Annotated in this window: 46 protein-coding genes, 1 tRNA gene and 1 pseudogene; 21 read left to right on the forward strand and 27 right to left on the reverse strand. The window is 65.7% G+C overall.

Features of this window, described 5'->3' with window-relative positions; all coding sequences use genetic code 11:
* Positions 1 to 248: 248 nt before the first annotated feature.
* The 5 genes from A5788_RS22455 to A5788_RS22475 all read right to left on the reverse strand — a co-directional run bounded on the left by A5788_RS22455 (position 249) and on the right by A5788_RS22475 (position 5,109).
* Complete coding sequence (locus A5788_RS22455; protein ID WP_064868046.1) at positions 249 to 1,847, reverse strand: hypothetical protein; 1,599 nt, start codon at positions 1,845 to 1,847, stop codon at positions 249 to 251.
* An 84-nt stretch (positions 1,848 to 1,931) separates the two neighbouring features.
* Positions 1,932 to 2,639, reverse strand: a complete 708-nt coding sequence (locus tag A5788_RS22460; protein ID WP_064868049.1) for a cysteine hydrolase family protein — start codon at positions 2,637 to 2,639, stop codon at positions 1,932 to 1,934.
* Complete coding sequence (locus tag A5788_RS22465; protein ID WP_064868053.1) at positions 2,636 to 4,087, reverse strand: allophanate hydrolase; 1,452 nt, start codon at positions 4,085 to 4,087, stop codon at positions 2,636 to 2,638. The genes A5788_RS22460 and A5788_RS22465 overlap by 4 nt, the downstream gene beginning before the upstream one ends.
* Before the next feature lie 56 nt (positions 4,088 to 4,143).
* On the reverse strand, positions 4,144 to 4,857 hold the full coding sequence (locus tag A5788_RS22470) for a GntR family transcriptional regulator (protein WP_064868056.1): 714 nt from the start codon (positions 4,855 to 4,857) through the stop codon (positions 4,144 to 4,146).
* A gap of 167 nt (positions 4,858 to 5,024) precedes the next feature.
* A tRNA-Leu gene (locus A5788_RS22475) sits at positions 5,025 to 5,109 on the reverse strand.
* A gap of 60 nt (positions 5,110 to 5,169) precedes the next feature.
* Between A5788_RS22475 and A5788_RS22480 the strand changes: the two genes are divergently transcribed.
* The 3 genes from A5788_RS22480 to A5788_RS22490 are packed head-to-tail and all read left to right on the forward strand — an operon-like array spanning position 5,170 to position 7,166.
* The gene (locus tag A5788_RS22480) at positions 5,170 to 5,640 is read left to right on the forward strand and encodes a hypothetical protein (protein WP_064868060.1); all 471 of its coding nucleotides are present in this window, start codon (positions 5,170 to 5,172) and stop codon (positions 5,638 to 5,640) included.
* Positions 5,637 to 6,008: a DUF3817 domain-containing protein gene (locus tag A5788_RS22485; protein WP_049700914.1), complete on the forward strand. Its 372-nt coding sequence runs from the start codon at positions 5,637 to 5,639 to the stop codon at positions 6,006 to 6,008. The genes A5788_RS22480 and A5788_RS22485 overlap by 4 nt, the downstream gene beginning before the upstream one ends.
* Before the next feature lie 45 nt (positions 6,009 to 6,053).
* The gene (locus A5788_RS22490) at positions 6,054 to 7,166 is read left to right on the forward strand and encodes a glycosyltransferase (protein ID WP_064868063.1); all 1,113 of its coding nucleotides are present in this window, start codon (positions 6,054 to 6,056) and stop codon (positions 7,164 to 7,166) included.
* Positions 7,167 to 7,213: 47 nt separating this feature from the next.
* Here the strand turns inward: A5788_RS22490 and rdgB are convergent, their stop codons facing one another.
* The 11 genes from rdgB to clpS form a co-directional block, all read right to left on the reverse strand.
* The gene (gene rdgB / locus A5788_RS22495; protein ID WP_064868065.1) at positions 7,214 to 7,825 is read right to left on the reverse strand and encodes an RdgB/HAM1 family non-canonical purine NTP pyrophosphatase; all 612 of its coding nucleotides are present in this window, start codon (positions 7,823 to 7,825) and stop codon (positions 7,214 to 7,216) included.
* A 4-nt stretch (positions 7,826 to 7,829) separates the two neighbouring features.
* Complete coding sequence (rph, locus tag A5788_RS22500) at positions 7,830 to 8,585, reverse strand: ribonuclease PH (protein ID WP_049700917.1); 756 nt, start codon at positions 8,583 to 8,585, stop codon at positions 7,830 to 7,832.
* A gap of 18 nt (positions 8,586 to 8,603) precedes the next feature.
* Positions 8,604 to 9,371, reverse strand: a complete 768-nt coding sequence (locus A5788_RS22505) for a cyclic nucleotide-degrading phosphodiesterase (protein WP_064868068.1) — start codon at positions 9,369 to 9,371, stop codon at positions 8,604 to 8,606.
* 104 nt (positions 9,372 to 9,475) lie between these two features.
* A complete protein-coding gene (gene murI, locus A5788_RS22510) occupies positions 9,476 to 10,285 on the reverse strand; it encodes a glutamate racemase (protein WP_082937784.1) in 810 nt (269 codons plus the stop codon).
* A complete protein-coding gene (locus tag A5788_RS22515; RefSeq protein ID WP_049700919.1) occupies positions 10,282 to 10,935 on the reverse strand; it encodes a rhomboid family intramembrane serine protease in 654 nt (217 codons plus the stop codon). The genes murI and A5788_RS22515 overlap by 4 nt, the downstream gene beginning before the upstream one ends.
* 198 nt (positions 10,936 to 11,133) lie before the next feature.
* Positions 11,134 to 12,105: a PLP-dependent cysteine synthase family protein gene (locus tag A5788_RS22520; RefSeq protein WP_064868071.1), complete on the reverse strand. Its 972-nt coding sequence runs from the start codon at positions 12,103 to 12,105 to the stop codon at positions 11,134 to 11,136.
* A 7-nt stretch (positions 12,106 to 12,112) separates the two neighbouring features.
* On the reverse strand, positions 12,113 to 12,421 hold the full coding sequence (locus tag A5788_RS22525; protein ID WP_064868074.1) for a MoaD/ThiS family protein: 309 nt from the start codon (positions 12,419 to 12,421) through the stop codon (positions 12,113 to 12,115).
* 7 nt (positions 12,422 to 12,428) lie between these two features.
* Positions 12,429 to 12,836 (reverse strand): Mov34/MPN/PAD-1 family protein, encoded by a 408-nt coding sequence (locus A5788_RS22530; RefSeq protein WP_005207825.1) that lies wholly within the window; start codon positions 12,834 to 12,836, stop codon positions 12,429 to 12,431.
* 92 nt (positions 12,837 to 12,928) lie between these two features.
* Positions 12,929 to 14,053 (reverse strand): P1 family peptidase, encoded by a 1,125-nt coding sequence (locus A5788_RS22535; RefSeq protein WP_064868076.1) that lies wholly within the window; start codon positions 14,051 to 14,053, stop codon positions 12,929 to 12,931.
* Positions 14,053 to 14,628 carry an oxidative stress transcriptional regulator AosR gene (aosR, locus tag A5788_RS22540; RefSeq protein WP_064868079.1) on the reverse strand — a complete coding sequence of 192 codons (576 nt, stop codon included), beginning with the start codon at positions 14,626 to 14,628 and terminating at the stop codon, positions 14,053 to 14,055. The genes A5788_RS22535 and aosR overlap by 1 nt, the downstream gene beginning before the upstream one ends.
* A gap of 19 nt (positions 14,629 to 14,647) precedes the next feature.
* Positions 14,648 to 14,989, reverse strand: a complete 342-nt coding sequence (gene clpS, locus A5788_RS22545) for an ATP-dependent Clp protease adapter ClpS (RefSeq protein ID WP_039856542.1) — start codon at positions 14,987 to 14,989, stop codon at positions 14,648 to 14,650.
* 20 nt (positions 14,990 to 15,009) lie between these two features.
* Here clpS and A5788_RS22550 point away from each other — a divergent pair, with 20 nt between their 5' ends.
* The 5 genes from A5788_RS22550 to glgB all read left to right on the forward strand — a co-directional run bounded on the left by A5788_RS22550 (position 15,010) and on the right by glgB (position 23,561).
* The gene (locus tag A5788_RS22550; RefSeq protein ID WP_005207829.1) at positions 15,010 to 16,314 is read left to right on the forward strand and encodes a nicotinate phosphoribosyltransferase; all 1,305 of its coding nucleotides are present in this window, start codon (positions 15,010 to 15,012) and stop codon (positions 16,312 to 16,314) included.
* A gap of 114 nt (positions 16,315 to 16,428) precedes the next feature.
* Positions 16,429 to 17,040, forward strand: a complete 612-nt coding sequence (locus A5788_RS22555) for an isochorismatase family protein (protein ID WP_064866651.1) — start codon at positions 16,429 to 16,431, stop codon at positions 17,038 to 17,040.
* An 80-nt stretch (positions 17,041 to 17,120) separates the two neighbouring features.
* Positions 17,121 to 19,211: an ATP-dependent DNA helicase gene (locus A5788_RS22560; protein ID WP_064866653.1), complete on the forward strand. Its 2,091-nt coding sequence runs from the start codon at positions 17,121 to 17,123 to the stop codon at positions 19,209 to 19,211.
* Positions 19,212 to 19,348: 137 nt separating this feature from the next.
* Entirely contained in the window at positions 19,349 to 21,349 is a 2,001-nt protein-coding gene (locus A5788_RS22565; RefSeq protein ID WP_064868082.1) for a maltotransferase domain-containing protein, read from the forward strand.
* Between the two features lie 7 nt (positions 21,350 to 21,356).
* Positions 21,357 to 23,561 carry a 1,4-alpha-glucan branching protein GlgB gene (gene glgB / locus A5788_RS22570; protein ID WP_064866655.1) on the forward strand — a complete coding sequence of 735 codons (2,205 nt, stop codon included), beginning with the start codon at positions 21,357 to 21,359 and terminating at the stop codon, positions 23,559 to 23,561.
* Here glgB and A5788_RS22575 read toward each other — a convergent pair.
* Positions 23,558 to 24,430 (reverse strand): NAD(P)-dependent oxidoreductase, encoded by an 873-nt coding sequence (locus A5788_RS22575; protein ID WP_064866657.1) that lies wholly within the window; start codon positions 24,428 to 24,430, stop codon positions 23,558 to 23,560. The two genes, glgB and A5788_RS22575, sit on opposite strands and share 4 nt — an antisense overlap.
* An 82-nt stretch (positions 24,431 to 24,512) precedes the next feature.
* Here A5788_RS22575 and A5788_RS22580 point away from each other — a divergent pair, with 82 nt between their 5' ends.
* The 5 genes from A5788_RS22580 to A5788_RS22600 all read left to right on the forward strand — a co-directional run bounded on the left by A5788_RS22580 (position 24,513) and on the right by A5788_RS22600 (position 27,231).
* On the forward strand, positions 24,513 to 24,875 hold the full coding sequence (locus A5788_RS22580; RefSeq protein WP_064868085.1) for a winged helix-turn-helix transcriptional regulator: 363 nt from the start codon (positions 24,513 to 24,515) through the stop codon (positions 24,873 to 24,875).
* A 127-nt stretch (positions 24,876 to 25,002) separates the two neighbouring features.
* Positions 25,003 to 25,329, forward strand: a complete 327-nt coding sequence (locus A5788_RS22585) for a PadR family transcriptional regulator (protein WP_064866661.1) — start codon at positions 25,003 to 25,005, stop codon at positions 25,327 to 25,329.
* Positions 25,330 to 25,334: 5 nt separating this feature from the next.
* Positions 25,335 to 25,691: a DUF1048 domain-containing protein gene (locus A5788_RS22590; RefSeq protein ID WP_231894025.1), complete on the forward strand. Its 357-nt coding sequence runs from the start codon at positions 25,335 to 25,337 to the stop codon at positions 25,689 to 25,691.
* A complete protein-coding gene (locus tag A5788_RS22595; RefSeq protein ID WP_064868100.1) occupies positions 25,688 to 26,473 on the forward strand; it encodes an ABC transporter ATP-binding protein in 786 nt (261 codons plus the stop codon). Before A5788_RS22590 ends, A5788_RS22595 begins: the two co-directional genes overlap by 4 nt.
* Positions 26,470 to 27,231 (forward strand): ABC transporter permease, encoded by a 762-nt coding sequence (locus A5788_RS22600; RefSeq protein ID WP_064866667.1) that lies wholly within the window; start codon positions 26,470 to 26,472, stop codon positions 27,229 to 27,231. Before A5788_RS22595 ends, A5788_RS22600 begins: the two co-directional genes overlap by 4 nt.
* A 15-nt stretch (positions 27,232 to 27,246) precedes the next feature.
* Here A5788_RS22600 and trxA read toward each other — a convergent pair whose 3' ends face one another.
* From trxA to A5788_RS22625, 5 genes and pseudogenes are all read right to left on the reverse strand, one after another.
* Positions 27,247 to 28,152 carry a thioredoxin gene (gene trxA / locus A5788_RS22605; protein ID WP_064868102.1) on the reverse strand — a complete coding sequence of 302 codons (906 nt, stop codon included), beginning with the start codon at positions 28,150 to 28,152 and terminating at the stop codon, positions 27,247 to 27,249.
* 86 nt (positions 28,153 to 28,238) lie between these two features.
* The gene (locus tag A5788_RS22610; RefSeq protein ID WP_082937783.1) at positions 28,239 to 29,465 is read right to left on the reverse strand and encodes an MFS transporter; all 1,227 of its coding nucleotides are present in this window, start codon (positions 29,463 to 29,465) and stop codon (positions 28,239 to 28,241) included.
* A 31-nt stretch (positions 29,466 to 29,496) separates the two neighbouring features.
* Complete coding sequence (locus A5788_RS22615; protein ID WP_064866673.1) at positions 29,497 to 29,802, reverse strand: thiamine-binding protein; 306 nt, start codon at positions 29,800 to 29,802, stop codon at positions 29,497 to 29,499.
* 99 nt (positions 29,803 to 29,901) lie between these two features.
* A pseudogene (locus tag A5788_RS22620) lies at positions 29,902 to 30,260 on the reverse strand (DUF3817 domain-containing protein).
* Between the two features lie 72 nt (positions 30,261 to 30,332).
* On the reverse strand, positions 30,333 to 31,538 hold the full coding sequence (locus tag A5788_RS22625) for an acetyl-CoA C-acetyltransferase (protein ID WP_005201725.1): 1,206 nt from the start codon (positions 31,536 to 31,538) through the stop codon (positions 30,333 to 30,335).
* A 79-nt stretch (positions 31,539 to 31,617) separates the two neighbouring features.
* Here A5788_RS22625 and mce point away from each other — a divergent pair, with 79 nt between their 5' ends.
* Both mce and A5788_RS22635 read left to right on the forward strand, forming a co-directional pair.
* The gene (gene mce, locus A5788_RS22630; protein ID WP_231894026.1) at positions 31,618 to 32,160 is read left to right on the forward strand and encodes a methylmalonyl-CoA epimerase; all 543 of its coding nucleotides are present in this window, start codon (positions 31,618 to 31,620) and stop codon (positions 32,158 to 32,160) included.
* Positions 32,161 to 32,260: 100 nt separating this feature from the next.
* Complete coding sequence (locus A5788_RS22635; RefSeq protein ID WP_005201729.1) at positions 32,261 to 33,301, forward strand: hypothetical protein; 1,041 nt, start codon at positions 32,261 to 32,263, stop codon at positions 33,299 to 33,301.
* A gap of 12 nt (positions 33,302 to 33,313) precedes the next feature.
* On the opposite strand, the gene nucS is transcribed toward A5788_RS22635, so the two are convergent.
* From nucS to A5788_RS22650, 3 genes are all read right to left on the reverse strand, one after another.
* Positions 33,314 to 34,012 carry an endonuclease NucS gene (gene nucS, locus A5788_RS22640; RefSeq protein ID WP_005201730.1) on the reverse strand — a complete coding sequence of 233 codons (699 nt, stop codon included), beginning with the start codon at positions 34,010 to 34,012 and terminating at the stop codon, positions 33,314 to 33,316.
* Between the two features lie 73 nt (positions 34,013 to 34,085).
* Positions 34,086 to 35,522: a glutaminase A gene (glsA, locus tag A5788_RS22645; RefSeq protein ID WP_039854079.1), complete on the reverse strand. Its 1,437-nt coding sequence runs from the start codon at positions 35,520 to 35,522 to the stop codon at positions 34,086 to 34,088.
* A gap of 39 nt (positions 35,523 to 35,561) precedes the next feature.
* Positions 35,562 to 36,806 carry a helix-turn-helix domain-containing protein gene (locus A5788_RS22650; protein ID WP_039854082.1) on the reverse strand — a complete coding sequence of 415 codons (1,245 nt, stop codon included), beginning with the start codon at positions 36,804 to 36,806 and terminating at the stop codon, positions 35,562 to 35,564.
* A gap of 149 nt (positions 36,807 to 36,955) precedes the next feature.
* Here A5788_RS22650 and A5788_RS22655 point away from each other — a divergent pair, with 149 nt between their 5' ends.
* The 3 genes from A5788_RS22655 (at position 36,956) to A5788_RS22665 (ending at position 41,523) form a co-directional block, all read left to right on the forward strand.
* A complete protein-coding gene (locus A5788_RS22655; RefSeq protein WP_005201734.1) occupies positions 36,956 to 38,827 on the forward strand; it encodes an NAD(P)/FAD-dependent oxidoreductase in 1,872 nt (623 codons plus the stop codon).
* A 182-nt stretch (positions 38,828 to 39,009) separates the two neighbouring features.
* A complete protein-coding gene (locus A5788_RS22660) occupies positions 39,010 to 39,888 on the forward strand; it encodes a universal stress protein (protein WP_064868106.1) in 879 nt (292 codons plus the stop codon).
* 18 nt (positions 39,889 to 39,906) lie between these two features.
* Positions 39,907 to 41,523: an APC family permease gene (locus A5788_RS22665; protein WP_005201736.1), complete on the forward strand. Its 1,617-nt coding sequence runs from the start codon at positions 39,907 to 39,909 to the stop codon at positions 41,521 to 41,523.
* A 13-nt stretch (positions 41,524 to 41,536) separates the two neighbouring features.
* Here A5788_RS22665 and A5788_RS22670 read toward each other — a convergent pair whose 3' ends face one another.
* A complete protein-coding gene (locus tag A5788_RS22670; protein WP_039854092.1) occupies positions 41,537 to 42,232 on the reverse strand; it encodes a GntR family transcriptional regulator in 696 nt (231 codons plus the stop codon).
* Between the two features lie 162 nt (positions 42,233 to 42,394).
* On the opposite strand from A5788_RS22670, the gene A5788_RS22675 reads away from it, so the two are divergent.
* The 3 genes from A5788_RS22675 (at position 42,395) to A5788_RS22685 (ending at position 46,127) form a co-directional block, all read left to right on the forward strand.
* Positions 42,395 to 43,249, forward strand: coding sequence for a fumarylacetoacetate hydrolase family protein (locus A5788_RS22675; protein WP_005201739.1), 855 nt, complete (start codon positions 42,395 to 42,397; stop codon positions 43,247 to 43,249).
* Positions 43,250 to 43,255: 6 nt separating this feature from the next.
* Positions 43,256 to 44,176 carry a VOC family protein gene (locus tag A5788_RS22680; RefSeq protein ID WP_005201741.1) on the forward strand — a complete coding sequence of 307 codons (921 nt, stop codon included), beginning with the start codon at positions 43,256 to 43,258 and terminating at the stop codon, positions 44,174 to 44,176.
* 91 nt (positions 44,177 to 44,267) lie between these two features.
* Positions 44,268 to 46,127 (forward strand): FAD-dependent monooxygenase, encoded by a 1,860-nt coding sequence (locus A5788_RS22685; protein WP_064868110.1) that lies wholly within the window; start codon positions 44,268 to 44,270, stop codon positions 46,125 to 46,127.
* 186 nt (positions 46,128 to 46,313) lie between these two features.
* On the opposite strand, the gene A5788_RS22690 is transcribed toward A5788_RS22685, so the two are convergent.
* Positions 46,314 to 47,458 (reverse strand): IS3 family transposase gene (locus A5788_RS22690; RefSeq protein ID WP_156525604.1). Its coding sequence is split into 2 segments (ribosomal slippage): positions 46,314 to 47,191 and positions 47,191 to 47,458, totalling 1,146 coding nucleotides; the frame shifts between segments, so codons are not numbered across the junction.
* Between the last annotated feature and the right edge of the window lie 397 nt (positions 47,459 to 47,855).

Below are 47,855 nucleotides of genomic sequence, written 5' to 3' on the forward strand. Positions count from 1 at the left end.
CCGGAGACCAGGGGCGTCTCACCTCAACGACACGCCGCGGCCCTGACCAGGCATTGCCCGCTCAACTTCGAAGAGCCATTAACTGTAGGATGCTCTGCCTAGAGAACTAAGTGGACGACTTGGATTCGACAATGCCGCGAGCACGCTCGACGGTGCTGAGCGACTCAGTGCCTAAGCACCACCGCACGAGCAAAAGCCAGCACTGCCCGCGACGTCTCGCGACGCCGCGGGCAAGCGATAGTGGCGAGTCAGTGTCCGGCGACCACGTCGGCCTCGTCGACGGTCACCGGCGTTCGGGCGTTGGGTAGGAACCAGTAGGCGAAGCACACGATTCCGAAGAAGAGATAGCCGAGCGCCACCTGCGGGTTGGCCGCCCACGTCACCTCGGGTGCATGGATGAGCCCGATGAACGACAGCACCCCACCGACCAGGCAGGCGATCGCCGCATAGTGGAACTTCTTGTCCAGGATGAACGTCACGATCGCCCCCAACACCAGACCCACCAGCACCGCACCTTCGCCGAAGGTCTTGAGTCCGGAGTAGACGAGCCCGGCGTTGGCCAACGCGTCGCCTCCTACCTTGTCGGCCGTCGTTCCTGCCGCGGACAGTGCGTTGTCGATGAGGCCGGTTCCCCACTGCGCGAGGTTCGGCAGGATCGCCGCGACCACCGCTACCGCGTGCAGTCGGGGGACAGCCTGGAACGCCTGGGCCCCGATGAGCAGGCCGATGTAGAGCAGGATCGGCACGATCGCGGGCACCGGCAGCAGCGCCTCGAGTACCCCGACCAACCCGAGGAAGCACAGCAGGCCGACCACCACCCCACTGGCCAGCGAGTAGGTCGACCGACCACCGGCGTCCTTCCACCCCGGGTGCCCGATGTAGACCGCAGGCGGGAACGGCGAGCCGAACGCCGCACCGATACATGCGCCCGCACCGTCGGCCAGCAGCACGCTCCGTAGGTCGTAGTTGTCGCCCGCGGCGGCGGCGCTCTCGACGTTGCTCATCGCCTCGGTGAAGTTGTAGACGCCCAACGGGATTGCTGTGCCCAGCAGCGGGGCGAGATCCCCCAAGCCCGAGAAGAGCATGTCGAACCGCTGATCCGGGACTCCGATGGCGATGTTGTCGACAGCGCTCTGCAGGTCGGGCAACGACATGAACCCGCCGATCCAACCGATGGCGGTGCCGACAAGTAGCGCTGCCAGCCCGACCGGGATGTTGCCCGGCAGCTTCACGTCGGTGAAGAACCCGATCAGGATGATCGCCAGCACCGGCAACCCAATCCATGCCGCATCCCATATCTGTCCGGCCGGCCGCATCGAGATGAAGGTGATCGAGATACCGGCGAGGGTGCCGAGCATCGCCGCGCGCGGGGTGAGCTTGCGGACGTACGGTCCCACGAACGCTCCGATCATCACGATCACACCGATCATGAACGCCCACGCCAAGCCGGCCTGCCAGGCCTGCATCGCGTCGTTGCTCTTGAGGTAGACCGGCAGCATGACCACGAATACGACGATGAACATGTGTGGAACGCTCGGCCCGTACGGCAGAGCCGTCACGTCACTCCTGTTCTCACGCTTGGCAAGTCGTCGGGCCAGGAAGGTGTAGTACAGATTGCCCAGCACGAGTGCGACGCCGAGGGCGGGCAGCACGGTACCGAGGACATCGTCGGCCGGAACCTTGACGACGCCGATCATCAGGCCGGTAAGGGTCAACACGTTGACGAGAATGTTGAATCCGAGCCCGAAGAAGGCGTTGGTATCCCCTCGGGTCCACCACGGTAACTTCGCAGTGGCGTCAGGTGTCGACGGCTCGGTGGGTGGCGCGGGTTCGACGGTGGTGCCCATGATGTTCCTTCGAGTGTGTAGATGTTTCAGCAATGTCGATTCCACAACGCCGTGGAAGGTGGTGGTGAATAGTGTTGTGCTAGTTCAGGAAACGACGTCAGACGAGGCCTCTGCACGACGCCCGAGCATCGCCGGGAGCAGGTCGGCACTCGCAGCGACCCAGCCGAAGATGCCGCCCTGCGCGGCGATCATCTCCAGCCCGACACGCTGAAACTCAGGGAAGTAGGACCCGACGCAGTCGGAGACCACAACGCACTCGAAGCCGCGATCGTTGGCTTCACGAGTTGTGGTGTGCACGCACACCTCGGTGGTCACACCGGTCACCAACAGCTGGGTGATTCCGTTGGACTCCAACACTTTTCCGAAATCCGTCGCGTAGAAGGCGCCCTTCCCGGGTTTGTCGATGACGACTTCGTCGGCCAGCGGCGCGAGTTCGTCGACGATGTCGTGGCCGTACTCGCCACGGATCAGGATGCGTCCGAATGCCCCCGGATCGCCGATCCGTTTCGACGGGGCACCCCGAGAAAGCTTGGCGGGCGGACAATCCGACAGGTCAGGAAGGTGTCCTTCACGGGTGTGGACCACGAGCATGCCCGCTGATCGCGCGGCGGCAAGCAACGCCTGCAACGGTTCGACGACCTTCTGCAACTGCCCGACGTCGTTGCCCAAGGTCTCACCGAAACCGCCGGGCAGCAGGAAGTCTCGCTGCATGTCGATGATCACAAGTGCGGTGCGGTCGAGGTCGAGATCGATGGGTTCGGGTAACGCCATGACGGTGACCGATTCGCTCACAACACGGCCTTTCTGTTGTGCTCCAGGGGTTTCGCTTGCACGGTGTTCATTTCCGGGCGTTCAACGACGGAGGCGTGCGCCCGCGGCTCGTCGAGCAGTTCGGCCGCAAGGTGTAACACCGTGTCGTCGGAGAGGGCGTTGCCGAGCAGCATCGCGGCGTGGGGACGCCCGTCGGCGGTGGTGCCCTGCGGTACCGATATCCCCAGTAGGTCAAGCAGGTTCCCGAAGTGCGTGTAGTGACCGAGCATCGTGTTCGCCGCAATAGGTTGTGCGAGAACTTCATCGACGGTGAACGTTCGGCCGATCGTGGGCACCACCAGTACGTCCATATCGCGCCAGATGCGGCCCACCTCGGCACGCAGTTCGGCGAGTCTCTGCAGTGCAGCGAAGGCGTCGACGGCGGTGTAATTCAGCCCGCTGCGCAGAATGTCGCGCACTACCGGGAAAATCTCGTCGGGACGGTCGGTGAGGAAATCATTGAACTCCACGAGGCGTTCGGCGACCCACGGGCCCGAGTACAACAGCTCACCGGCGGCGAGGAATGGTGCCAGGGATACCTCGACTACCTCGGTCTGAACAGTAAATGTATTGTTCTGCAGCTTGTTTCGGAACGCGAGATGGGCGTCTTTCATGGCCTCGTCGCCGAAGAACTCCAACTCCTCCACCGGTGGCAGACCAATCGTGATGCGGTCGCCGGCGAATCCCGGCCCCGACGGTCGTGACCACGGATCATCGTCGTCGACGCCTGCCATCACCGCCATGACCCGATCGACGTCGTCGATGCAGCCGGCCATCATCGTGATGCAGTCCAACGACTTACACGCCGGCACAAGCCCCACAGTGCTGATCAAACCTCGGGACGGCTTGTAACCGACGACGCCGTTGAGGGCCGCGGGGACCCGGCCGGATCCGGCAGTGTCGGTGGCCACCGCGAACGGGACCTCACCCAGCGCGACCGCCAGCGCCGATCCCGAACTCGAGCCACCGGAGATCATGTCGCCTCCGAAAACGCTGCGGGGCACGGTGAACGGGGTGCGCGTGCCGTTGAGTCCGGTGGCGAACTGGTCAAGGTTGGTCTTCCCGACATAGAGCGCACCCGCGTCGAGTAGGCGCTGCACGACCGGCGCGGTGGTCTCGGCGACGTATGCGTAGCCCGGGCACGACAGCGTGGTGGGCACCCCGGCGACGTCGATACTGTCCTTGACGCCGAAAGGCACTCCGTACAGCGGAAGACCGCGCGCGCCCGGGCTGGCTTCGAGTTCGGCCGCCGCCGCCATCAGTTCGTCTCTCGGCACCGTCGACAACCAGGTGCCGTCGTCTCCACGCGCCTCGATCGCATCGCAGACCATTCGTGCGGTTCTGCTCGGCGACCCGCTACCGCTCACATGTGATTCGACGATCTCGGCGACCGTCGGCCCCAGGGTTGGACCCTCTCCGGAAATGTTCATACCGTCGATTGTCGACAGAATCGTGCCAACCGAAGAACGGCTGTGTGTCGTTTGTGTTAGCTCATCCGGGCTTCGTCGGCTCGCCCGTCCTCCCCCATCGTCGCCTCGACGAGGTTGAGGTAGTTGAGGTGTCCGTGATCGCGTAGTGCGGCGACCACGGCTTCGATGTCGTTGGCTTCTAGCGCGTGCAAGATGTCGTGATGACGATGGAGTCCATCATCGTGCCCGTGGTGGTCGCGCGCCTCCGCACGCAGGTTGACCGCCATGGGCAACTGTAGTTTCAGCAGGATCGGCTCCAAGGCGATGTCGAGTTGCCGATTGTCGGCGAGCCCGACCACCGCTGCATGAAACCGCCGATGAGCATCGTCGATATCAATGTCGGCCGAAGCATTCTCCATGGCCTCGATGGCCGCGCGCACTGGCGCAAGTTGAACGTCAGGATCGGCCAGCGGCAGCGCCGACTCGACCGCATATCGCTCCAGGAGTTGGCGAAGTTCGAAGAGCTGCAAGATGTCTCGCGGTGACCACTCTGCCACCCGGGTTCCGCGGCGAGGCTGGTGTTCTACGAGGCCCTGCTGGGCGAGCAACCGGAGTGCCTCTCGGACCGGAGCCCGACTGATGCCGAGATCGGCACATAGTGTCTCTTCGACGATCTTCTGTCCGGGTGTCAATGCCCCGGACAGGATCGCGTCCCGAATACGACGGCCTGCCACGTCGACGAGGCTCTCCGGGAGATCGGGGGTGACACCGGACCCATCGATCTCCGTCATCGTGCGTTCGTACCCTTCGTCATGATGAATTCGTGGGTGACAGTTGGTCGTACCCGTGGCCGAGTCTAGTCAGACTCGCGTCATCCGCCGGACACCGTGACATCGGATGCGAATCCACGGGCGCGCTGATTCGAATAAGGGTTCTGCTGATTCGAGTACGAGTTCTATGGTGCGCGAGGGGGGACTTGAACCCCCACGTCCTTAGACACTGGAACCTAAATCCAGCGCGTCTGCCAATTCCGCCACTCGCGCGTGCGCGGTCAACAGTACCGGTCGCGCGGCGATACACCCAGGCCAGGTACCGTCAAAGGTATGTCTACTACGCGTCGTGGTGCTCGCAGGCACCGCCCGGCACTGTTGGTGCTGGTGGCGCTCGCCGCTGTCGTGTGCCTCGGCATGGCGTGGTGGCAGTGGGATCGTTATGAGTCGTCGGGCGGTACCGGCCAGAACCTGGGCTACGCGCTCCAGTGGCCGGCGTTCGCCATTGCGTTCGTCTGGGCGTACCGCCGGTTCGTGGTGCTCGAGGCCGACCCGGAGGAGGTCGAGAAGCTCAAGCCCAAGGGCGTGACCGAGATCCCCGACGGCATACTCCCCGAGCGGGCCACCACCCCGAGCGCGTCGTCGTTTGCCGCGACTCCCGTGAGCGACGATTCGACACTCACCGACTACAACCGGTACCTCGCCGAGCTCGCCGCCACAGACCACGAGCGCACCGAGGCGCAGCCGGTCACCACGCCCGCGACGACCCGCGAGTCCACACAGACGGAGGAACACCCCAGGTGAGCAGCGAGACCCCACAGAGCACCGAAACCGCCCAGTCCGCACAGACCACCACGCCCGTCGCGAAGGTGAAGAGCGCACTGACTCGCTATCGCGTGCTCGCGTGGATCACCGGTATCTGGCTGCTGCTGTTGGTCGCCGAGTTGATCCTGCGCTACGGCTTCGGCAATCACGTGTTGGACTTCGTCCCGCCGGTACACGGCTGGATCTACTTCATCTACCTGATCTGCGCGATCGACCTCGGCATCAAGGTGCGTTGGTCGGTCGGCAAGATCATCGTGACCGCCATCGCGGGCACCATCCCCTTCCTCTCGTTCTATGTCGAGCACATCCGGTCGAAGGAAGTAAAGGCGCAGTTCAACCTGCCCTAAGGCACGCGCAGCGCTGCGTTCACGCAAGCGCGGCTGACTGGCGAGGTGCGCATCGTTCAGTTGGCCAACTTCTACGGTGAGCGCTCCGGAGGACTGCGCACAGCCGTCGACCGCTGGGGTGCCGGCTACGTCGCCGCCGGACACGACGTGACACTCGTCGTACCGGGAAGCGAATCGCGCGAAGATCTGATGCCGTCCGGCGTAGTGAAGATTTCAGTGCGCGCGCCGGGTATCCCGTTCTCCGGCGGGTATCGCCTGGCATCTGCTCGACGCGTCGCCGACGTTCTGGCTTCGATCCGCCCCGACGCACTCGAGGTGTCAGACCGGCTGACGCTGCGCGGCTTCGGTGGCTGGGCCCGACGCCGCGACATCCCGTCGGCAATGGTGTCGCACGAGCGGCTCGACAGGCTGCTGGCCATGGCCATGCCCGTGCGGACCGCCCGGGCACTGGCCGATCGGGCGAACGCCGCAACCGCCAACTCGTACGACTCCGTGGTGTGCACCACCGGGTTCGCCGCCGCCGAATTCGAGCGGATCGGGGCCCGCAACGTGGTCCGCGCACCGCTCGGCGTCGACCTGGAGCAGTTCGCGCCACATCACCTCGACCCCGCGCTGAGTGCTCGGTGGACCGACGGTTCGACGACGCTCCTGGGCCACTGCGGCCGACTGTCGATGGAAAAGCGCGCAGACCGTTCTATCGCGGCAGTTGCGAAACTTCATCGCGCGGGACTACCCGTGCATCTGGTCGTCGCGGGAGACGGTCCCATGCGCGGCGCCCTGCAGCACGCCGCCAGGGGCCTACCTGTCACGTTTCTCGGCCATCTGCGTGACCGACGCCAGGTCGCGGCACTGTTGGCCAGCACCGACGTCTCGTTCGCTCCCGGCCCGCACGAGACGTTCTGCCTGTCGGCATTAGAATCGCTCGCGTCGGGGACGCCGGTCGTCGGGTCGCGGTCGTCCGCCGTCGCAGGAATGGTCGACGAGTCGTGTGGCGCTCTCGCCGACAATTCGGGGACAGGGTTCGCACGCGCCGTCGAGCATGTTCTGTCGATACCGCGTTCCGAACGCGAAAGTGCCGCTCGTGCGCGTGCTGCGCAGTTCACGTGGCCCGATTCGGTCTCACGAATGCTCGCGGTCCACAGCGGCGGCGCAGGCTGACGGTGGCCGTTTGCTGCGACGTCTAGTCCGTTGTGCGCCGTCGACCCTCAGGCCAGGGCGCGCAGTGCAGGAACCAACTGCGCCAAGGCTTTTCCGCGATGGCTCAATGCGTCCTTCTCGGCCGGTGCCAACTCGGCGGCAGAGCGTCCGGCAGCTACCGCGTCGTCGGGGAGAAAGAGCGGGTCGTAGCCGAAGCCGTTGGAGCCCTGCGGTTCTCGCGCAAACGTGCCGCGCCACTCACCGCGCACGACGGTCTCGTCGCCCGCCGGCGACACCAACGCACACGCCGACACGAATGCCGCGCCCCGTCGGTCGTCGGGTGTGTCCGAGAGTTGCGCCAACACCAGCGCGTTATTGGCGGCGTCGTCGCCGTGTACGCCGCTCCATCGAGCTGAAAGCACCCCGGGCATGCCGTTGAGTGCGTCGATTTCGATTCCCGAATCGTCTGCGAGACAAGGTAATCCAGTTGCTTTAGCGCCGGCTCTGGCCTTGATCAACGCGTTGTCCTCGAAGGTCGCACCGGTCTCGGGTTCTTCGGGGTACTCGGGCACGGCGTCGAGTCCGATCACCTCGAGGCCGGTGAGGCCTGCGGCGTCGACGACACGCTGAAGCTCGCCGAGCTTCTTGCGGTTACGACTGGCGAGGAGTACCTGCGACATCGGGTCAGGCCGGCTCGGGCAGGGTGCCGGGATACGGAAGCGCGAGCGCCTCACGCTGCGCCACGAACAACTTGTCCGTACCGATCTCGGCCATGTCGAGCAACTTGTCGAGGGTGGCGCGCGGGAAAGTCGCACCCTCTCCTGTTCCCTGCACCTCGACGAGGGTTCCGGCATCGGTGGCGACGACGTTCATGTCGACCTCGGCGCGCGAATCCTCCTCGTACGGGAGGTCCAGTCGCACTCGACCGTCGACAACGCCGACACTCACTGCTGAGATCATGCACGAGAGCGGCTGCGGATCCGACAGTCGCCCAGCAGCTTTGAGCCACGTCACGGCGTCGGCGAGTGCGACGTAGGCGCCGGTGATCGACGCGGTGCGCGTGCCGCCGTCGGCCTGCAGGACGTCGCAGTCGAGGGCGACGGTGTTCTCACCGAGCGCGCCCAGATCGATGCACGCGCGCAGCGAACGCCCGATCAGTCGACTGATCTCGTGGGTGCGACCGCCGATCTTGCCCTTGACCGACTCGCGGCGTGAACGCTCGTGGGTTGCGGCGGGAAGCATCGAGTACTCGGCGGTCAGCCAGCCGAGCCCCGACCCGCGGCGCCAGGGCGGAACGCCCTCGGTAACACTCGCGGTGCACATCACCCGTGTCTGACCGAACTCGATCAACACAGACCCTGCGGGATTCGACGTGAATCCGCGGGTGATGGTGATGGGACGGAGTTCGTCGTCGGTCCTGCCGTCAGCTCGTGTGGTCACGAACTCAACTGTAGGAGATCACCCGGGTAGGTCGAACACCTGGCCCTGGCGCACGAGGCCGACCGGGCCCGAGAAGGTACTTCGCGCTTCGGCGAGAATCGCCTCGGCGTCCGACCACGGTGCGACGTGGGTGATCGCGAGAGATTTCGCGTCGGCCTTGGTCGCCATCTCCCCCGCCTCGATGCCCGACATGTGCAGGTGCGGAGGGCGATCCGATGGAGCATGCGTCCACGACGCCTCACACAGGAAGATGTCGGCGTCTGCCGCCAGGTCGATCACCGCATCGCACGGACCCGAATCGCCGCTGTACGCGATGACCTGCCCCTCCGGCCCGGTGAACCGAAGACCGAAGGTTGCGGGCGGATGGTCGACGCGGAAGGGGTCGATCGTGATGCCGCCCAACGTGATCTCGATATTGTCCGACCACTCGTGGACGTCGAACGTATCGCTGATGTCGTCGATCTGACCACCGAACTCGCTCGACGCCGCCCCGATCCGCAGCGCGGTACCGGAGGGCCCATAGAGCGACGCCAGTTCGGTCGCGGGCGTCGGTGCATAGCGGCGCCACACCAACAACGCGGGCAGGTCAACACAGTGATCGGCATGCAAATGGCTCAGTACGACGTCGACCTCGTTCGGATCAACAATCCGCTGCAACTCCCCCATTACCCCGGGACCACAGTCGACGAGCACGGGTCGATGACCAGGAACGGTCAGCAGGTAACCCGAGCAGGCCGCGCCGGGGCCACCGACACTGCCCGAACAGCCCAGGACAGTCAGACGCATACGACCTACCTTGCCACGCGCACATGGCGGGCAGACCACTTATCGGTCACAAGACACGCCGACCGGGAAGTGTGAACGGCCCGGCGTGGGCGACACGCCGCACGTCAAACCGGATCCACCGATCGGACAACGGGTCCGAGGAATCGACTCGACAGCTTTGCGAACATCTCCGGGTCGCCGGTCGCTTGGAAGTGGCGCACAGCCTCGCGCCCGGTGTGCGGGTGAAGGAGGTCGGATTCGGTGAGCACGCGGAACAGATCTTTGGCGGTCTCCTCGGCGCTGGACACGAGAGTTACCTCGTCGCCCATCGCCAACTGAATCACGCCCGACAGCAACGGGTAGTGAGTGCAGCCGAGGACAACCGTGTCGACGTCGGCCTCCTGCAGCGGTTCGAGATATCCCTGCGCAAGACCCAGGATCTGCCTGCCGCTGGTGATTCCGCGTTCGACGAAATCGACGAACCGCGGACAGGCGACGGCGGTGATCTGAGCATCGCGGGCGGCAGCGAACGAGTCCTGATAAGCGCGCGACGAGATCGTCGCCTCCGTGCCGATCACCCCGATGCGCCCGGTCTTCGTCGCGACAACGGCTCGACGGACCGCGGGCAGCACCACCTCGATCACCGGGATCGGCGAGTAGCGCTCACGGGCATCGCGCAGGCACGCCGCAGACGCGGTGTTGCAGGCGATCACGATTGCCTTGACCCCGCGCTCGGCGAGGTCGTCGCCGATCGCCAAGGCGTGGCGTCGGATCTCCGGAATGGTCAGCGGACCGTACGGGCCGTTCGCGGTGTCGCCGATGTAGACGATGTCCTCGTCGGGCAGTTGGTCGATGATCGCGCGGGCAACGGTCAGCCCACCGACGCCGGAATCGAAGATGCCTATAGGCGCGTCGGCGCGTGTGTTCGTGACTATGACCGCACCCCCGGTGTTGTCGGGCCATACGGTGATACAGGACCCGACGAGGCGCTCCGTGGGCGTCGGCGACGATCCCGGTCGGCGAGGAACCACGCGGCAAGCACGCCGCCGATCGCGCCGAACAGATGGCCCTGCCACGAGACTCCGAAGGTGCCGGGGAACACGCCCCACAGCACCGATCCGTACACGAGAAAGAGGATGACTCCGATCGCGATCTGCGTGAGGTCGCGGTTGAAGATTCCGCGCACGAGCAGGTAGGTCAGCCAACCGAAAATGATGCCCGACGCTCCGACTGTGACGCTGTACGACGGCGCGAACAACCAGACACCGAGGCCCGACACGATCCAGACGATCGCGGTGACGATCAGGAAGCGCTTGCTCAGCAGCAGAATGAATCCCAGCACGACGAGCGGGATCAGATTGGCGAACAGGTGCTGCCAATCGGCGTGGAGAAACGGTGCCCACAGGATGCCGTCGAGTCCGTCGATCTGGCGTGGTTCGATGCCGGCGCGATCGAGGTCGTAGCGCGTCGCGGCGTCGATCGCCTCGACGATCACGAGCACCGCGACGATGAACGCCATCACGATCGCCGACCGCGCCCACAGGGGTCGCGCGCCGCGCGTCGCGGGCGTGGTGCTCGGTGTCATCGTCTTTCCTTCGTCGGGTGGTCTCGACAAGCTCGACCAGCGGGTGCAGCTCGACCAGCGGGTGCAGCTCGACCAGCGGGGGTCTCGACAAGCGGGTTCAGCTCGACCAGCGAGGCTCGCTCGACCAGCAGTGGTCTCGACAAGCTCGACCAGCGAGGCTCGCTCGACCAGCGGGGGTAGCTCGACCAGCGGTGGCGGCTAAGCCCAGAGCTGCCCCTCGAGTGCCTGCTCGGCATCCTCAAGGCTACCGTCGTACGCCCCGGTGGACAGATACTTCCATCCCGCGTCGGGCACGACCAATCCGATGTCGGCGCGTCGACCCTCCTTGAGCGCCTTGCGGCCGATGCCGCGGGCGGCCTGCAGGATCGCGCCTGTCGACACTCCGGCAAAGATGCCCTCGAGGTCGATGAGTTCGCGCACCCGCGCGACGGCGTCGACTCCCTGAACGGAGTAGCGGCGGGTCAGCACCGACTCGTCATACAGCTCCGGCACAAAACCCTCGTCGATGTTGCGCAGGCCGTACACCTCGTCGCCGTATCGCGGTTCGGCCGCGACGATCTCGATGTCGGGGTCGCGTTCGCGCAGATACCGTCCGACGCCCATCAACGTTCCGGTGGTGCCGAGACCCGCGACGAAGTGGGTGATCTCGGGAAGATCGGCGAACAGCTCGGGGCCGGTGCCCTCGTAGTGTGCGCGCCAGTTGGCCTCGTTGCCGTACTGGTAGAGCATCACCCAATCGGGATGCTCGGCGGCGAGCTCCTTGGCCACGCGAACCGCTGTGTTCGAACCGCCCGCAGCAGGTGACGAGATCACCTCGGCGCCGTACATGCGCAGCAGCGACCGACGTTCTTCCGAGGTGTTCTCCGGCATCACGCAGATCAGGTGGTAGCCCTTGAGCTTGGCGGCCATGGCCAGAGAGATGCCGGTGTTGCCGCTCGTGGGTTCGAGGATCGTCGACCCCGGTTGCAGCAGGCCGTCGGCCTCGGCCTGTTCGATCATGCGCAGCGCCGGTCGGTCTTTGATCGAACCTGTCGGGTTGCGGTCCTCGAGCTTGGCCCAGAGCCGCACGTGCGGACCGTCGTCGGAGTCGTCCCACCGCGGTGAGAGGCGTTGCAGTCCGATCAGGGGCGTGTTCCCGACGGAGGAGATCAGCGACGTGTAGCGCGCCACGAAACGCCTATCGTCCCGGCTGTGGCAGTGCGCCGCCGGCGACCGCGGGCAGGATGGTGACCTCGTCGCCGTCGTCGATCGTGGTCGCGAGACCACCGGAGAAGCGCACGTCCTCGTCGTTGACGTAGATGTTGACGAAGCGGTGCAGCTTGCCCGCGCCCGCACCATCCGCGGCAACGAGACGTTCCTTGAGGCCGGGGTTGGCGGTCTCGAGATTGTCGATGAGCTCCGACAGCGTCGAGCCGGAACCCTCGACCCGCTTCTCGCCGCCGGTGTGCGTACGCAGGATGGTCGGGATGGACACGGTGACCGTCATGGTTGATTCAGCTCCTGATCTCGATGGGTTCTTCGGTGACATCACCGTCGATGATGCGGTAACTCCGGATCTCGGTGTCGTCGGCGTCGCGCGTGGACACGAGGACGTAGTGCGCCTGGGGTTCGCTGGCATAGGAGACATCGGTGCGGCTCGGGTATGCCTCGGTGGCGGTGTGCGAGTGATAGATGACGATCGGCTCCTCGTCGTTGCGATCCATCTCCCGCCACACCTTTAGCTGCTCCGTCGAATCGAAGCGGTAGAACGTCGGCGACCGCTCGGCGTTGACCATCGGGATGAACCGGACGGGACGGTCGGAACCCTCCGCGCCTGCGATCACCCCGCACGCCTCGTCCGGATGATCGGCGCGCGCATGCGCGACCATCTCGTCGACCAACTCCTGGCTGATCTGCAGCACTCGCTCTCCTCGAAGTGAACGGATAAACGTCCTGACTAACAACCGTGCCCCTCGACGCCGCTATTCCGAGACCCCGGTGACGACTCCGGCAGCTACGCGATGCCGGTGGTCGTGATCGCCGACGGCGCGAGGTCGGCGTAGGAGGGCACGCCCGCCACCGAATCGGCGGCCAGCACCGCGTTGACGATCGCGCGTTGGGTGACCGTCACGGCGACGCGGCAGATCTCGGCGAGGACAGCAACGTCGGGGTTCATCCCCGGCGGCACGAACGCCGCGGGCTCGGTGGGATGTGCTCCGGTCGCAACCGCGAAGATGGTGTCGCCGTCGAGCGGCGAGTGCACGGGGTGGATGGCGCGGGCGAGCCCGTCGTGCGCCGACATCGCGATTCGACGTACCGACGCGGCGTCGAGTTCGGCGTCGGTCGCCACCACGCCGATCGTCGTGTTGAGCACGGTCTGTTTGGCAGCGACCTCGGCCAATCGCGCGGCATCCGAGCCGTCCGGTAGGGCGAGTCCGTAATACGCGAGGTCGTGTTCTGTTGCACCCCAGGGCAATCCGGTAGTCGGATCGATCACCGAGCCCACCGGGTTGGCGACGATCAACGCACCGACGGTGATGCCCGACGCCGCGCCGGTCTCGATGCGCGACGACGCCGTCCCCACTCCGCCTTTCAGTCCGCCCGCCCGAGCTCCGGCCCCGCCGCCGACGCTGCCCTGAGCGACCTCGGCGCCCGCCGCCTGGAGCGCCGCGTGTCCGAAGCCCGCATCCGGACGGTTGGTCCACCCGCCCATCGGGAGGTCGAAGATGACGGCCCCCGGAACGATCGGGACCACGCCGCCCTGGGCGTTCATCGGTAAGCCACGACCCGACTCCTCGAGCCCGGCCATCACCCCGTCCGCGGCGGCGAGTCCGTAGGCGCTGCCGCCCGTGAGCACTATCGCGTGCACCGTGGTGACGGTGTTCGACGGATCGAGCAGGTCTGTCTCGCGAGTCCCCGGGCCGCCGCCCCGCACGTCGACAGCCGCCGTCGGGGCATGCGTCGCTCCCTCCGGCGTGCTGACGACCACGACGGTCGTACCGGTGGCCCACCCGGTTCCGGGCGGATCGTCGGGTCCGCCGAGGCCGAGCGTGGCGTCTGCATCGACGAGGTGGTGATGCCCGACGGCGATGCCTGCCACATCGGTGATGCGATCACCGACGGGAGCCCAGCCGGTCATCACATCATCGCCTCGACGAGCAGCTCCTGGATGACGGTCAGCCAGTGATAGACGTCGAGGTGGGCGGCGTGCGGATGGTCGGGCGGGAGCTGGTCGGGGGTGTCCTCGGAGATCCCGAGCATCGCGCCCAGCGCGAGGCGGACGTCGTTGAGCGCGGTCAGCCAGCACATCGCCTCCTCCTCGGTGAGCGAGACGTCGCCGCCGCCGTCGGGGAGAGTCGCGAGCATCGTCGTCGACGCCGCGAGCTTGGCGTCGATGATCTTGGGTTCGTTGACGCTGCGCAGTGCCGCGTTGAGCCGCCCGTTCACGGCGTCCGCGGTGAGTTCGGTGTCCTGGTCGGGCCGGTGGAAGTCGGGCAGCAGACGGCCGAGGGTCACATCCGTCGGGGCGCTCGAGTGTCCGGTACGGATGCCGGTCAGCTCGGCGAGGTCGTCGCGCGGCGCGCTCGCCTCACGTTCGGTGAGCAACTCCGACATCGACGCCACCATCGACGCGAGGAGCTCGGACTCGTGAGACTCCAACGACGTCGTGTACCGCACCGAGCGTCCTCGGCCCTTGCGTTTGAAAACGCGCACTCGTATGTCCCGCCCGCTGCTAGCTGTCGCGCTGCATCGTCGCCCACAGACCCGCGGCGTGCAGTTTCGTCACGTCGGATTCCATCTTGTCGCGGTCGCCCGACGACACCACGGCCTTGCCCTCGGTGTGCACCTGCATCATGAGCTGGTTCGCCTTGGATTCGGAGTATCCGAAGACCTTCTGGAAGACGAAGGTCACGTAGCGCATCAGATTGACCGGATCGTCCCAGACGATGGTCACCCAGGGACGGTCGAACGCCGACGCGGCGTCGGCAACGGCCGGGTCGGCCACGGCCGTGCCACCGCTACCGCCGCCACTTCCGGGGGTAGCCTCATGCGCACGAATATCGTCAGGCGCCATACAAACTAGGGTAAGGGATCGTGACCATCCGCAACACCGCCCTGCTCACCGACCAGTACGAGCTCACCATGGTCTCCGCCGCGCTGCGGCACCCGATCGCACACCGACAGTGTGTGTTCGAGGTGTTCGCGCGCCGTCTCCCCGACGGCCGCCGGTACGGGGTCGTCGCGGGCACCGCTCGTATCCTCGACGCGCTGACGCAGTTCCGCTTCGGCGACGACGAGATCGCCGTCGTCGAACGCTTCCTCGACGACGAGACCGTCGAGTGGCTGCGCAACTACGAGTTCACCGGCGACATCGACGGATATCGCGAGGGTGAGCTGTACTTCCCCAACTCGCCGATCCTCACCGTGCGCGGAACCTTCGCCGAGGCGGTCGTGCTCGAGACGCTGATCCTGTCGATCCTCAACCACGACAGCGCCATTGCCTCCGCAGCCGCCCGCATGGTCAGCGCGGCGAGCAGGCGCCCGATCATCGAGATGGGATCGCGTCGCACGCACGAATGGGCAGCTGTGGCGAGCGCACGGGCCGCCTACCTCGCGGGTGTCGCGGCAACGTCGAACCTCGAGGCGGCGCGTACCTACGGCGTGCCGAGCGCGGGAACCGCGGCGCATTCGTTCACTCTCGCGTTCACCGATCCCGAGGGCCCCAACGAGAAGGCAGCGTTCGCCGCGCAGATCGAGACACTCGGTGTCGGCACCACGCTGCTCGTCGACACCTTCGACATCACCCAGGGCGTGCGCAACGCCGTCGAGGTGGCCGGTCCCGAGCTCGGTGCAGTCCGTATCGATTCCGGCGATCTCGGCGTGTTGGCACGGCAGGTCCGCGAGCAACTCGACGAGCTGGGCGCCCCGAACACCAAGATCGTCGTCTCCGGCGATCTCGACGAGTATGCGATCGCGTCACTGCGCGCCGAGCCGGTCGACACCTACGGCGTCGGCACGTCGTTGGTCACCGGCAGCGGTGCTCCGACGGCCGGCATGGTCTACAAGTTGGTCGAGGTCGACGGCATCCCCGTCGCCAAACGCGCCAGCCACAAGGAGTCGAAGGGCGGCGCAAAGAACGCCGTGCGGGTCGCGCGGCCGACCGGGACCATCGTCGAGGAGATCCTCTACCGCGCCGGAACACCTACACCGGACGTTCCGGGACACGTCGTGCGACCTCTGCAGATCCCGCTGGTTCGCGGTGGACGGCGCGTCGACGACCTCCCGACGCTCGACGACGCGCGCGCGTTCCTCGCCGAAGGTCTGGTCAGCCTGCCGTGGGAGGGACTCGGACTCTCGCACGGAGATCCCGCCGTACCGACCCGTTTCCAACTCGGCTGACAGCACAGGGAACCGATCCCCACCCGCCCACGTCCAATCATCGAACCGGTATCGAGCAACGAGCAACCACAACCGATCGCACAAGCAGCCACGCCACGACCCGAGGAGATCGGAATGTCCAGCCCACACTTCGACGACGACGTCAGCCCAGCCCAGGCGCTCATCGTCGTCGACGTCCAGAACGACTTCTGTGAGGGTGGCGCGCTCGGCGTGAACGGCGGCACCGCGGTCGCGCGGTCGCTGAAGTCATTGACGGACGACTACGGCATCGTCGTGGCCACGCGTGATTACCACATCGATCCGGGCGCGCATTTCTCCGACAATCCCGACTTCGTCGATACCTGGCCACCGCACTGCAGGGTCGGGACGGACGGTGTTGCGTTCTCGCCCGAGTTCGATACCTCTGCGGTGCAGGAGGTGTTCTCCAAGGGCGCCTACAGCGCGGCGTACTCCGGATTCGAGGGCGCCTCCGACGACGGCACCACGCTCACGGACTGGCTGCGGGCCCATGACGTGCGCAGCGTCGACGTGGTCGGCATCGCCACCGATCACTGCGTACGCGCCACTGCGATCGACGCCGCGAACGAGGGTTTCGACACCCGCGTCCTGTTGAACTTCACTGCGGCAGTCTCCGAACCGACCGCCAACGCCGCGCTGACCAGCATGCGTGACGCCGGCGTCACGCTCGTGGGCGATCTGGTCTACGGCGGACAGGCCGCTTCCTAGTGACCGACCTATCTGTAGCGAATGCCGCCAAGTCGGACGCCTCGGGGCCAACTACCTCGCGGGCGACCGGGCTCCCGCCGGTGACCGCCCTCCTCGACACCGCCGTGACCGCGCTGTCGGGCAAACGCCGCGACGGGCAGGTCCGCATGGCCTCCGCCGTCGCCAACGCCATCGACACCGGTCAGCACCTCGCAGTGCAGGCGGGTACGGGCACGGGAAAGTCGTTGGCCTATCTCGTGCCTGCCATCCGGCACGCCGTCGAGTCCGGCGACACCGTGGTGGTCTCCACGGCGACCATCGCACTGCAGCGCCAACTGGTCGAGCGCGACCTGCCCCGGCTCTCCAAAGCCCTGAAGGGCGCGCTCGGCCGCGAGCCGACGTTCGCAATCCTCAAGGGTCGCGGAAACTACCTGTGCCTGAACAAGATTCACGCGGGAACCGTCGAAGAGCCGGATACCGAGCTGTTCGACGCGTTCGAGCTCTCACGCACCGGCCGGGAGGTCACGCGCCTGCGCGAGTGGGTGTCCGACACCGACACGGGCGACCGCGACGACCTCTCCCCCGGCGTCACCGACCGATCGTGGCGGCAGGTCAGCGTCACCTCGCGCGAGTGTCTCGGGGCGTCGAACTGCTCGTATGCCGAGGATTGCTTCGCCGAACGGGCACGACGCAAGTCCGGGCAGGTCGACGTCGTGGTGACCAATCACGCGCTGTTGGCGATCGACGCGATGAGTCCGGCCAACGTACTGCCCGACCACCATGTGGTGATCGTCGATGAGGCGCACGACCTCGTCGACCGCATCACTTCGGTGTCGACGTCCGACCTCTCGGCCGCCTCGATCACGGTGGCCGCCCGACGCTGCGGCAAGCTCATCGACGAGGAAACCGTCGACGCGCTGATCGGCGCGGGCGAGCAACTCGGCGACATGCTCGACGACGCCCCCAAGCGCGAGTGGACCGCCATGCCCGCGGATGCCGCGCTGGTTCTGGCGACGCTACGAGATCGGTTGTGGCTGGCGCGTTCGGCCATCGGTCCCGCGCGCGGACCGGGAGGCGCCGACGACGGCCAGGGCGCGGCACGGTCGGCTGCGCTGACCTCCTTGGAAGAACTCCACGACACCGCGGTCCGCGTGCTCGGCGCCTTCGACGAACCCGACCCGGCGAAACGACGCGACGTCGTCTGGGTGGCAGAAGAACGCACCGGCCGATCCGAATCGTCGACGCGCACCGTGCTGCACATCGCACCGCTGTCGGTCGGCGGACTGCTGCGCGCGACGCTGTTCACCGAGTCGACCGTCATCCTGACCTCCGCGACACTGACCATCGGCGGCTCCTTCGACGCTCTCGCCGCCACATGGGGGCTGCCCGCAGCGGGCCGCGGCACCGACACCCCGGCCGCCGACGACATCGCGCTCGGCGGCGACGCCCGCAACGACACACCCGCACGCGACGTCACCGCAACGGGCAGCGCTGCGCCCTCCGACGGTTCGCCGATGCGGTGGACGGGCCTCGACGCCGGCTCACCGTTCGACTACCCACGCTCGGCGATCCTCTACGTCGCACGTCATCTCCCCCGACCTGGACGAGACTCCATCGCCCCCGCAACACTCGACGAGCTCGCCGCGCTCACCGAGGCCGCGGGTGGTCGCACGCTCGGGCTGTTCTCGTCGATGCGCGCCGCCCGCGAGGCCAGCGAGGCGCTCCGCGCGCGCAGCGACCTCCCCATCCTGTGCCAGGGCGACGACACCACCGCGGCGCTCGTCGCACGCTTCGCCGACGACCCGAGGACCTGCCTGTTCGGCACGCTGTCGCTGTGGCAGGGCGTCGACGTCCCCGGCCCGTCGTTGTCGCTGGTGATCATCGACCGCATTCCCTTCCCGCGCCCCGACGATCCCCTACTCGGTGCCCGCCAGCGCGCAGTCACCTCGCGGGGAGGAAACGGATTCCTGTCGGTCGCAGCCAATCACGCTGCATTGCTGCTGGCGCAGGGCGCCGGGCGACTCCTGCGGTCGGTCGACGATCGCGGCGTGGTCGCCGTCCTCGATTCGCGTCTGGCGACGGCCGGATACGGCGGTTATCTCCTCGCATCCATGCCGCCGTTCTGGCGCACGACCGACCCCGACGTGGTCCGCGCGGCACTCGGCAGACTGGCCGCCGTACCGCTACGGTGAGTCTGACGCCCGGATTCGGCATCACGACCCGGCGACGTCACTAGTGTTGAACTCAACGCCACTAGAGTGAACGCAACACTGTGGGATCGATGAGGACTCCCGGCCCTGCGCGTGGCCGCTGACGAGAGGGGGCCGAAGTGATCGGCCGGATGGGCATCGACGACATCCAACCATTGGTCTCCGCAGGGCAATACCCTGCCAAATGCGTTGTCGGAGAATTGATCCCGATCAGCGCGACCGCGTGGCGAGAGGGACACGACGCGCTCGGGGTCACCCTGCACGTCGAAACGCCCTACCGCACCTCGTTCGACGTCCGCATGTCGCCCGCGACGGAACCCGATGCCTTCAACGCGGCCATCGTTCCCGACGCCGTCGGCTACTGGACCTTCCGCATCGAGGCGTGGAGTGATCCGTACGCGACGTGGCGGTCGGCGGTCACCAAGAAGATCGACGCCGGTCAGGGCGCGGAGGATCTCGCCAACGACCTCGAGACCGGTGCGCGGATTCTCGGCGAAGCGGCGCAACAGGTCGACGGTACCGACCGCCAGTTGTTGCTCGACGCCGTCGACTCACTTCGCTCGAGGCGCAGACGCGTCGAGAATCGCGTGGGAATCGCGTTGTCCGACGAGGTCGTCGACCTTCTCGACGCACATCCCGTGCGTGAACTCGTGACCAAGAGTCGTAATCTGCGGATCTGGACCGACCGACGCCGCGCGCTCTACGGATCGTGGTACGAGATGTTCCCGCGATCGACGGGCGGCTGGGACAACGACGGCAACCCCGTGCACGGCACGTTCCTGACCGCAGCTCAAGATCTCTCGCGCATCGCCGACATGGGATTCGATGTGGTCTACCTGCCACCGATCCACCCGATCGGCGAGGTCAATCGCAAGGGGCCCAACAACACGTTGGTCGCGGCACCGAACGACGTCGGGTCGCCGTGGGCGATCGGGTCGGCGCAGGGTGGTCACGACGCGATCCACCCACAGCTCGGCTCGCAGGAGGATTTCGAGTATTTCCTCTCTCGCGCAAGCGAACTCGGCATGGAGGTCGCGCTCGATCTGGCCCTGCAGACCGCCCCCGACCATCCGTGGGCGACCGAGCATCCCGACTGGTTCACCACCCTGCCGGACGGCACGATCGCCTATGCCGAGAATCCGCCGAAGAAGTACCAGGACATCTACCCACTGAACTTCGACAACGATCGCAACGGCATCTACCGCGCGGTACTCGAAGTGGTGCTCGCGTGGAACAAGTTGGGCGTCAAGATCTTTCGCGTCGACAACCCGCACACCAAGCCACCGAACTTCTGGGAGTGGCTGATCACCGAGGTCAAAAAGCGCGACCCCGACGTGCTGTTCCTCGCCGAGGCATTCACCAGACCTGCACTACTCTATGGCCTTGCACGCCTTGGTTTCACACAGTCCTACACCTACTTCACCTGGAAGACCGCGAAGTGGGAACTCGAGGAGTTCGGCCGCGAGATCGCCGCGCACGCCGACGAGTCGCGCCCCAACCTCTTCGTCAATACCCCCGACATCTTGCACGAGAGCCTGCAGCACGGCGGACCGGGCATGTTCGCGCTACGCGCGGCACTGGCCGCCACCTTGTCGCCGACCTGGGGTGTCTACAGCGGCTATGAGCTGTACGAGCACCTGCCCGTGCGCGAGGGCAGCGAGGAGTACCTCAACTCCGAGAAGTACGAACTCCGCCCACGCGACTACAAGGGAGCCGCGAGCCGTGGCGAGTCACTCGAACCATGGATCACCTCACTCAATGCGATCCGCCGACGCCATCCGGCCCTGCAGCAGTTGCGCGACATCACCTTTCACCACCTCGACAACCCGGCACTGATCGCCTACTCCAAGCTCGACCCGGTGTCAGGTGATCGTGTCGTCGTGGTGGTCAACATCAATCCGTTCGGTGCCGAGGAGTCGACGCTGTGGCTCGACATGCCCGCACTCGGATTCGACTGGCAGGAGCGCGTCGTCGGCACAGATGAGGTCTCCGGTGAGGAATTCGGTTGGGGCCAGGCGAATTACGTACGACTCGAACCGTGGCGCGCCGTCGCACACATCGTCGCCCTTCCACCCCTGAGTCCCGACGCCGCCCGCCGACTCTCCTACCGAATCCAGTGAGCACACCGTGACCAGCACGCAGCCCGATCCCTTCGCTTCCGACCACGACCTCCGACGTCTGATGGCGACGACGCATCCCGACCCGCACTCGTTCCTCGGCGCCCACGACGCCCCCGGGGGTAACACGATCCTGCGGACACTGCGTCCCAATGCGATCTCGGTATCGGCGGTGATCGGCGGCGTCGACTATCCGATGCACCATCAGACCGATGACCTGTTCGTCGTCACCGTGCCGATCACCGACCTCATCGACTACCGCTATCGAGTCGTCTACCCCGACGGGCACGGCGGCACAACAGAATTCGTCGTTGCCGACGGTTATCGGTTCCTCCCGAGCATCGGTGAGCTCGATCTGCATCTGTTCTCCGAGGGCAGGCACGAGGAGCTCTGGAAGGTTCTCGGCGCGCACACCGTCGTCTACACCACGCCAGACGGCGACGTGCCCGGCACGACGTTCTCGGTGTGGGCACCCAACGCGCACGGCGTCGTCGTGATCGGTGATTTCGACGGCTGGAGCGGACGGTCGACGCCCATGCGGTCAATGGGGCCATCGGGCGTGTGGGAGTTGTTCATCCCCGACGTCGGCGAGGGCACGCTGTACAAGTTTCGCATCCACGGCGCCGACGGCACCCTCCACGACAAGGCCGACCCGATGGCCAGGCGCACGGAGGTTCCGCCCGCCACCGCGTCGGTGGTCACGCATTCGGACTTCGTCTGGTCCGACGACGACTGGATCGACCGTCGGATCGAGAGCGAGCCGACACGTGAACCGATGAGCGTGTACGAGGTGCATCTGGGTTCATGGCGCAAGGGGCTCGACTATCGCGAACTCGCTGAGCAACTCGGCGCCTACGTAATCGAGAAGGGCTTCACCCACGTCGAATTCCTCCCCGTCGCAGAGCACCCGTTCGGTGGTTCGTGGGGATATCAGGTCACGTCGTACTACGCACCGACGGCCCGCTTCGGCAAGCCCGACGACTTCCGGTACCTCGTCGACCATCTGCATTCGCTGGGAATCTCGGTGCTCATCGACTGGGTCCCCGCGCACTTCCCCAAGGACGAATGGGCGTTGGCCCGCTTCGACGGCACGCCACTGTATGAGAACGCCGATCCGATGCGGGGCGAGCAGCTCGACTGGGGCACATACGTTTTCGACTTCGGGCGACGCGAAGTGCGCAACTTCCTCGTCGCCAACGCGCTCTATTGGATCGACGAATTCCACGTCGACGGACTGCGCGTCGACGCGGTGGCATCGATGCTCTATCTCGATTACTCGCGGCCGGCGGGCGGCTGGCGACCGAACATCTACGGCGGCAGAGAGAATCTCGAGGCCGTGCAGTTCCTGCAGGAGACCAACGCGACGGTCCACAAGCTCTTCCCGGGCGCGGTGACCGTCGCCGAGGAGTCGACGGCCTGGCCCGGCGTGACGCGCATGACCGACCTCGGCGGACTGGGATTCAGCCTCAAATGGAACATGGGCTGGATGCACGACACGCTGGGGTACCTGGGTCGCGACCAGATCCACCGCAGCTTCCATCACCACGAGATCACGTTCTCGCTGATGTACGCGTGGAGTGAAAACTTCGTGCTCCCGCTCTCACACGACGAGGTGGTGCACGGCAAGGGCACGCTGTGGAGCCGGATGCCCGGCGACTCCTGGACGAAAGCCGCAGGCGTGCGGGTATTCCTCGCATACCAGTGGTCGCACCCCGGAAAGCAACTGCTGTTCATGGGCCAGGAGTTCGGTCAGACCGCCGAGTGGGCCGACAACCGCAGCCTGGATTGGTATCAGCTCCAGGGCTGGGAAGGCGAACTGCACCAAGGGATCTCGGCGCTCACCACCGACCTCAATCGCGTCTACCGCGAACGTCCCGCGCTGTTCACGCAAGACACCGATCCGCAGGGCTACGAATGGATCGACGCGAACGACACCGCGAACAATGTCATCAGCTTCCTGCGATGTGGTTCCGACGGCTCGGTGGTGGCGTGCCTGTTCAATTTCTCCGGAGCCGACCGCAGAGACTACCGAGTGGGACTACCCCGCGCCGGAACCTGGACCGAGATCCTCAACACCGACGCCGCCGCCTACAGCGGCGCGGGTAAGGGCAATCTCGGCGCGGTCGAGGCCGACGGCGAGGGCTGGCACGGGAGGCCGGTCTCGGCGTCGGTCACGATCCCTGCCAACTCGGCAATTTGGCTCGCACCGGCCTAGTGCGCGGCCCGCGCGATCGTCGGAACCAGACGCGACGGCCCGTCGTCGTGGTAGCCGTGGTCGGTAGCGCGTCGGAGTAACGCTTCGACGGAACCAGGGAAACCCGCGTCGATGAAGCGATCCGTGCTGGCGTGGAGGATATGAGTCAGCGTGCTGCGGGCAGACGCGATGGTGGACACATCACCGGGATAGCTGCCGAGCTCAGCATCCTGCGAGATCCCGGCTCCGACCTCCGCGGCCAAATGCACTATCGCGGTCAGCCGCTCGGTGAGGTCGTTCGCGTTGAGCCCTTCGGCTCGTCCGAGGGCGACGGCGTGGCTCCACGCTGTCACCGTGCCCCAGAACGCATCGAGCAGCGCGAGGTCGAGCGCGGCGACAGCGCCGGGATCGTCGCCATGGCGTGCAACCTCGGGCGCGATCACCTCGAGCACCGGGAGGGCTTGCTCATAGATACTCTCGACGCCACCCAGCACCGCCGTCGAGCCGGGCTGCCCCACCAGGACGGAGGGGGTGAGCATCGTTCCACTCAGGTATCGGACACCCTGCTTGGTCATCCAGCCTGCGAGCTCCCGCGCCGAACTCGGGGTGTCGGAGGTGAGGTTCACGACGAGCACGTCCACGCCGGACAGTTCGGCTTGTTCAAGTATGTCGCGCGCAGCGTCGTTGCCCCGCACCGAGATGAGCGCAATGTCGCTGCGACGCAAGGCCTCTCGTGGAGTGGTGGCGACACGCGCACCGAGTTCGGCAAGCGGTGCGGTCTTCTCGGGGGTTCGGTTCCAGACGGTCACCTCGTGGCCTGCTGAGAGTAGAGCGCGGGTGATGGCCTGCCCGATCGGGCCTGCCCCGATCACGGTCACGGTAGAAGTCATGCCTCAACACTCCTGTGCCGCTGCACTTCTCACAAGTACGCACTTTCGCGTTAGGTAGCCACCGAATGGTTAGTATTGGCTGATGTCTGATGCTTCGAGCAAGGGTCCGTTCTCCTGCGGGCTCGACGCGGCGGTTGCGGTGGTCGGCGGAAAGTGGAAGCCGCTGATCCTGTGGGCGCTGCACGAGCGCCCCTGGGGCTTCGGCGAACTGCGGCGCAACGTTTCGGGTGTCAGCGAGAAGATGCTCACCCAGCAATTGCGCGAACTGGAAAGCGACGGCATCGTCCACCGCGAGGTCTACCGGGAAGTGCCACCGCGAGTGGAGTACTCGCTCACTCCGCTGGGACAGTCACTCAACGACGCACTGCTTCCCCTCGGAGACTGGGGCGAAGCCAACCTCGTGACCATCGTCGCCACGCGGCAAACTCCGAGAACTCTCTCGTAGGTTCGACGCCCAGCTACGCACGGCCAGCTCAGAACAGAACTGCAGCCAACTCTTCGAGGCCTCTTGCGATTTAGCTACTCAGCGATACTATGTACTAGTACTCAGTACCACTAGCTAGTGGGGTCGCATGAGCAAACAACTGACCGAAATTCTGAAGGGGACGCTAGAGGGCATCGTTCTGGCGATCCTCAGCCGACGCCCGGCCTACGGATACGAGATCACCACGGCGCTACGCGATCAAGGATTCACCGACATCGCGGAGGGCACGGTGTACGCACTGCTACTCCGCGTCGAGAAGCGAGGCTTTGTCGACGTCGAGAAGGTTCCCTCAGACAAGGGACCGCCGCGAAAAGTCTACTCGCTCAACAACTCCGGCCGGGAGTATCTCGACGAGTTCTGGCGCACCTGGAATTTCCTCACCCAACGGCTCGACCAACTCCAGAAGGGACACTGATGATGATGGGCAAGATCGTCGCAGACAAGAAGCGGTATCGCGCATACAAGGCGCGCAAGCATGCGCTGCCCGACACCTACCGTCGCGCGCTCGACGGCACCGAGCACTACGTCTACTACTTCGCGTCCTCGGAAGTCGACGCGTTGATGTCTCTCCTCGAAAACCTTGCCGATCTCTTTGAGCAGTCGTCCGCAGACGGCACCACGATCGCCGACATCGTCGGCGACGACCCGATCGAGTTCGCAGAGGAGTTCCTCCGAAGCTACCCGGAAGCGTCGTGGATCACCAAGGCGCGCAGCCAGTTCCGCAGCGAAGTCGACAAAGCCATCGCCGCCCAGAACGAAGCCGGAGACCACCGGTGAACACCGTCGCTCACACTGAACCCGCCATCTCGGTACGCGGACTCCGCAAGTCGTTCGGCGAGCTCGCGGTTTTGCGCGGCGTCGACTTCGACGTCGACGCCGGGTCGGTCTTCGCCCTCCTAGGTTCGAACGGCGCGGGAAAGACCACCATGATCAGGACGCTCGCCACGCTGAGTCGCGTCGACGACGGCACGGTACGCGTCAACGGACACAATGTCGCGCTCAGCCCCGACGACGTACGGCGATCAATCAGTCTCACCGGCCAGTTCGCAGCCGTGGACGAGATCCTCACCGGCCGCGAGAACCTGATTCTCGTTGCGCGACTACGACATCTGCCCCACCCTGGTGACATAGCCGACGAACTCCTCGAACGATTCTCCCTGACCGACGCCGGCCGCCGCAGAGTCGGCACGTACTCCGGCGGCATGCGCAGGCGTCTGGACATCGCCATGAGCCTGTTCGGAGATCCGCTCGTCCTCTTCCTCGACGAACCGACGACCGGCCTGGATCCTCAAGCACGCCAGGAGGTCTGGGAGTCGATAGCCACTCTCGCACGTCGCGGCACCACCGTGCTGCTCACCACCCAATACCTCGAAGAGGCCGAGCAACTCGCCGACCGGATCGCCATCCTTCATCGCGGCCTCATCATCGCCGACGGGACACTCGACGAACTGTCCGCACTTCTCCCTCCCGCTCAGGTCGAGTATGTGGAGAAGCGACCATCCCTCGAAGACATCTTCCTCGCCGTAACCGGTGAGCCGAGCACGAAAGAACATCCATGACAACCACTTTCGTCTCCGATACACGGTTTCTGCTCGGCCGCACCCTCCGTCACGTGACCCGCAGCCCCGATACGGTCATCACCACGGCGATCATGCCGATCGCATTCCTACTGTTGTTCGTGTACGTCCTCGGCGGCGCCATTGAGACCGAATCCGGGTCGTACGTCGACTACCTGCTACCGGGAATTCTGATCGTCACCGTGGCCTCCGGGGTGTCCTACACCGCCTTCCGGCTTTACTCCGACATGAGTGCAGGCATGATCGAGCGTTTTCGCTCGATGCCGATCGCGCGGTCGGCGGCCCTCTGGGCGCACGTGCTCACGTCGTTGCTCGCGAACGCGGCGGCGGTATTGATCGTTGTATGCGTGGCGCTCGCCATCGGATTTCGTTCTGATGCAGGGCTTCTGCCGTGGCTCGCGGTGACGGGCATCCTGCTGGTGTTCACACTCGCTCTGACATGGGTGGCCGTCATCCCCGGGCTCACGGCTCACTCGATCGAAGGGGCGAGCGCATTCTCGTATCCGCTGATCCTGCTGCCGTTCATCAGCTCAGCATTCGTGCCAACTGAATCCATGCCCACACCGGTTCGTGTCTTCGCGGAGAACCAGCCCGTCACGTCGATCGTGGACAGCATCCGGTCACTACTCGCAGAGCAACCGGTCGGTACCGACATATGGATCGCGTTGGGGTGGTGCGTCGGCATCCTCATCGTCGCGAACATCGTCGCAGCCCGCATCTACCGCCGGAAGGTGAACTGACCGCCGATGACCGGCTCAGAACAGCGCGGCGGCCAGCTTCCGACGAGCGGCCACCACGAAGGGCTCGGCAGGATCGAACAGCTCGAACAACTCGAGCAGTCGGGTTCGTGCACGCGTGCGGTCGTCGCCTGAGGTCGCCTTCACGACGTCGATGATGCGCGCGAACGCTCCCTCCGGATCCTGACCGAGCAGCAGTACGTCCGCGGCCGCGAGCTGAGCGTCGACGTCGGTCGCAGCGGCGTTCTCGACGATCGCCGGGTCGTGCGCCTGGGCACGGAGCATGAAGTCGAGGTTGCGCACCAACGATGCGGCCTCGACGTTGTCGGGCTCGGCCTCGGCGATGGCGCGGTAGTCGGCGAGCGCGCCGTCGAAGTCGCCCGCGTTCATCTTGTCCTCGGCGGCGACCATGCGCGGATCGTCGGCGATCTCCTGCTCTGCTTGCGGAGCAGGAGCCCCGGCGAGCGCACCGCCGACCTGGGCGAGGATCTGATCGATCCAGTCGACGATCTCGGCCTCGGGACGGGCACCGTTGAACGCGGCGACGGGCTGTCCGGCGGCGAGTGCGACAACCGTCGGGATCGACTGCACACCGAAGGCCTGCGCGATCTGCGGGTTCGCGTCGACGTCGATCTTCGCGAGGACCCAGGCGCCGCCCGACGCGTTGGCCAGCTTCTCCAACACCGGCGACAACTGCTTACACGGACCGCACCACTCCGCCCAGAGGTCGACCAGGACAAGCTGTCTCGTCGACCGCGCGAGGACCTCGGTCTCGAAAGTCGCGTCCGTCACGTCGATCACGTTGCCGCCGGTCGGCGCCGATCCGGCGCTCGGCTGCTGCGCCGCCGCTGCGGGCTGACGTGCCTGTGCTCGTTGCGCCTCGGCCTTCTCCTTCAGTGCGGAGAGGTCGACTGCACCTGACATGGCAACTGTCGCGGCGGCTTGCTGACGTGCTGCGGCGCCGGCCTGAGTGCGTGCAGCATTTCCCTGAGGCCTGGGGGTCGGTCGTGTCACCCCTCTAGTGTGTCACGGACGTCCCGACGACTCACCGGTCGTGCAGCCGGACGTACGACCCGTGCTGCCACCAACGCGAAGACAAGCGCACCGATGACGGGTGTCAGGCCGACCGACACCCCCGAGTGACCCGCGATGAACCCGACGATCGCGGGTCCCGACAGCATTCCGAGGTAGCCGCAGCCGACGACGGTAGAGATGGCACGTCCGCTCGACGACGCCGTCAAATTGCCTGCAGCCGTGAAGATCTGCGGTATCAGCCCTGCGAGACCGACACCGAAAATAGTCCAGCCGACGATCGCGATGATCGGTTCGGGAGCGAAAATCGCCAAGGTGATTCCACAGATGCCGAGCGCCGACCCCGCCCGCACCACCCAGACGGGGCCTAGTCGCGCGGCGATCGGATCGATACCGAAGCGGGCGATCGTCATTGCCGCACTGAACGCCCCGAACGCCACAGCGCCGACCGCGTCACGCGTACCGAAATCTTCGACGATCTGCAGCGCACTCCAGTCGTATGCGGTCCCCTCGGCCAGCATGAGTGCAAACGCCACGGCAGCGAGGACCGCCAGTCGACGCAGGTCCAGTCCGTGCCACCAGCGCGCCTTCGCCGTCGACTCATCATCGACTGTCGGCCCGGCTGCGTTCGACGGCGTCGTCTCGACCAATCCCCCGCCGTCCGGCGCGACGAGCGAACGTGCGCATACCGCGACCAGTATCAGCCCGAGCAGTGACGACACCCCGACAGTCGCAACGACGCCGACCTGCGCCCACAACGTCGCGGCGACGACGAGCGACCCGGCGAGACCGCCGAGCGAGAAGAAGCCGTGAAACGACGACATGATCGGTCGGCGATACGCCCGTTCAACCGCGACGGCCTGGGCGTTCATGGAGACGTCGAGGCTGCCGTTGACAAACCCGAAGAGCGCGAGCGCGACGGCGAGCTGACCGGTATTCGACGCCACCGCAGGCCCGATCATGACCGGACACAGCAGCGTCGCCGCGACCAAGGTGGTGGTACGCGAACCGTATCGGTCGAGTGCGTGCCCACTGACCTGCATGCCGACGAACGCCGAGCCGCCGAGCAACAGCAGAAGCCCGCCGAGTTGCTCGTGCGAGGTCTCCGTGTGTGCGGTGATGACGGGAATGTGGGCAACCCACAGCGCTGCGAGAAAGCCGTTCAGACAGAAGATCGCCGAGACCGCACCGCGCGCACGCGTCAGCGTGGATCGTCGAGCAGGCGCGCGGGCCGAGTCAGGACAGATGTCGCATCACCCGGTCGACCTTGCCGGTCAGTTCGTCGGTGTGGCCGGGGCGGATGTCGGCCTTGATGACGAGGCCCACACGCGGGGCGAGTTCGCCGACCGCGTCGGTGGCGCGTTTGATCACGTCCATCACCGCGTCCCAGTCGCCCTCGACGTAGGTGAACATCGCGGTGGTCTGGTGCGGAAGACCTGATTCGCGCACCACCCGCACGGCCGCCGCGACGGCTTCGCTCATGCCGCCGTCGTCGCCGACGGCGTCGCCACCCGACGGTGTGAGACTGAATGCGGCGATCATGGTCGGCTCCTCTGCAAGTGATGCGGAATCGGAAGCGACCAGGGTCGCTTACCGGGAAGTCAGGCCGCGTACTGGGACATCAGGCCGCGTACTGGGACATCAGGCCGCGTACTGGGGCGTCGACTCGGCGTCGACCTGCCCCGACAGCTCGGCCAGGTGCCCGTTGCGGCGTGCCCACCACTCGAACACCAGCGTGGGATGCTGGAGATCAGCGCGAGCGCGGTAACCGAGAGGCTCCACCGCAACGACACCGCGGTGACGATCGAGATCAGAACGAAGACGACGAAGACGATGCCGTGCACCATGCCGGGAACCGCGACGGCCTCGGTGTACCCGAGCACCCACTTGAAGAACATCGCCACCAACAGCGCGGCCCAGGTGATTGCCTCGAGTACGGCGACGAACCGGAAACGCTTGGCCGGGGTGGACAGGTCGAAGAATTGCCTCATATAACCCATTGTGCCTGACACGGATGCCTACTACGACAGGGCGTAGTAGGCATCCGTGATCACGAACGTGGTGAAGTTTCCTCAGGCCTTGGGCACGCGAATGATGAGCGCGTCACCCTGACCGCCCGCGCCGCAGAGCGCAGCAACACCGACGCCCCCGCCCCGACGCTGCAGTTCCAGCGCGAGGTGCAGCGTGATGCGTGCTCCGGACGTCCCGATGGGATGGCCGATCGCGATGGCCCCACCGTTGACGTTGACGATGTCGGGGTTGATGCCGAGCGCCTTGGTCGAGGCCAGTCCGACCGCGGCGAACGCCTCGTTGATCTCAACGAGGTCGAGATCGGCTGGCGTGATTCCCGCTCGCGCACAAGCCTTTTCGATGGCGTTGGCCGGCTGGAGCTGCAGCGAGGAGTCGGGGCCCGCAACCACTCCGTGCGGACCGATCTCGGCGAGCGGGGTCAGGCCGAGTTCTGCGGCCTTCGCCTTGCTCATCACGACGACGGCGGCGCCGCCGTCGGAGATCTGTGACGAGTTGCCCGCGGTGATGGTGCCGTCCTTGCGGAATGCCGGGCGCAGTCCCGCGAGAGTATCGGCAGTGGTGTCGGCGCGAATACCCTCGTCCTCGGAGAATTCGATCGGGTCGCCCTTGCGCTGCGGGATGCTCACGGGAACGACCTCGTCGGCGAAGAGTCCGTTCTTCCACGCGGTCGCGGCGAGCTGGTGGCTACGCGCGGCGAACTCGTCCTGCTCGGCGCGGGTGAAGCCATCGGTGTCGTTGCCCTGCTCGGTCAGCGCACCCATCGGCTGATCGGTGAAGGCGTCGTAGAGGCCGTCGAATGCGGTGTGGTCCACGAGCTCGGTGTTGCCGTACTTGAATCCGCTGCGGCTTCCCGGCAGCAGGTGCGGCGCCTGGGTCATGGACTCCTGGCCACCGGCCACGACGCACTCGAACTCACCGGCACGGATGAGCTGGTCGGCCAGCGCGATCGAGTCGATGCCGGACAAGCACATCTTGTTGATGGTCAGCGCGGGAACGTCCCACCCGATTCCGGCTTTCACCGATGTCTGGCGTGCGGGCATCTGTCCCGCGCCTGCGGTGAGCACCTGGCCCATGATCACGTAGTCGACAGCCGACGCCGGGACGCCTCCGCGTTCGAGCGCAGCCTTGATGGCGATCGCACCGAGATCGACACCGCTGAAACCCTTCAGCGAGCCGAGGAGCCGACCGAACGGCGTGCGCGCGCCGGCGACGATCACCGACGTCGCCTGATCTGTTGCCGGGGACATGAGGACCTCCAAGTACTGGGCAGCGACCAACCGAGCGGTCGCTCTGTTCGTATGACGCCTTAAACGTTACCTTTATCGCATGACGCCCTCATCATCCGTGCCCCCCGTCGAATCGGCAGTTGCATCTGATTCCGAAACCGCAGCCGCGGTCGGCTCCGCCGGCGCGACGGCACTCATCTCCGACCTTGTGGTGGCCATCGACCACGTCGGTATCGCGGTGCCCGATCTCGACGCCGCGAAGCAGTGGTACGCCGACCATCTGGGCTTCGTCACCCTGCACCAGGAGAAGAACGAGGAGCAGGGCGTCGAGGAGGCGATGATCGGACCCGCGGACTCGGGCACAGGCGCGGTCATCCAACTGCTCGCACCGGCGTCCGAGTCGTCGACGATCGCCAAGTTCCTCGATCGCAATGGACCAGGCTTGCAGCAGCTCGCCGTACGGGTCACCGACGTCGACGAGGTGGTGTCCCGCCTGACGTCCGCAGGGGTCCGCGTTCTGTATCCGGAGGCGCGACGCGGCACGGCCGACTCGCGAATCAACTTCGTTCATCCGAAGGATGCTGGCGGTGTGCTGCTCGAGCTCGTCGAACCCGCGGCCAACCACAGCGCTTCGACGCACTGACCCGCGCACTTCCGCGTCCACGGCAAATATTTGCCGAGGCGCACACGCGCTCGTACCAGACACAGCACCGCCACAGCACGGCCGACTAGACTGTCGAACCATGTCGAGCCAGGCTCCGAGGCAGCAACTCCCGTTCGCCGTCGTCATGCGCGGATACGATCGCGAGCAGGTCGCCGAGCGTTTCCGACGCATCGACGCCGACCTGCGAGTCCTCGCCGCCGACCGCGACGCCGCGACCGCCAACGCGCAAGAACTCGCCGCGCATCTGCACGAGGCCCGCGCGACGATCGAGGAACTCCGCCGCGAGGTCGACACCCTGTCTGTGCCACCCACGACGGCCCAGGGCATGAGCGAACGATTGAGTCGCATGCTGCAGCTCGCGTCCGACGAGGCGTCGGAGATGCGCGCAGAAGCAGGCGCCGAGGCCGCCGAGACGGTGTCGGTGGCGCGTCAGGAAGCAGCGGAACTCGGCAAGAACTCACGTGAAGATGCCGACCGAATCCTGTCCGAGGCACAGGCCAGGGCTGAATCGATCGTGGCTGACGCCGAGAACAAGGCGTCCGGCATCGTCGCCGAGGCGGAACAGCACGCATCTGACCTACGCACCGACGCGGAGTCGATCCACGCCAAGGCAAAGGCCGACGCCGCGGAGTCGGACCGGTTGTGCAGCGAACGCGCAGCGGCGATGGAAGCCGAGCACACGGCGACGATGAACGCGGCACGTACCCAGGCCTCCCAACTGGTCGCCAAGGCTCATGCGGACGCCGACGAACTGGCGCGACAGAGCAAGCAGACGCGCACCGAGGAACGCCGCCACCACGACATGACCCTCGCCGAGGAGCGTCGACAAGCATTGGCCGAGGCCAAGCAGATTCGCGACACCGCCCGCGACATCGCCATCGAGCGACTGGCGGGCGCCCGCAATCTCTCGGCGAAGGCCGACGACGCGCGCACGCAGGTCCTTGAGGAGTTCGAGGAGATCCGCAAGAAGCTCAACGAGATCCAGCGCGAGTTCGACACGTTCCCCGACACGCTGCGTCCTGCCGAAGACATCGACTACACGTCGTTGTCGGATGCCGACGACTCCGAACTGCTCAACCGGATACTGTCCGAGCGCGCCCGCTTCAGCACGGGCGACTGACGCCGCGGCGCCTCAGAACAACCGGAACTCGGTACTCTCCGCTCCCCGCAGAGCGTCGTAATCCAGGACGACGCAACGGATTCCGCGGTCGGTCGCCAGCGTGCGCGCCTGTGGTTTGATCTGCTGGGCCGCGAAGACGCCACTGACGGGTGCGAGCAACGGATCGCGGTTGAGGAGTTCGAGGTAACGGGTCAGTTGTTCGACGCCGTCGATCTCGCCGCGACGTTTGATCTCGACGGCGACGGTCGCACCCTGCGCATCCCTGCACAGAATGTCGACGGGCCCGATTGCCGTCATGTACTCGCGCCTGATCAGCGTGTGACCGGGTCCGAGCGTCTCGACGTGCTCGGCGAGCAACTCCTGCAGGTGCGCCTCGACGCCGTCCTTGACCAGGCCGGGATCGATGCCCAGTTCATGCGACGAGTCGTGCTCTATCGACGCGAGCGTGATGCGCAGCTCCTCGCCGGCCTTGTTGGTCACCACCCAGTACGCCTCGACCGACTCATGCAGCGCTGCGACCTCGTCGGGAACCTGCGCCTCGGTCAACCAGCAGGGCGGACTCATCCAGTTCAGCGGTTTGTAGGCGCGATCGTCGGCATGCACGCTCACCGAGCCGTCGGACTTGATGAGCAGCAACCGTTTGGCCATGGGCAGATGAGCCGTCAGTCGGCCGACGTAGTCCACTTGGCATTCCGCGATCACCAGACGCACACCGGGCAGCTTATCGGCCGCGCGCGTTGACCAACACGACCCCCGACCCCCGGCGAGCCACCACGGCGCCGCGTCAGGCGTTGCGGTAGTGCTTCAGCAGGAACTGTTCGGCGTCGTCGACGGCGTCGGCCATGGACGAGTGCACGTGCGGGAGCGTGGGATCGAGTCCCTGCAACTGGGCCGGTACGGCGAGGTTGTGGACGAAGGAGTCCGACCGGTGTCGCTCGACACTCGCGCGCACCTCGCCGTCGGGGTCGACGAGAATGATGCGTTTACCGTTGTCGTCGGCCGAGTTCTTGACGGCGAGCATCATCGTGCGGGCAACCGGATCGATCACCCCGACACGCGAGATCTCGATGATCACGACGTCGACACGCTCGATGTCCTCCTCGACGCGCCGCAGTGCGCTCTCCGCGCTGCCGAACGTCAGGTCGCCCTGCAACTCGTACACTCGGACACGGTCGCGGCAGGTGCGCAGGAAGCTGCGCTCCTCCTCCGTCCAGTCGTCGCCGACGGAGAAGTCGGCGATGTCGTAGGTCGCTCTGATCGCGACCCGGTTCTCGCGGGTCACGTTGAACATGTGGAGCCCGAGGTCGGTCGACAGGTGCTCGCACGTGTCGACGCCGCGCACGCTGTTGCCGTGCTCATCAAGTCGAGGCGAGTAGACACCGATGCCCAGCTGGCCGGGCAGCACCGCCAGGATGCCGCCTCCCACACCACTTTTCGCAGGCATTCCGACTGCCGTCACCCAGTCGCCCGCGGCGTCGTACATGCCGCACGTGGTCATCACGCTCAGCAACCGCTGTGCGACCTCCTGGCTGAACACTCGCCGTCCCGTGCGCGGGTTGGCCCCACCGCAGGCGATCGTCGTACCCATGACGGCGAGGTCGCTGGTGGTGACATCGATCGCGCACTGACGAAAATAGAGCGCGATCGCGGCGTCGGGGTGGGTGTCGAGTCCGCCGAAGCTGTCGAGCATGTAGGCGATCGCGCGGTTACGCGACCCAGTCGCCGCCTCCGACTCGAAGACGCTCTCGTTCAGGGTCAACTGTCGTCCCGCGCATGCCGAGTAGAAGGCGAGGATCTCCTCGAAGGTCTTCTCCACGACATCGGGATCGACGTCGCGAACCGGCGGAAGGAGCAACGACGATGCGACGATCGCACCCGCGTTGATCATCGCGTTCTTGGGACGCCGGCGCGAGTCGACGCTGATCTGGTTGAACGCCTCACCCGACGGCTCGACACCGATCTTCGCGTCGACCTCCGTCGGGCCCAATCGGCTCAGCGCCATCGCGTAGGTCAGCGGCTTGGACACCGACTGGATGGTGAACGCGGTCCCCGAGTCACCGAGCGAGTAGAGATAGCCGTCGTGCATGGCGACCGAGAGCCCGTAGCCGTCGGGATCAACCGCCGCGAGTTCGGGGATGTAGTCGGCCACCTCCCCCGTCCGATCGTCCACGCAGTCGGACATGATCTTGCGAAGGTAGCCATCCACATGCGAAATCGTCACGCACCGACCGTAACCCGCGGAGGTTCACGGGTCGAGGATTCACCGGTCGAGTGACCGCGCCGAGTCGTCGACAGACGTGATGTCGACGCCTGGGGCGAACCGGTACGGATTCGCGCTGAGCACGCCGCCGAGACTCCTTCGCAGACGCGACATCTCGGCACGCACGGTCACGGTGCGGTCGTCGGTGCCGAAGAGTTGCTCCGACATCGCGGCTGCACTCAACCCGTCGGGGTGGGCGGCGAGCAACGCCAGAATCTCCGCGTGCCGCGGCGACGGACGGTGGGTCCACGAGCCCGTCGCGCCCGATACCCGCACTGTCGGCGGGTGATCGCCTGCGAGATCGAGTTCGACGAGTGTCGTCGTCGGGTCGCGGTCGTCGGCGACGCGCACGAGCCATCCACCGGGCAACGGTTCGAACTCGCACGCGCCCAGCGCGTGCAACCACGCGCGCCCGGGTTGCGGGCTTCGCGGTAGTGCCAGTCGCGAGCACGGTGCAACCGAGTCGACCGCCGCCACCCAACCGTCGGCGTCGACGGCGAGCGCAGGCCCGGACGAACGCGCGAGGATCGGAGCCGCGATCGCCCTCAGCTCGTCGAGCCTGCGTCGATGATGTTCGCGCAGTTGAGATTCGGCGAGTTTCGCAACTGCACTCACGAGCGCCAGCGTCGTCGGGTGAATGGTTGCGGCAGGGCCACTGACGTCGACGACGCCGAGCACCGCATCCGTTCTCGGGTCGCGGATCGGCGCACCCGTGCACGTCCAGGTGTGGTGTGTTCGAACGAAGTGCTCGGCGGAGAAAACCTGCACGGGGCCTCCGGACATCAACGCGGTTCCAATGGCGTTGGTGCCGACGGACCGCTCTCCCCAATCCGCGCCCTCGACGAATCCGAGACGATCTGCCCGGTGCAACACGCGGGTCTGACCTCCGCGCCAGAGGACGTGTCCCGCGGCGTCGGCGATCACGAGAATGTTGTCGCCGTCGGCGATCACGGCGTCGAGTCCGCCGGTCAGATCGTCGAGAACGAGTGTCAGCGGCGACTGTGCACGACGCGCCTCGAGGTCTGCGGCACCGATGAGATTCTCCGCGCTGCCGCGCTCCGGGTCGACACCCGCGTGCAGGACTCGTCGCCAGGACTCGCCGATCACGTCGCGCGGACGCGCCGGCGGGCGATTGCCCGACATCGCGGCGTCGTACACGGCGGCGAGGACGGCGGCATAGTGCCGCGGGTCGTCGCCCGCGCCGACTGCGGGCTCGCCCGCTCTGGCTGGTGATGTAGCGGTCATCACCAGAGATTGTGCTCCCGATCACAGTCGGACCGCAAAGAACTCCGCGGATGCAACCCGCTGCAACCCTTGCCCACCCCACCCACTCCCGAGTGTGCTGTGCATCACACCCGCCGGGCCCAACGGACCGGCAGAGATGAGGAGAAGCAATGACTCAGACGCTTGAACCCCATACGTCCACGCCGACCACCGGACGAGACGAGACGACCCATCGGACACCGGCCGAACGCGTCGACCGCTGGCTCGCCGACTTCGAATCGGCACTTCGATCACGCGACATCGCCGCGGCGACCTCGATGTTCGCGACCGACTGCTACTGGCGTGACCTCGTGGCCTTCACGTGGAATCTCAAAACCGTCGAGGGGCGCGAGCAGCTCGCGGACATGCTCACAGCGCGCCTCGACGACACCGACCCGGAGTCGTTCACCGCCACCGAGACCCCGACCGAGGACGACGGCGTGGTGACCGCGTTTCTCGAGTTCGAGACCGCAACGGGTCGCGGCGAAGGCTTGCTGCGGCTCCGACGGACGGCCGACGGTGACGACGACCGCGACGAGGCCTGGACACTGCTCACCACCCTCCAGGAACTGACGGGGTACGAGGAGCGCCGCGGCGCGAGCAGAGTGCTGGGCGCGGTACACGGGTCCGAGCCCGACGCACGGTCGTGGGCCGAACGCCGCGAGGCCGAGGAGGCGGAGCTCGGTCGATCGAGCCAGCCCTATGTGCTCGTCGTCGGCGGCGGCCAGGGTGGCATCGCGCTCGGTGCGCGGCTGCGGCAACTCGGCGTTCCGTCGATCGTCGTCGACAGTCACGACCGACCGGGCGACCAGTGGCGCGGACGGTACAAGACGCTGTGTCTGCACGATCCGGTCTGGTACGACCACCTGCCCTACCTCCCCTTCCCCGAGAACTGGCCCGTCTTCGCGCCCAAGGACAAAATCGGCGACTGGCTCGAGTTCTATACGCGCGTCATGGAGGTTCCCTATTGGTCGAAGACCACCTGCACGTCGGCGAGCTACGACGAGCAGGCCGGACACTGGACCGTCGAGGTCGATCGCGACGGGGAGCACCTCACACTCACCCCGACCCAGCTCGTCCTCGCGACCGGAATGTCGGGCAAGCCCAACGTCCCGTCCTTCTCCGGCCAGGACGTGTTCGCCGGCGAGCAGCACCACTCGAGTCAGCACCCGGGACCCGACGGCTTCGCGGGCAAACGCGTCGTCGTGGTCGGTGCCAACAACTCGGCACACGACATCTGTAAAGCGTTGGTGGAGAACGGGATCGACACCACGATGATCCAGCGATCGTCGACACACATCGTGAAGTCGGACTCACTCATGGAGATCGGCCTCGGTGCGCTCTACAGCGAGCAGGCAGTGGCGTCGGGCATGACGACGAAGAAGGCCGACCTCACGTTCGCCTCGCTGCCCTACCGGATCATGCACGAGTTCCAGATCCCGCTCTACGACCAGATCCGTGAGCGCGACAAGGACTTCTACGCTCGGCTTGAAGCTGCGGGATTCGACCTCGACTTCGGCGACGACGACTCGGGACTGTTCATGAAGTACCTGCGTCGCGGCTCGGGCTACTACATTGACGTCGGTGCGTGCGAGCTGGTCGCCGACGGCACCATCAAGCTCGCTCACGGACAGGTCGATCACCTCACCGAGAACTCCGTGGTGCTCGCCGACGGCACAGAGCTTCCGGCAGACGTCGTGGTCTACGCAACCGGGTACGGCTCGATGAACGGATGGGCGGCCGACCTGATCGGTCAGGATGTCGCCGATCGGGTGGGCAAGGTGTGGGGACTCGGCTCCGACACCACCAAGGACCCCGGGCCATGGGAGGGCGAGCAACGCAACATGTGGAAGCCGACCCAACAGCCGGGCCTGTGGTTCCACGGCGGCAACCTGCACCAGTCCCGCCACTACTCGCTGTACCTCGCGCTGCAACTCAAGGCGCGTTTCGAGGGCATCGACACCCCCGTCTACGACCTGCAGGAGGTCCACCACCTGAGCTGACGAGTCGTCGAGTCCCTCCGTTTGACTGGCCAGAATGTCCTGCGTACCTCTTGGGCGCAGGACATTCTGGCCAGTGCGCCCGGAAGTGGCCCAGCGCACAGTGAGTCCACTGCCGTGAATCTCGAACCGCTCGTACCCTGCTGGCGCCACCCTCCCGAGCCGACCGAACGGAGCGCATCACCATGACCAACCCCAGGCCCAACCTGCTGGTCGCCTACCTCGCAACCCCCGGCGGCGAGGATGCACTGGCCTTGGGCGCACAGTTGGCCCAATCCTTCGACGCCGACCTGAAGATCTGTCTGGTGGTGCCGCCGTCCACACCGGCCGAACAGGCCGTGGCGCCGGGCGACTTCCAGGAGATCCTGGACAGACAGGCCGCGACCTGGCTCGACGAAGCGCTGCGCACATTGCCCGACGGTGTCGACGGCGAAGGCTATGTCGCCGAGTATGAGAACGCCGCGGAGGGCCTGTCGATCGAGGCGACACGGCTGAACTCGTCGATGATCGTCGTCGGCGGGTCCGGAGGCGGAATCCTCGGGCGTCACACGCTCGGTTCCGTTGTGACCGATCTCGTGCACACCTCGGGCACCCCGGTTGCGGTGACTCCCCGGGGCCTACGCGAAATCGTCTCGCCGGTTACGCGCATCACGTGCGCGGTGGGTCGACGACCGGGCGTCGAAGCGCTGTTGCAGGCGGCGACGCGGGCGTGCACGGCCGCCGACGTCCCGCTCCGATTGTTGTCGCTGCTGCCCGTCGACGACGGCCTCTCGAGCGATCCGACGAAGGATTCCGAGGCCCGCCGCGTGGTGAACGAGCACCTCGAACGCACTGTCGCCGCAGCGCGTGCCGACCTGCCGGACGGGCATCCGGTCACCACCGCCATCGCGACCGGCAAGACCGTCGAAGATGCTGCGGCGTCGCTGGATTGGGAACCGGGCGACCTCATCTATGTCGGTTCGAGCCGACTCGCGCAGCCATTCCACCTGTTCCTCGGGTCCACCGCGGCCAAGATGCTGCGGGTGCTCACCGTTCCCATGATCGTCGTCCCCCGCGGCGCCTGACACCGGAGATCTGCAGAGATGAGTTCGTCCCCATCGTCGCCAACCGAATCGCCCGACCCTGCGCCGTCCACCCCGAGCACGTCCGACCCGAACACGTCTGACCCAGGCGCGTCGAACCCTGTCACCATCGAAACGAACAGCAAGGGACTCGCGTCGGGGAAGGTAGGGGTGTTCTCGGGCGCCGTCCTCGGGATTTCGACGGTGGCCCCCGGCTACACGCTCACCGCGAGCATCGGACTGATCGTCGCGGCGGTCGGCCTCAAGATGCCCGCGATCTTCATCGCCGGTTTCATCCCGATGTTCCTCACCGCATACGCCTACCGGGAACTCAACAAGGACACCCCCGACTGCGGAGCGTCGTTCACCTGGTCCACCAAGGCATTCGGACCGTACGTGGGCTGGATGTGCGGCTGGGGAATGGTCGTGGCGACCATCATCGTGTTGTCGAATCTCGCGGCGATCGGCGTGCAGTTCTTCTACCTGATCATCGCCCAGATCTTCGACAAGCCGTCGATCGCCGATCTCGGCACCAACAAGCTCGTGAACATCGTGACGACGCTGGTGCTCCTCGCGATAGCCACGTGGGTATCGATGCGCGGGATCACCACGAGCGAACGACTTCAGTACGTACTGGTCGGTTTTCAGCTCATCGTGTTGTTCGCGTTCGCCATCATCGCGTTCGTCAAAGTCGCCGACGGATCCGCGCCCGCGGGACTACATTTCGACATCGACTGGTTCAATCCGTTTACCGGGCTGACCATCTCCGCCTTCGCGGTCGGGCTCACCGGATCGATCTTCGCCTTCTGGGGTTGGGACACCTGCCTCACGCTCGGCGAGGAATCCAAAGATCCCAAACGCACCCCGGGGCGTGCCGGGCTGCTGTGCGTGATGTCGATCCTCCTCACCTATCTGCTCGTGGCGGTCGCGGTGATGATGTATGCGGGCGTCGGCACCGACGGGGTCGGGTTGGGCAACGAGAACAACGCCGAGAATGTCTTTGGCGCACTGGCCGATCCGATCCTGGGACGATGGGGCGGCGTCCTGCTGTTCGCCGCAATCCTGGTCTCGTCGATCGCCAGCCTGCAGACAACCTTCCTGCCTGTCGCGCGCACCATGCTCGCCATGGGCAGCTACGGAGCTTTTCCGAAGAAGGTCGCCGAGATCAGCCCGCGCTTCCTGTCACCGTCGTTCGCGGCGCTCGTCGCCGGCATCGTCACAGCGGTCTTCTACACGGCGGTGACACTCCTGTCCGAGCGCACTTTGATCGACACCATCGCAGCGCTGGGCATCATGATCTGCTGGTACTACGGCATCACGGCGTTCGCGTGCGTCTGGTACATCCGTCGCGAGCTCTTCTCATCCGTGCACAACTTCTTCTTCAAGTTCTTGTTCCCGCTGTTGGGCGGTGCCGCACTGATCGTGGTGTTCGTCATCTCGGTCGGCGAGAGCATGAATCCCGACAACGGTAGTGGCGCTTCGATATTCGGCGTCGGACTTGTCTTCTACATCGGTTTCGGATTGCTGGTGCTCGGACTCTTCGTGATGCTCTACCTACGCATGCGACAGCCGGCGTTCTTCCGGGGCGAAACGCTTCCCCGCTCGCTGCCCGTCTCGTCGGACGCAGACAGCGGCTAGGTGTCGAGAGCGGTCACAGGGTGACGGCGCTGTGCACGGCGATGTCGCTCTCGACGAGCAACTCCGTGGTGTGCGCGATGTGATCGCGCAGCGCGGTCACTGCGCCGTCGGCGTCGCGCGCGAGCGCCAACTCCATCATTCGACGATGCTCGCCGTCGAGATCGCGATTCTTCTCCCGACCCAGGGGCTGCGACCACCGGCGATAGAGCTCGGCCTCGTCGCGCAGCCCGTTGGCCAACTGTAGGAGCTTCTTGTTCCCACACCCGTCGAGCAGTGCGCGGTGAAACGCCGCGTGCGCCAAGGCCCAGTCATCGGTCACGCGGACCGGATCGTCGTCGGTGAGGTAGCGCGTACCGACCATACGGTGATGAGCAGCGACGACCGATGACTCCCATGCGAGGTCGCCGTCGCCGATGGCACGGCCGAACACCAGTCCCTCGAGTTCGAGGCGCGCGTCTGTCAGCTCACGTAGACGAGGAATGGAAATCTCGGTGACCGCGTACCCGACGTTGGGTTCGTTGGTGACGAGCCCCTCCAGTGACAACCGAGTGAGTGCCTCGCGAATCACACTCATGCTCGCATCACATTCCGCGGCGAGCGCCCCGAACTTCAGTCGGTCCCCCGGCAGATAACGGCCGCCGAGGATCTCGCCGCGCAACTGCGCGTAGACGAGGTCGCCTCGCGTCTGCTTCGCCTTCGCTGTTGCCATGGTCACAACCATAACCCACTTTTATCCGCATCAGTGTCTGATCGACATATTTTCGAAAATAACCTGCACTGACGAATATGAGGGAGTAGACCAGAGGTCAGTGACTGTGACACCGATCACCTCCTGGCATCGATGCGCAGCAATACGAGGAAGTGAGCGATCATGCGTCTGGGAGTTCTCGAGAAGCGCGCTGTGCTGGTCGACAGCGGACACCGGCTGGCAATCGACGTCGCCGAGGCCAGCGACGGACGGTTCGGTCCGTCGATCACCGCGATCTACGACGTCTGGGACGATTTCGCCGCCTGGGCTCGTGACATCGACCCCACCAACGGCAGCGTCTTCGATGCCACGCTGGAGAATCCGATTCCCGAGCCCGCGCAGGTCTTCGCCATCGGCCTCAACTACGCCGAGCACGCAGCGGAGTCGAAGTACGACGTCCCCGACTTCCCGCCCGTGTTCACCAAGTACCGCACGTCGCTTGCCGGTCCGGTCGGCGTCGTCGAATTGACGGGCCCCAAGATCGACTGGGAGGTCGAGTTGGTCGCGGTGATCGGCCGTGCGGCGCATCGTGTCAGCGAAGCGGACGGTTGGGATCATGTTGCGGGACTGACCATCGGCCAGGACATCTCCGACCGCGAAACCCAATTCAACGCGCACCCACCGCAGTTCAGTCTCGGCAAGTCATACCCGGGGTACGCCCCGATGGGACCGGTCGTCGTCACGCCGGACGAGTTCGCCGACCGCGACGACCTCGAACTCAGCTGCGACGTCAACGGAGAACAGATGCAGAAGGGCCGGACGTCGGAGATGATCTTCTCTGTCCCGCAACTGGTCTCGCGTCTATCGCACATCACGCCGCTCCTCCCGGGCGACATCATCTTCACGGGCACACCATCCGGCGTCGGCATGGGCAGAACGCCGCAGCGATTCCTCACCGACGGCGATGTCCTCACCTCTCGGATCGCCGACATCGGCGAGATCGAGCAGCGTTTCGTCGCCACGGCAGAGACGCGGTGATCGACGATGCCATTGCACAGGCTCGCATCGGTCACGATGGGCGTACCGAATGTCGATGAAACACTCGCCTACTACACGGAATTCGGGCTGACGCCGACCTCGGACGGCTGGTTGTCGACCACCGAGGGTGGCGAACAGCTGCGGATCGTCGCCGCGCCGACGCGTCGACTGCTCGAACTGTCGGTCGGCGCTGACGATCTCGACGACATCGACCGCATCCACCACGAACTCGTCTCGAAAGGCTTTCTCGCGCAACGGCACGGCGACGAGGTGACCGCCCACGAACCGGTCGCCGATCTCCGCGCCACCGTGCGAGTCCTGCCGAGACTGAATCAACAGCGTGTCGAACCGACTCCGTACAACGGCCCCGGCCGCATCGAACGGTACGGCCGCGCACCCGGCGTGATGCGCGACTACGCGATCAAGCCGCACAAGCTCGGACACGCGGTGCTCGGTTCCACCGACTACGTGGCGACCTGCCGATTCTTCGTCGACGGACTCGGCTTCAAGATCAGCGACCACATCAAGGGGCACGGGTCGTTCCTGCGCTGCTCACAAGACCACCACAACATCCTCGTCATGAACTCACCGGTGACCTACCTGCACCACACCTCATGGCAGGTCGACGATATCGACGACGTCGGGCGCGGCGCCGCTGCGATGCTCGAGGGCAACCCCGAACGCCACGTATGGGGGCTCGGCCGACACCACGCGGGCTCGAACTTCTTCTGGTATCTGAAGGATCCGGCAGGCAACTTCTCCGAGTACTACTCCGACATGGATTGCATCCCCGACGATGCGCTGTGGACGCCGGAAGACCTCGAAGGCGCACGCGGACTGTTCAATTGGGGACCGCCACCTCCCCCGAGTTTCCTCGCTCCCGAGGACCTGGCCGCGATGATGACCGGCGCACACTCGACCAACTGACGCCCGACACTCCCGCTCGAATAACTCCCCAAACCCCTTATCCACCCCCTCCGGCACGACGCCGGCACTTCGACCATGGAGGTCGACTCCGATGGAAACCGTCACCACAGATGTCCTCATCGTCGGCGCAGGGCCGGCTGGCCTGACCGCAGCAGCACTGCTCGCCAAGTACGGCGTCAGGGCTCTGACCGTCAGCCGCTACTCCGGCACCGCGAACTCACCACGCGCCCACATCACCAATCAGGGTGCGATGGAGGTCTTCCGCGACCTCGGCATCGACGACCGCGTGCGCGCCGCTGCCGTGCCGAACGAGTACATGGGCAACAACGTCTGGGCGACAAGCTTTGCGGGGACCGAGATCGCCCGGCTGAAGTCATGGGGTTCGGGGACGCTGCGGCACGCCGACTACGAGGTATCGAGCCCGACGGAGATGTGCAACATTCCGCAACACATCCTCGAACCGATACTGCTGCAGGCGGCGCGCGAGTTCGGCGCGGAGATCAGGTTCAGCACGGAGGCCGTCTCGCTGACCGACACCGGCGATCACGTCGAGGCCATCGTGCGCGAACGCACGACAGGCGCCGAGTATCGGGTACGCGCCAAGTATGTGATCGGCGCCGACGGCGGCCGTTCGACGGTCGCGCAGCAGATGGAGTTCCCGCTGCGCGGAGAGATGGGCCTCGGTGCCGCCATGAACATCTGGCTCGAAGCAGACCTCACCCAGTACACCGCCCATCGCCCTGGAACGCTCTACTGGATGGCGCAGCCCGGCAACGACTACTGGGTCGGCAGCGGCACGTGGATCTGCGTGAAGCCGTGGACGGAATGGGTGCTGCTGTGCATGTACAACCCCGAGGACGGCGAACCCGACACGTCCGAGGAGGCGGTCATCGAGCGGGCCCGCACCACCATCGGCGACGACTCGATCGACATCCGGATCAAGGCCGTCAGCAAATGGCAGATCAACCACGTCATCGCCGACACGTTCAGCAAGGGTCGGGTGTTCCTCGCAGGCGACGCCGCTCACCGGCACCCGCCTGCGAACGGTCTCGGCACCAACACCTCGGTGCAGGACTCCTTCAACCTCGCGTGGAAGCTCCCGATGGTGCTGCGTGGCGACGCCGAACCTGCACTCCTCGACACCTACACCCAGGAGCGCCAACCCGTCGGAGAACAGGTCGTTGATCGCGCGATGGAGAGCGTGCGCAACATGCTGCCGATCTCGCAGGCCTTGGGCTTCGAGCCCGGACAGTCCGCGGAGGACGGTTGGAAGATGCTCGACGAGTTGTTCTCCGGGACCGACCGTGGCGCGCAGCGACGCCGCGAACTCGACAGTGCCGTCGCGCTGCAGAACTATCAGTCCAACGCGCACGGAGTCGAACTGGGACAACGCTATTCGTCGACGTGCATCGTCGATGACGGCACCGATTACCCCGAGAATGTCCGCGACGCAGAGCTCTACTACCAGCCGACGACGCATCCGGGAGCGCGCCTACCCCACGCGTGGGTCGAGCAGGGTCGACGCCGCGTCTCGACCGTCGACATCACGGGGCACGGCGCGCTCACACTGATCATCGGGGAGAACGGCGACGACTGGCGTGCCGCAGCGGCACAGGTGGCACAGGAATTCGGGATCGAACTCGACGTGCGGGCCGTCGGCGTCGGTTGTGAGTACCACGACGTCCTGCGGGAATGGACACAGCAGCGCGAGGTGGGCGCCGACGGTGCGCTACTCGTCCGACCCGACCATCACGTCGCGTGGCGCAGCGTGGCGATGGTCGACGATCCGGTCTCGACTCTCCGCGCAGCGCTCAGCACGGTACTTGCCAGGAATGCACCTGCCAACGCCGCGCCGATAGCCCCGCAGACGGAGACGGTCGCCCCTCGGGACGACGCCGCGGAAGCCGTCACGGTCGGGAGCCGAGCACCGCTCGGTGCCGGTTCGAACTGAACCGGTTCGTCACCCCGCTCGATCGACGAGAACATCACGCGCCGGTGACACTTTGCCTTCAGCAGTTGCGGCGCGTGGGACAGAAGTGTTCAGTGTTACTACTGTGACTAAAGTTGTTCGCAAGCTCTTGGCAGGTCCCCGATAACCGGTCCAGGCAGTTCTAGAGCCAGTTCCTTGTTGTGATCGTCAGTCGATCTCGCAGCCCACGGGGTGATGTTGGTGGGTGCATCGGGCAGCGTACTCGGCCGGGGTTCGGTAACGCAGTGCTGAGTGCCGGTGTCGGTGGTTGTGGTCGTCTTTGAAATCCTCGATGACCACGCGGGCCTCGAGCAGGGTGGGCCAGCAGTTGCGGTTCAAGCACTCGTCGCGCAACCGGTTGTTGAACGACTCGATGAACCCGTTGTTCCACGGTGTGCCGGGCGGAATGTAGGAGATCCCGACCGACCCTGCACAGAACGCCTGCAGGGCTTCTGAGATGAACTCAGGGCCGTTATCCATACGCAGCACCATGGGCGGGCCACCCCAGATCGCGAAAGTCTTCTCCAACTCCTCGATCAGCCGTTCGGCGGTGATCGAGCGGTCCACGATGTTCAGCAGCGATAGCCGGGTGTGCTCGTCCACCATCGATGCGATCTTGATCGTCTTCCCATCGACGGTGGAATCGAACTGAAAGTCCAACGCCCACACCACTTTCGGTGCATCAGCCTCGATGACCGGGACCGATGATTGGCCGGCGCGTTTGCGGCGCGGAGCACGCCGCACTTGCAGGCCCTCCTCCTTCCACAGTCGATGCACCCTCTTCTTGTTGATCTCGATGCCGTCGTCGAAGCGCAGGTGCGCCCACGCGCGCCGGAACCCGTGCCGCGGGTGTTTGCGGGCATAGGTGCGCAACTGGTCACGCAGTGCGGCGTCCGGATCGGCTGGCGTGTGTGCGTGCGGTAGCCGACGGTAGGCCGACCTGGAAAGCCCAACTACCTTGCACGCCATACGTTCTGACATGCTCTTCACGTCCTTGAGCATGTCGATGGCGGCACGTTTGGCAGTTGGGCTCAGAATTTTCCCTTCGCGATCTCCCGCAACGCGTCCTTCTCCAACTCCGCGTCAGCCAGTAGCCGCTTGAGACGGCTATTCTGCTCGCGCAGCTCTTTGAGTTCCTTCGTCGCGTCGCCATCCATGCCGCCGTACTGGCGGCGCCAGTTGTACAAGGTGGCCGCCGACACCTCGAGATCGGCGGCGATCGCCTCGCCGGTCTTGCCTTCGGCGGCCAACTCGTCGGCCCGGCGCAATTTGCGCACGATGTCCTCCGCCGAGTGACGCTTGCGTCCTGCCATGGTCTTCATCGTCCCTTCTCCGCCCTCATCAGGGCAATCAGGACTCTAAAGCAACCCGGACCGGCTCACGGGGGACACGCCACCGAGTCTAGATGCGGTCTCAGTTCACGGACTAATCGACACGCCATAATCATTTCATCGGATGACAATGCGAGATAACCGGCAGCAAAAGAACATGAACAGCGCATAAATAAATTCACCGAAGGCGAATAGCTTTTGCAGAACGGAGACGGCCAGAACGAAGCTGGACTGGGACCGGGCGAGCATGCCCGTGAATGCAGTAATGCCCCGCACCACGAGGGGTGCGGGGCATTACTGGAATGTTGTGCTCGGCGGTGTCCTACTCTCCCACACCGATTAGAGTGCAGTACCATTGGCGCTGGTGGGCTTAGCTTCC

The sequence above is a fragment of the Gordonia sp. 852002-50816_SCH5313054-c genome, from assembly GCF_001665925.1.
In the GTDB taxonomy this organism is placed as follows: domain Bacteria; phylum Actinomycetota; class Actinomycetes; order Mycobacteriales; family Mycobacteriaceae; genus Gordonia; species Gordonia jacobaea.

Excerpts from the sequence above, each read along its gene's own strand:
- A5788_RS22455 (WP_064868046.1), bottom strand. The coding sequence starts at position 1,847 with ATGGGCACCACCGTCGAACCCGCGCCACCCACCGAGCCGTCGACACCT.
- A5788_RS22465 (WP_064868053.1), bottom strand. The coding sequence starts at position 4,087 with ATGAACATTTCCGGAGAGGGTCCAACCCTGGGGCCGACGGTCGCCGAG.
- A5788_RS22470 (WP_064868056.1), bottom strand. The coding sequence starts at position 4,857 with ATGACGGAGATCGATGGGTCCGGTGTCACCCCCGATCTCCCGGAGAGC.
- A5788_RS22480 (WP_064868060.1), top strand. The coding sequence starts at position 5,170 with ATGTCTACTACGCGTCGTGGTGCTCGCAGGCACCGCCCGGCACTGTTG.
- rdgB (WP_064868065.1), bottom strand. The coding sequence starts at position 7,825 with ATGTCGCAGGTACTCCTCGCCAGTCGTAACCGCAAGAAGCTCGGCGAG.
- A5788_RS22505 (WP_064868068.1), bottom strand. The coding sequence starts at position 9,371 with ATGCGTCTGACTGTCCTGGGCTGTTCGGGCAGTGTCGGTGGCCCCGGC.
- A5788_RS22515 (WP_049700919.1), bottom strand. The coding sequence starts at position 10,935 with ATGACACCGAGCACCACGCCCGCGACGCGCGGCGCGCGACCCCTGTGG.
- A5788_RS22525 (WP_064868074.1), bottom strand. The coding sequence starts at position 12,421 with ATGACGGTCACCGTGTCCATCCCGACCATCCTGCGTACGCACACCGGC.
- A5788_RS22535 (WP_064868076.1), bottom strand. The coding sequence starts at position 14,053 with ATGACCGGCTGGGCTCCCGTCGGTGATCGCATCACCGATGTGGCAGGC.
- clpS (WP_039856542.1), bottom strand. The coding sequence starts at position 14,989 with ATGGCGCCTGACGATATTCGTGCGCATGAGGCTACCCCCGGAAGTGGC.
- A5788_RS22555 (WP_064866651.1), top strand. The coding sequence starts at position 16,429 with ATGTCCAGCCCACACTTCGACGACGACGTCAGCCCAGCCCAGGCGCTC.
- A5788_RS22575 (WP_064866657.1), bottom strand. The coding sequence starts at position 24,430 with ATGACTTCTACCGTGACCGTGATCGGGGCAGGCCCGATCGGGCAGGCC.
- A5788_RS22580 (WP_064868085.1), top strand. The coding sequence starts at position 24,513 with ATGTCTGATGCTTCGAGCAAGGGTCCGTTCTCCTGCGGGCTCGACGCG.
- A5788_RS22585 (WP_064866661.1), top strand. The coding sequence starts at position 25,003 with ATGAGCAAACAACTGACCGAAATTCTGAAGGGGACGCTAGAGGGCATC.
- A5788_RS22590 (WP_231894025.1), top strand. The coding sequence starts at position 25,335 with ATGGGCAAGATCGTCGCAGACAAGAAGCGGTATCGCGCATACAAGGCG.
- A5788_RS22600 (WP_064866667.1), top strand. The coding sequence starts at position 26,470 with ATGACAACCACTTTCGTCTCCGATACACGGTTTCTGCTCGGCCGCACC.
- trxA (WP_064868102.1), bottom strand. The coding sequence starts at position 28,152 with ATGTCAGGTGCAGTCGACCTCTCCGCACTGAAGGAGAAGGCCGAGGCG.
- A5788_RS22615 (WP_064866673.1), bottom strand. The coding sequence starts at position 29,802 with ATGATCGCCGCATTCAGTCTCACACCGTCGGGTGGCGACGCCGTCGGC.
- A5788_RS22625 (WP_005201725.1), bottom strand. The coding sequence starts at position 31,538 with ATGTCCCCGGCAACAGATCAGGCGACGTCGGTGATCGTCGCCGGCGCG.
- mce (WP_231894026.1), top strand. The coding sequence starts at position 31,618 with ATGACGCCCTCATCATCCGTGCCCCCCGTCGAATCGGCAGTTGCATCT.
- A5788_RS22635 (WP_005201729.1), top strand. The coding sequence starts at position 32,261 with ATGTCGAGCCAGGCTCCGAGGCAGCAACTCCCGTTCGCCGTCGTCATG.
- A5788_RS22650 (WP_039854082.1), bottom strand. The coding sequence starts at position 36,806 with ATGACCGCTACATCACCAGCCAGAGCGGGCGAGCCCGCAGTCGGCGCG.
- A5788_RS22655 (WP_005201734.1), top strand. The coding sequence starts at position 36,956 with ATGACTCAGACGCTTGAACCCCATACGTCCACGCCGACCACCGGACGA.
- A5788_RS22660 (WP_064868106.1), top strand. The coding sequence starts at position 39,010 with ATGACCAACCCCAGGCCCAACCTGCTGGTCGCCTACCTCGCAACCCCC.
- A5788_RS22665 (WP_005201736.1), top strand. The coding sequence starts at position 39,907 with ATGAGTTCGTCCCCATCGTCGCCAACCGAATCGCCCGACCCTGCGCCG.
- A5788_RS22670 (WP_039854092.1), bottom strand. The coding sequence starts at position 42,232 with ATGGCAACAGCGAAGGCGAAGCAGACGCGAGGCGACCTCGTCTACGCG.
- A5788_RS22675 (WP_005201739.1), top strand. The coding sequence starts at position 42,395 with ATGCGTCTGGGAGTTCTCGAGAAGCGCGCTGTGCTGGTCGACAGCGGA.
- A5788_RS22680 (WP_005201741.1), top strand. The coding sequence starts at position 43,256 with ATGCCATTGCACAGGCTCGCATCGGTCACGATGGGCGTACCGAATGTC.
- A5788_RS22685 (WP_064868110.1), top strand. The coding sequence starts at position 44,268 with ATGGAAACCGTCACCACAGATGTCCTCATCGTCGGCGCAGGGCCGGCT.